This window comes from Vibrio sp. YQ_11 (genome assembly GCF_043103065.1).
GTDB classification, from domain to species: domain Bacteria; phylum Pseudomonadota; class Gammaproteobacteria; order Enterobacterales; family Vibrionaceae; genus Vibrio; species Vibrio parahaemolyticus.
The window spans coordinates 1-52,398 of the sequence record NZ_JBICJM010000043.1 but is presented as its reverse complement, the minus strand read 5'-3'; the positions used below and the strand labels follow the sequence as shown (position 1 = coordinate 52,398).

Below are 52,398 nucleotides of genomic sequence, written 5' to 3'. Positions count from 1 at the left end.
ATCTATACCAAATAGAATAATCCAAACCTCCGGAGCACACTCTCTTATCCAAAGTGCTAGAAATCGATTCAAATCCGCGCCTAACGACAAAGCTAGTTTGTGTAGATGTGTTGATGGGAAGTATAGGGGTTCCGGGCAATGCTTTACCCTACCTAGCTTTGTAGAATCACCTAATAAATCATATGAGATATTCTCAAGCTCAACGTCGCTCAGGTTTGACTGGACGACTAGCTGTTGAAGGTATTGTTTGAATGGGCATTTACTTCGCATATCAGATAGTGATAGCCCCTCTTTGCATTCATTAGATAGTAAATGCTTAGCCAGGTGTGGAAAGAAGCATTCTACGTACAGTTTTACGAGGTGAAGTTGTAGATATGGTGATTCCAATTTAAAGGCTACACATATTCGCTTGAGATTAAATGAATGACCATGAAGTACTGTAGGAGTGTGTTCATTAGTGCTTAGCTTCAACATACTCTGCAACATAGGAAGTATGGCATTTATCGGGCTTAAGAAATGCGTCCCCTTCATACCATCGGAAATCAACGCTGAACAAGCTTCTGAAAGAGTTTGAGCCTGAATAAATCGAGTTAAATTAGGCTGGTGGTCATTCTTATCACTACCTAAGTTTGTATTCGTAGATTTTTTTACACACATCGCATCACCATATCGCTTTCAAATATCTCACTATATTTAACTCAATTATCATCCATAAATTACAATACATATAGAGTACACTTGGTAATCATTCAGCAAAATGAGATAGTATTCACTTTATTAAAAAATTTACGGGGCAAACACTTTTAAAAGTGCATATTTATTGCTCAATATGCAAATACAATCACCAGTTAGTGTGTATAAAATGCCTAATTTTGTCTTAGCTCCTGTTTTATACCCAATTGAAATACCGGTATCCCAGATACTTGAACTCAGTTAGCTCATTGTTATTAAGGAGAGAGAAATGAACGTCCAGTTAGTTAGTCGCGCTGATTCAAATCATGTATTTGAGATTGAGGGTATGGGGTCAATTTCAATCGCTACCATCCCTTCATCCATACAAAAGGGGGAAAGGTTTACCTTCATCACTAGTGATGGTGAGAAGCATCAGGCGCTATGGCAAGGTAAGTCAGGAATTTCAGGTTATCTTATTGGAGATGTTGAACGCTCATTGGTCAACACTCAACTGTATATGGAAGAGAACAAACCCAATCCGCATCTTATTAACTCAGAGCACCCCCCTATCCTTACTTTGATATTGGGTAAAAACAAAAACGTGCACCAAATAACCAAGAAAGACCGTTTTTTAGTCAACGGCGTGGGTATTCAGTTGATCAAAGAGCATCCCATGAAAGTACGATACCAGGGAGACTCATTGTTTTTAGAAGAAAATGACATCCGGGCGTTGCAACAGTTCCAAAGAATCGTACATCGTGACAATGAATACATCCGAAACCATCCCGAAAGCTCTTGTGAGGTGTTTAGCATTGTTGATGACACCGAACGCTTTTTAGTAATGGGCTATGAAACCCATGAAGACGTGGCGAGTAAAAAAGGTTTATTTATCGGCGGTGAAAGTCGATTTCTAACTGCAGTGTCAATCAAAGATCAGCACCTTTCGCAATATTACGCGGTAAAAATCTTCGATTCCAATACCGATGAAGTCAGTTACTAACCATCGTCAAGTGTGGGAAGAGTTCTTCCCACAAATTTCTTATTGCCACATTCCAACAACCTTTCATGGACTTGATTGGGGAGAATCGTTTTGAGGTCACAAGATTTAGGACTAAGGATGAACTATTTAAAATTGCCAGATGTAACAGAATTCGTAGGTGTTTGGTACTCGGCTTTGGCACACATCATATCGCTAATGTTCTTCACTCATTTTGCGTTAATGGTATTTTTCAAGTTTGAGCCATTCCACCTAGCAACCTTTTCAATAAATTTCTTATATACATCTTTCGTGGTCTTTATTGGCTATAAGCAAAAGCGAATGAAACGGGTCATAGAACAAAAGCACGCAATTTCCAGACAAGGAGAACGGTAAATGGATACTAAACAAATTGCCCTTAAGATTTTCAAGCGAAATCGAGCTGGTACTGGCTTTATGTTTACCTCGGAACTTGAGCGTAAGTTGAAAGAAGAACTTCCTTTATACAACATCAACACTGACACTCTTGATTTAAAGGAGCTTGCTCGAACAACAATTGTAGCAGCCTCACTTGGTGCTTAATTAAACGTTAAGTAAGTGTTCGGGAGGTTGCGCCTCCCTTACTAAAACTAAATAGTCACCAGACTTACACCTTTTGTCTTATCGCTCGATTCACCCCCATTCATCTCCGATTTCACGCATATCATTAACTATGTCCACCAGCAATTACTCATAGGTGATGAAATGAAACGTTCAATTCAATTTGTTTACTTCAATGTTGAGTTACATAGCTTCGAAGAAGCACAAGCACAAGGTTGCTTGTATGTGCCATCAAACCGCACATCGGCATGGTTCATTCCATTTGATGAGGTGGTTGAGCTTGCGTCAATGTACCGTGATGTGGCAAGCGTTGGTAGAAGCTATGGGTTTGTTTTCAACGGACAGTTTTATCCTGTTGAGAATGTTCGCCAGTTGGAAAAAGACATTTTCACCAATGACTTAAAAATTGCTGCCTAACTATTTTTGATATGGAGATAATCATGGGAAATCGAGCGATTCAAGCAATGATGAGAGAGCCTAAGAAGCTAATGCGCTATCAAACGACCGGACAGCTTCCATCAGTAAAGCCAAGCCCTGCAACTCCTTTACGAAGCCTGATCGAGCAAATCCCGCAAGGGCTAAGGCAACACTTCAAGGGAATAACACTACACCCATCACTCGGGTTCAACACGGCTATGCAGTTCCATACCTTGGAGCAACTACACAATTGGTTGGGGGTTAATCAGTGCATTGTTGATAACCGCTCTCTTCCGTATATGTCTTGGCAAATTAAATACTTTAGTAAAGAACTAACTGTTCATGACCTAATTAAGCATTGCAGTTCATACCCAACCACCTCAGAGCTAGAACGACTGCCACCCCGTATTCGATAACAATCTATCCTTACAGTTTTCTCTTAACGGCTGATGCTTTTAAGTGTCAGCCAATTTAATCACCTAACATTGCCTCATGATGTTTTTATCGAGGAAAGTAGTATGACATCCATTCATTTAACACCTTACAAAACTTGGGAAGCTCAGCAAGGGTTTGAACCATTCAGCTCTGAGTCAAAGCTCGCGGCATCAGCCTTTAATGATTCTGTAGTCACGGTTAAGGCTATTTTTACTTGTGCTTATACTGGTGGCGCTAAGGAAGACATTGCCGTCATTCTAAACGAGAAAACCTTTGATAACTGGCTAATAGAAACTGGTGTCATTGAAGACAGTCCTGAAGGTATTGCAGCAAATAGCGCATGGTTATACGTAATTGACGAAAGTCGTATTTTGTCAGATATGTTTCCGGAACTTGAAGGGTCCACTACCCAAGATAAGCTAAGTTCGGCTCTAAAAATACTTGATGACATGATGGCTATCTAATTCATCACTTACCTAAACGAAGAGAGAGAACAAAGTTCTTATCACCTCTTAATCTGCTGTTTTCATTTGGTTTCATGGCTAACATTTAGCTATAAACTAGACGCTTAAAGGAAAAGGCAATGCCACAGAAAATCAACGGTTTTGAGTTTAGCATCATTGGCGAATTGGTAAACGAGCCTGAACAGCCAACAATGGAACTACTCGAAGATACGTTAAACCAGCTCCTAGCTAAACGACAGTTCATCTCGGCTTCGCGTATTCAGCATAGAATCAACACTATCTTATTTGAACAGGGGGTTATCAATGGCTAATCAAGTCGCAGCGAAAGGTTACTACAAAGCATCGCTATTGGGAGCCTCTGGCTCCCCTGAAATCATAGTGTACTCTGATGGCGAGAGCTATTTTTCGTTTGAATCCTCTACGCCAGCAAAACCTTTGGACCCAAGTGATTTCATCCTTGATGCGGTCCCGTTATACCCAACTAGCAGTGAAGAACAACTCAAGACCGCCCTCTGGCAAGCAAGAGAGTTTATTATCAAAACAGCGAATGAGTACAAGCGCGAAAAGGTGCTAACTATCAATAATTCATTAGAAGGCGGTAAGTTAATAAGTGTGATAGATGAAGTTCTAGGAATAGACTAGTTCTACTTGGTTGTATATCACATCGCGCCACCAGCATCTGACGCAGCTAGTGGTGCGAAGTCAATTAGAAACCAATGCCGGAATGTGGCGTTAAGAAATTGGAGGCTAGTATGATTACCCGTCGATACTACCACGGCACATCGCTTACCAACTTAAAATCCATAATTAGATCGGGTTTGATCAATCCTCACAGCTATGACCCAAACTGGTATTTGTTAGCTACAGATTTTGAAACAGCAAGCGACCACAAGCAACGCTGCGTGCTAGATACTCATCATCACTATGTCATTGAGTTCGAATTGCTTCTTGAAGAAGAGGATTGGGATAATGATGTGTTCTGGACTGGATACCCGATGCTTAATCCAGAATATGCTTTCAGCGAACGCAAGATTTGGGCGTCACCGCGTGAGATAATCCCGACATCATGTATCAAAGCGATACATCGAGTGAATTTGAAAAGTTTGGAAATGTCGCTGCTCGATCTAAACCAAGTGTTCTTGGAATTGATGTGAGCAACGAGATTTACTTATCTGCGCTAGAGGGCAAAATTAAACTGCTGAGCAACAAGGTAGAAGCCTATAGCGAAAAGAACTCCTTTACCCAGCCAATCTCCCACATGAATGAAAGCTATCGCGGTACTCTTAGCATTCTCTTTCAAGTTATCTTGCATTGCATGAGGCAGCATTCTAAACAAGTAGAGGTAAAGTGGTGGCATAATCAAAATTAAATAGAACGTTCTGATTAAGGACCAGAATTCACTACTGTTTTCCACGGCACCTTTTTGTATTAGATAGTCCAGAAATAGCAAGTTTAATATCCACCCAAAGCCTAAACACAGAGTAACTGCCCCTAAGAGAGCAAGAAGTCCTACGCCCAGGGTAGCGCCAAAGTTTAATAGCATCGCTGTGTGAGTAGAATAAAGTTCATACTAAGTAATAAAGATTCATACTGAGCAACAAAACATCATACTAAAATGGCAGTGGTACATTCACTGCCAACTTCCCCGTTAGATTTGTTTAACAGTTGTATTTAGAGCTTCTGCCAGTAAATCGGCTTCTGCTTCCGTGAGCCTAACTGTTACACCGTTGGACGAAGTACCAGTTTGCGCAATCCAGTGAGAAACTAGTGGTTCTTGAATGTCTACAAAAGTAATAATTTTTACTTCACTAGGTTTGTGCATTGTGTTTATTCCTACCGAAGAAAAAAGACACTAAATCATTGCTAATACTGTAATCGACACCGCTTTTTGTGCGACCCAATAACTTTCCGTCACGCTCAACGCCCAATCCCCAAATTGTCCATGAATCACCATCTTGGCGAACTGTCATATCGTAGTTTTCCCTCCGGTTGACGTTTAAGCAGCTTACGGCTGCAAATCGGATTTCTGCGAAGGATGTTTAAAAACCTGCTGAACGACTTCCACCTTTATCAAGCGCATTCTGTAACGCGAATACGCTTTGCAAAAGCGGCTGAAAGTTATTAGTTGGGTGTCATTTCGGCTACAGCATCTTTTACGCTGCATCCATCAGCAAATAAATCGAATGCCCAATCGCTGTCAACGCTTGAACCAATACGTTGCGTTACCTGTTTGTACCACATCTGAAAATCACGCTCAGCCTCAGAAACTGCTGATTCACTTTTTACAAAATCTACCATTGCCGACTTCATTGTAAAATTCCCCTTGTTATCTAATTTGGTCTAAATAACTTTCCAAGCGATCACGCCGACAAACCCAAGCATTGAAAACAGAATCAAAGTAATTATGTTTATTCGTGATGTTTGCTCTTTAGCCTGTTTGAGCATTTTTTCTTCAAATTCAGTCATACCTTTCCCCTGTTAAATGGTTGCGTCTGGATGACGCTGTTTATCTAGTTCTGTTAGTTGAGCATCAATCAACTGAGTAGCAACCGTCATATCACCGATTTGCTCTTTCATTTCTTTGATTGTCGATTCAAAACCATCACAATCTTGAAGTGCTACAACCGCAGAGGTCATTTCAGAAGTAGCTCTTTTCATACGTTGGCTTGCTTCCTTTAAGCTGAAATAACTCATGAACGATATTCCCCTATGAATCACTTAGTATCTGTTCAACACGATTCCCACCATCTTGAGCATCTAGCTTGGATAACTTTTCAAGAATTGATTCACCTGAACCAGATTTAGACGAAACCCCGATCACTTCGGTATTCATACGATTTTTTCCCGAATCTAAATGTTTCTTAAAAATTGATTCACCTGTTACAGCAATGACTTTGCGATTAAAGACTCGACCAAGTTTTTTTGCCTGAACTTTGTTTTTATGTGCGATTTTAAATGCCATACTTTCCCCTTAATTCTGTTTGGTGCCTTTTACCCAATCCTGTCGCTGTATTGGGTTATTCCCATTTTTCTGTTTTCTAAAACGAGTTTGAGAAGCAAGGTGACACAATACCTTTCCGTCACGCTCAACGCCCAATCCCCAAATTGTCCATGAATCACCACCTTGGCGAACTGTCGTATCGTAGCGTAACGTTCTAGGCATGAGTTTCCCTCGCTTACTCTTCAAATAGAGACTCTGCCCCAATCAACGGGATAAGTCTCAGCAAAACATCTTCCATCACACCGTTTTCTGCGGTGGTTATCTTCTTCGCGTTACGGTCTTTCCAAGAAAGTGTTTGAATCAAACTTGATGCCACGACACTTGGTTTATCTAGATTCTTTACTGAAACCTCGGTAGCTTGACCTCGAATACTGGTACTAATCGGGCAGCAGATAAGTAGCCCCGTTTGCTGATTGTATTCTTTACTTGAAAGGACAATAGCTGGACGGTACTTGCCGATCTCTTTGCCTTTCACGGGTTCAAAATCTAACCAGATAATGTCATTACGTTTAGGGATATACTGAGCCATTACTCGCCTAGCTCCTTACCAGAAACAACCGCTAATTCGTCAGCATGTGCCGTATGAGCATCTAAACCGTTCAGAAGCTCTTTTTCGCTGAACGGAAAGCGTTTCTTAGGGCGCTTGATTGGTTCAATAGTGATCTTTTTGCCATCAGCTTTAACTTCGATATCTGCACCCTCGACAAGCCCTAACTGCTTAATGAAAGCGGCAGGAATTATATTGCCAAGACTGTTACCAATTTTTCGTACTTGAGTGCGCATACCTCAACCTCACTGTGAATACATTGTTATAACATTAGTAATTGTATACCTTTTAATCTTGGTGTCAACATTGTTATAACTACAATGCCAATTCAGCCGCTTTAGATAACTGGTTAGCTGAAATGTCGATGTATTCCAAGCTCATAGATGGTTCTGAATGCCCTAAAGTCCTTTGTATTGCGGTCAGTTCGATGCCTAAAGCGTTCATATTACTTGCATAACTGCGCCTACCAGTATGAGATGAACATCCTTTCATACCACAACGTTTGTAAATATTTCGAATCATCAACTCAAGCACGTCACAAGCTTGATAGTCTACCCGTTCACCCGCTTGGTTTACTCTGGTGTTACGCTTCATCGAATAACAACGCCCTCGGTTATTCAGCACTAGCTTGCTAAGGGGATTAAGCTGTTGATAGGAGTCGTCAAACGTTGTTGCCCACTGGCGAGACTTTCGATAGTCAATCCACTCTTGGATAATTTGTTTAGCTAGTTTGCTTAACCAGATAGAACGGGGCTTTCGTCGCTTGCACAACGATGCTCTTAGATAAATCTCATCTTTGATTTTACCTGTAGGCATGATCACATGATCAACAGTGATTTGGGCTAGTTCGCTAACTCTCAGAGTAGAAAATGACAACGCCAAAACTAATCGCTTTAGTTCGGCGTTCTGCATGAGCTGGCATCGAGACAGGAGCTTTTTTACTTGAGAATTGGTAAGGCTTTTCGCCTTGGCTTTGGCTTTTGGCATATGTGTATTCTCCGACTATTGGCAAATATACACACACAAGCAATTTGATCGTGTTGGTTAGCTTATAACATGCAAACACGGGGCTTTGGGGGAAAACGGCTTTGCTATACTGGCTTAGAGTCATGGAATGGAAAGATGGATAAGTGAATAGATACAAGTACGCAACGGTTTGGACTGAGCACGAAGGCTATTTGGAAGTGTCTACCTATCGAGCTTTTTGCGCTTGCAAGTTGCTCGATTTCAATAAAAACGTCAGTCACTTTTCACGCAATCACAAGACACTGACCTATCTGATGAACGGCAAGAAGCGGCAATTAACTCCCGACTTCAATGTGCATTACAAGCAAGAAGATTTCTACCTGCTTTGCTATAAAGATTCGACACTTACTAAAGAACAAATCGAGTGCTTACACCAACAGTATCCTATCCACTTTTGGTCTGACAGTTTTCTACTTGAAAACCCGATGGTTAAAAATATTGATTTGATGCAGCGATATCATAAAGGATCGTTTTTTCCTAATGATGGACAATCCTTGGTAGTACCGACCTTATTAGATAGACCACTAACAGCCAAAGGTCTGTGCGAACAACTTAATTACTCCATCGGTGAGGCTAATGTGCAATTAATGAAATTAGCAGCCTATGGCAAGTTAACTTTTGATATTCGTCAACCGTATACTGAAAACACAGTATTTCATATAGTCGAAAATTAGAGGGAAAACGGGTATGACACTTTAATACTCATCATTAGCATGGATTCATGCTCGGTAATAGCAACTAGTATGGATCTTTATTTCTCTCCTACAATCGCTTTCACAATTGTCTTACTTTTCTCTTGTCGAGACATTTTAGCCTGATGCTCCATTCTGAAATCGTCACAATGAATTTATAGCTAGTCACTTAGTACACAAAACAATGATTTAGAAGGAATATTCAGATGACCAATCAAACAAATAATTACGATATGCTTACCAGTTGCGAAGGTATGGATCTGCTTCCAGGGGAGAAAGACGCTTTTCAATTTGTAGTGTCGATTGGGTTATCCAGAGCCTACAGACTTATAGATAAAATCGCTGCACGTTTTGAACGACGTTACAAGCGTGCATGTGAAGAAGCAAGCGTACCGATTAACCGTGAATGGGTTTATAGCACTGAGCTAGAAAAAGACCTCATGCATAAGTTAAAGATGGGAGTAACCCTTGTCGATATTTCTTCGTCCCCTTACGCAGCTCGTCGTCGAATTGAACTTAGAATTGAAGCTCGCAACGCGGCACGCAAATTGCGATTAAGCCGTCAACAGGCTGGTGTTACAGCTTAGTCTCATCAATTGGGTCTTAATGGGAGATATCTTCTGATTGAATCTCCCTTAAATTAGGCATACTTCAACTATCCGCAATAGGCTGCTTGCCAGCTCCATTTAACGTAGAAGGCAGTTCAACATGAAACAACTACCCGTAGAAGCTAAGCTCATAGAGTCGCTTGTCCAAAAGAGAACTCAATTCATTGATGTGTATGCCACTTCTCTCATATTGCACAAAAAAGCAATCCAGTTGAGTCATAACATTGACTGTCTAATCCCTGATTACAATCAAAGCTATCCGATGAGTTTTGATTTTTCGTTTTCGAAGATTGCCCAAGAATGTGGTGAAACGTCCAGCAATCGTATTCGTTTCATTAGAGAGGTGACACTGCACTCAATGTGCGATGAAGATGTCATACCGAAAGTAACAAAGGTTGTTGATGGTCTTTTATGGGAGATGCTGTTTAACCGATTAGGCTTGCTAAAGCTAATGTCTAAAAAACAATCTGACAAATTCAATAATGATTGCAATGAGAACCCACAGCCATTCGTGTTAGACATCGTAGAATCCACGCTAGCAAGTTTTTATGAAACACACGGTGAGACAATGCTAGAAGCATTAATGGACTCGTTTGCAGCTCTCTCAGGCACATATACATCAAACGACGGGGTGAAGTTCGGTAAGCGTGTCATCGTGGATGATGCATTTATCGAATACGGGGGGCACTTCAAAGTCAACAGCTTCAGTCCCTTAGAAACGTTACTAGGTATTGTTTGGCGATGGATTTTAGCAAACCGTTTAGCTATCAATGAAAACGGTCTAGCACGAAATGGCATACTCGATGAGTTGGAAGTGGCATTAAAGGGCGCGGGACTAGATTACTCAGAGATCGACAATGTTGAGTCTCACGGTATCACGTTTCGATTTTTCAAGAAAAAGACGGTACATATTCTCTTTCCTGATTCAATGATCGAGTTGATGAACGATCAGCTAGCCAAATCAAATGCACTACCTGGCTCGGTACGTTAACTGCTTTAATTCACATTTATTTAAAGGGGCGCGATGAGTGTCCCTTTTGTGTTTGACTGAACAATGCTTACGTGAAGCCATGAGCGATTGCACTTCCATTTCACATTGCTTACTTAATCTTCACGCCATGCCGCGTTATCGTGACCACCAATTGAATTAGGTAAATGAAAACTAAAATATCTCAATGAAAGGGGCATCAGAAAAGCTAGTTCTTACATAATCATAACATCGAGTTTCATCTTGCAGCCTTTCATCCGTTTCATCGAACTCCTTTTTCAGCGTTTCTAACAACCACTGCTTCGTTTGTTGCCACGATTTCAGTTCTTTTCGTGGCGATCTAAGTGTATTGAAGCTCCACTCATCATCAAGTTTGGTCGAAAAAAGTTCTTGCCAATCATTGCTCTGACGTAAGTATTCCCCTTGGAGAGCGTACTGCGGGATTCCAATAATGCGTCCATCTTCATACCATTCCTGTGACTCAGATTCGGTTAGTTGAGGACGCCGTCTTCGAAGTGGATGATCAAACGGAGCATCTAATCCTGAATGTTTCGCTAGTTCAATGTAGTGTATCAAGTCAAAATCATTTATGTGTTTAAGCAATGGGATTAAACACCTGACAAGCTCAGCAACTCCTTCATCACTCAGTTCATTCAAACTACTGATTGTATTAATGGCACAATTGAATGAATCAAACTCATTCTGAAGGTTGGTTAGTGAGTTTGTTACATATTCAGTTTCTGAGAACCATGTATTTAAGAGGCGAGCATTTGGCTCATCGTACAGAATTACTCCATTGAGACATTGAGACTTCGCGTGATGAGATAGTTCTTCTTTTGGTGGGCATTCTAATTTCATCCCTGTGGCGTTTCTTACCACCTCAATTGCTTTGTAATAGGTTTGAATAGGGTATTTTGCCAAAACAACAAGACCACCATGCATTAGTCCTTCTAAAGCACTAGTATGGTTAATTACTTCAATGCTGGGTAATTTTGTTTTTGTTAATTTTGACCCATCAAAATTTAGTTCTTTGATGGTCACTGACTTTGTGGTTACTTCCATTATACTCATCAACCTTTCTTCCAAACGTGGCTAGCCACCAGCGATAATCCACACTAGTAGTAATTAATGCTCAGGCTCGTTTATCAACGACAAGTCGTCAACACCGACCTCTATCATCGCGTGATCCTGTTTGCGGAATCGATGAGCCGCTAACGCTGCATCAAATAGTTCTGAAGCTGTGTTTTCTGGGACATCAATACCTTTCTCTCGTAAGAGTTCTTGCATGGCTCCGAAAAGAGCATCTTCGTGTAGCCGATCAGCGCGTTGATAATCGTCATACGTCAGAACCACTTCACCTGTAATTCGGCTATAAGTTTCTTCTGTTACGCCAATTGTTTCCTTGATAATGCTTTCATCTTCATCGAATAGATCAATAAAGAACGGCGCGTTATTTGTCGAAATGCTTTCTTTCTTAAATGAAGCAAATACGGTGTTAACGTCGCATGTTTCTAAAAATCGACTATGAACCTTGACACCATTATCGGTGGAGCCTAGATACAGGGCACGTAGGCTAAGGTTGATTGAGACAGTCATGTAAATCTCCATTATTGGATGCGGCTGGTGGGCATACGATACCATGCCCAACCAACTCAACTTAAAGTTACAGCAGTGTAATTAGAAATTTTAAAAGTCAGTTGATTTTCTGGGTCACTACTAAGGAGAAAGCCTTTGATTGCTTGGACAGCAACCAAAGACTGAATCTTGCTTCCTGCCATGTATCCGCTTTAATTTAACATTTGATCATTCAACGTGGAATGCAAACGCTGCTTAAGCGCAATACGCTTTTCCTTAAGCTCAAACTCCAACTGTAGTTTCTCATTAGCAGCTTGTACGGGGCAATTGAGATTACTATGCTCACCGACATCAAAATCAAATAGCTTACCAACATTAGTTGCCAACGACGTAGCCTTCCCTTCCCAGTCATCACGATTTGAGATTACTTCTTCAAGCTCGGAATTTGAGATTAGAGTGAATGATTCTGCGTTATCGCGTACCCAAGAAGCAATATCTGCTTCGCTCATTTTTGCTAGTTTCTGTAAATCCATGTTTGAAATCCTTATTTACTATTAGTGATTTTGTCTACCGCACGTAAGCAGCGCCGTTTGATGTAATAACTATGCCAAAGTAAGAATGACTTATTCGAAAGAAAACTCTCTACAAGCCCAAAATGACTGTTGTATTTCTACCTTGCCCCTTTTGATGAGAAAAACGAATCGCCATAGGTGCAATTCGCTCATTTTCCGTGAGGCGTGACAATTCAGATAGGAACCGAACTTAATAGGTTTGCGGTCTTATCGGATACCCCTAGACAGGAGTATCAAATAAGACTGATTCGCAAATAACTAAGAGGCTTTGTGGTGATCGATAAATTGCTCAACCAGTTTCTGAAACTTCTCATCGTCACTAAGTTTCTTTAACTCTTCGATGCTACTAACCAGATGGATCTCATCATGCCAAGATAAGCTCTTATAAATATCAAGCAACTCTTGCTCCGAAAAGCTTTCAGATGAGCGAGGATTACCTTGCTCATCCTCAAGTAAGTTAAGTAGCCCTACTCGATTTTTTACTTGTTTAAAAAGGTCTTCGACTGAGTGGATTGGCGATAGCTCTCCAAAAAAAGGCTGTGTGCTAAATCTTGCAAAAACTCGCATAATTTCTACCTGTTATCAGTTAGTTAGTTGAATGAATCATTTTTGATTTACGTAACTATAAATCCGATTTGATTAATGCGTACCACTGAAAAGTGCCTATTGGACAAAAGAGCCAAACCTTAATGAATTGGGCAAATGCGGAAGATTCAAACCTGAGAATATCGCTATATGAGTTGATAGGCTTGATGTCACATTTACGTCTCGCAGCCTTGGCTTGTTTAAAATGCCACCCACACACCAGGTAAATGCAATTGAAGAAAATGGTTATCTCTGAAACAAAATCGTGAATTGACAGCTATTCTGAAATAATAGATAGTTGTGCTTGGCTACTAGGGGCGAATACTCACCCCTAGACCGGTCGGTTAACGTAGTAGTGTCTCAAGAAAGACAACTAACAGGTTGATGATTGCGATCGCCAAATCGATTAGTTTTGCCATAGCATTCTCCTATGGGTTTATGGTTTAGCCAAGGTAAGTCGTATTAAGTGAGGTCCAGTCACCTAATGCGCACAAACTCGGAGTGAAGCTTGTCTAGTTAGCTCCAAACTGGGTCAATTACATATTGCCTCCTAGTTAATTAAAGGCTGAGTTCTAAGGACTCAGCCTTTTTTTATTCCATTTCAAGACGTCAACAAGGTTCACATGAACGATTTGGGTTGTAAATAGATTCTGCACTTTTGCCTTAAAATCGGTTAGATACATTAACCTGTCAATAACTTTAAGAAAATTAATTTACCTTAATCAATGCCTTACAGATTAATATGTTCTGTATCTATTTTCGAGATTAATCCACTGATCTACGTTTGACAATACAAGTTATAAAAACCTTGTAAAAATGACATTTGAATCACTCTTTCACCGAGAACCAAAGAGATACTAAATTTTAATAACTTCCGCTTAACTACTTTAGTCAGCGCACACTCTTAATTATGCACAAAACTAGAATACATCAAGAGTATTATAAATTTGAGTAAAAAAACTGAATAGATTTCATTTTGTAGCCAAGTAACAAAATTACTCCAAATTTCAAATAAAGTGAGATTTATATCTAGAACAGCGTGTGATTGGGAGATTTGTGAGGTTATGCTAAAGGGGAAAGTATGGAGCTATAGAAGGTAGAGAGGGTGCTAGTCGCGTCCGGTTATTCGATTGCCACAGGGCTATCAGAAGACCACCAGCTCTAAGTTGCATATATTGCTACTCAGCAAATTGATTATAACAGAGCTATATACAATTAGTCAGAAAAATTATCTTTTAGAGAAACTAGCTCTCGTTTTAAGAGCCATTGACCAATACAATCTGCACTTTCTGCGTAAAAGTGACGGCTTTCAGGAATACCTGCAATCTCAAACGATTTTTTGGCGTCAGAAGTTAGAGCGTCATGGGCTTGTTTATCACCGACCAAGGCAATATTTCTGAAGTCATATGGACCAGACCAAGCATCTTCTGTCACTTCTAGTACCTTTTTGTTATCGTGGTATAGAATCCACATTTGACAAGCACCACCATCATGATACTCAATGTTTGAGCGACCTTTTTTTGCTGTCCAGCTATCTAGAGGCATTGGTTTCTCTTCAACTAATGAGTCCGTTTTTTCAATCATATAGCTGAAAGGAAAGATATAAGTACGGTTCGCATTGCTAATCGTGTAGCCTTTAGTTGTTATCGAATCAAGTTTACCGACGAAGTCACCCAATTCCTTATCCCAAACCTTTACAAGATCACCTTTCTGAATCGAAGTAATCTTTTTGACGATATCACGATGTTTCGGATTAATCGCTGATTCGGTAACTTCTTCAACCGTCAGTAGCGGCGTTTTACTTATCAGTGTTGCTACATAGCCCTTACTTGCCGTTCCTTCATGATGATAAATTGTTGTTTTTGATTTTGTAGAGTGCAATACAGTACCAAAACATGGCTTACCTTTAAGTACAAATTTGATGTTTTGATTTCTTTTTAAATTAACAGGTTTAATTTTCATCCTATTACCTTACATGTTTAAGTGATTAAATAAATCTCGCTAGTTACTCATAATTAAATGGCTAACTTCCGAATGAGTTACATGTTTATATTTATTAAAATGAATCACAATTACTTCTGTCTTAAATACAGATTTACCACATAATCACAACATATAAAGAATGAGTCATTAAGACCTAAAAAATAGTAATACCATCACCACGCAAATATAATTAAAGCATGAATTAAGACATTATTTAAAGGGGTGAGTCATGTACGACATTATTGAATTTGCAATCAAAACCATTGAACTTTTGTTAAAGAATCCAGTGGAGTTTTCAAGCATGATTGTTATTTCTGTTTCATGCTTTGCACTTGCGTACTGGCGCTTACATCGTCGCTACAAGAAACGTATCGCCAATCTTTCAGAAACCGTTGTTGCATTGTATGACTCGGAAGCCGTAGCTCTAGAGTTACTAAAAGAATCTGATACAGGTGTAAGTAAACAGTTATTGCGTAAACTGGCTTTCAACAAGTCTCAAATGACAACAAAAGTCTACCGTTATAAAGCTCTTAATTATCTAAAGAAATAACATAACTAGCCCCTTACCGACGTAGGGGGCTAAATTCCGCTACCATTAGCTTCTAAGGTTTTGAACGATGTTCAATTGATTTTGATATTCAGCTAGTGCGTACTGCTCTGCTTCTCTAAGTTGCCTTTGATGTTCTTCTCTTCGTTGCTCCTGAGCGAAACTTCCTTCCCCTCTCTCAGCATCTCGTTCTAGCTCACATAGATAGCTACTTCTGGCGTCTTCATAATTGCTTTTTAGTTGCTCCAACTTCTGTAAGGCATCTTTTAGTGTTAGATCTTGTTGCATGTTCTAAGTCCTATATGGTGTGTACCGACATCTGACGCACGATACTAGATATGACGTTTGGTGAGAGGGTTAATTTCCCTCGTTTAACTAGCTGAGTTAATGTGACGGTGATATGCATCGGTAACAGCGACTAGTATGGATCTTTTTTTCTGTCCACATTTATTCTAATAACTGTACGAACAGGTTTACCAGTCTTTTTAGTAACTTATTTCTCTCATACCACTATGCACAGACTAATCAGCAAGTAACTAACATGCCCACAACTTAAGTGTACAAGGGCTTGGCAAGCTCCCAATAATCGACTGTCCCCCCCCACATAACACACTACAATCTGATTTTTGTGGATTGCTTTAAGTGAAATCAAAACGCCATTGTCTTATCGCTTCATTTCATCGCCTAAATGAATGGATGTCTGTAGATAATTACCTTGTCCACCAGCCAAGGAGCAAAAACATGAATATTACAGAAGTTTTGAGTTACTACACATGTGATGCAAGCAAGCTAGCAATTGATGCGTCATACCGAGAAGAGATTGAAGATGCTCTAAACGTCCCGACAAAGCCGAAAGTTACAACAGAAGATGAGTATGTCACCGCAATGGGTATTAAGCGTTTGCTGTGTCGTATTGAGGTTTATATGGGCAATATTTCTCACCCATTACATAGCATCTTTAGTGATCTAGAAAACACCTACTCAAAAGCACTATCACGCTATAACAACTCTCTTCTGGTTAAGAACAAAGATGACCGTCGATTAATCAAGTATCTAGCATGGACAAAATACTTTACCAGTAGCGTTGATCACGAACAGATGCTGATTGAAGCCGCTCAGAAGGGGTTACTTAAAAAGCGTCTAACGGTTAGTGATGACGGTAAAACCCATGTCAGCTTGTTCGTTTGGGGATTGAAATTCAAAGTGGGTAACAATGTATTTTCAGTTGACAGGTTGGGTCGAGAACATCGCACCTATTTAGAAACCATTGGTCGTCAGTGTATTCCAACCTGCGTCCCTAGTGAATGCTTCAATCGTTTTGTTCAAAATAACCCAAAACTCATCGAGCAGATTGCTGATGTCACCGAAAATGACTATGTGACCGATGTGGGAGATGGCAAATATAAGATTCGCTCAATTCCATTTTCAGTAGCGGATCAGAATGACATCTACTACGCGTACCAGTTAAAGAGAACAAGCAACCTAGCAGCTTAACGTATCTCCCTCCCAAACCGGACAGCCTAATCGTTGTCCGGTAACTTTATATAGAGGAAATTATCATGGCAAGTCCAGCACTCATTCGGCTACCCAATGCACAAAGTGTATTTGTGCAATACGATGGCTACCCCACTCAAATCTTTAAGGCTTTGTTAGAAACAGTCAAAAGCGGAGAGCTTAGTGAAGAAACGTTTACTAGGCACTACCTTGACTTATACGAAGGAGAAAGCCTCGATAAGACAAAATCAGTCATCAAACATGGGAACATGTGCTTTTTAAAAAATTACGACTATTGCTACACACTAGATGCCGGTGTACTTGAATTCGAGTTTGTCTCTTACAGAAGTATGATTCAAACCCGAGATCCATTTGTTCAGGTTATGACTTCAACTGACGGTAGTAAAGAGCGAGTAAGAAGGACACTTAACACGTTAGTTTCAGAATTGAGTGAGTATGGCATCCGCGTAGACACCCAAGCTGGGGTCACTAAGCACTAATTAAAACAGGTGGTAAATATGACTGACAAATTCCCTAAAGTCTTTGAAGTACAAGGGGACACTATAATCGTCGACGAATCGCTTCATGATTCCTTGAATGTACTAGCTGGTCGCTTTTACGCATTGCACAACTACATTGAACGTGATGGGTTTGATTATTCAAAGTCGAACCACCCACAAGAGCAATTAATGTACAGAATGGCGTTAGAGGCAGCATACATGCAGCAGCAGTCAGGTGAACTAGACGGTTGATTTACTTTTGTTGTGAAGGGGGGACGTTTTAATGCCCCCTTCCTATTAATACTTGCCGTTTTCTTCCAGTTGCCTTAATGCCGCACCAAACAAACTTTCAGGAGATTGGTTTTTGTTATCCTTAATGGATTGACGAACAATCCTGTCTGCAGTAACTGTTGGAGACTTTGAGTGACCATCAAAATTTTCTTGCCGCCGCCCGTAAGCGATGTAGCAATCGATTGATAGGATATTTCGCTCGTGTTCTTCACAATCAAGTGATGCTATTTGCTTACAAACTCCCTCATACATTCTGTCCAAGCTTTCGTCGTTATTCGATTTACAAAAATGCTTGTAGATGTCATCAATCGAAGTATCGATCGTTACTTTGAACTTTTCGCGCTTCATTAACCCCTCACCAATAACGTTATTTATTACCAAGACTTATTGCCCTACAAAAAAGCCCGATACTAAGCAAAATAGCTTTGAGTGATTATATCACCAATCACTACTGGAAGAACTCTGAAACATCTCGCGGTCTTATTGCCAGATGTCTTTGCGATAGGCTAGCTAACATTACGTAACATTAACCGTGTCCACCAAGAACGGAGATCAGTTATGGATTGTTTATTACAACAAATCACTCGATTTGAAACGACGGCTTTGAATGCTCAACGCTTTTTAGACGCTTACCCAACTAACAAGGCTTCACTGAACATTGAAGATTTACTGCATAGCGTTTCTAACGAGTCTAAGCGCGGATTAGATAGTTTTACTATGTTTTACGCCCACGGAGAATGTGCGGTATACGCAGAAGGATTAATCGACTCAATTCCTAGTGTGTATTCACCTAAGCTCGTTGTCTTCTTTGAAGAAGACTGCCCTATCCATTACGCAGTACAAGCGCAATTTGATGGCGGTTTATATTATTTTGATGCCTATGGTGTTTTTAGCAATATCGAAGCAATCAAAGCACGATACACAAACAACACTGTGACTAGCACTTCTTTCATCTCACTAGACAGTGAAGATCCAAAAGATGAATCGATTATCGAGAATTGGCGTAATCAAACCGTGTCCTTTCTTGACTGTTTTGATGATGACCATTCAGCAGAGTTACATGATATGCATTATACGGAAATGTATGAGGAATATTTGGCGACCGTAGTTGCTAATAACTTCAAGTATCTCGCCCAAATTAACATCAACTAAGGATTGAGCAATGGAGTATGAAAGTTTATCGAAGGAAGCAAAGGAAACATTGATCGCAATGGTTGAGCATTGCCTAAACTCAGGGCTAAAAATGGGGATGGATGAAGGAATTCAGTGTTTCGAAACTGGTAAGAAGCATAACTTCCGCACAGAGCTAGAGAAGTTTGTAAAATCAAATCAGGCTTAATGGTTCAAACTAAGTGGCGTTCGTCGCCACTTTTGAGTTTTATAGTTTATGGCAAATTGAGAGAATCTACTACTTAGGCGCTAAGTATATGGATTGTCGAAAAGCAAAATTACCTCACATAAACCGTAACAAAATATAAGAGCAGTATGGAATATAAACTCACAAACAATAGCACGGCGAAAATTTCAGACCTGCTAAAACGACACATGTCAGGACTCCCTACCCTTGGTATGTATGTTAATCGAGAGATCGAGGTAGGTAAGTACACCTTTAAGCGATATAAGACTGACTTTGAAGTCGGGTATTTCTCTACTTTGTCCAATTACTCGCGTGGCGTTGCTTTACTTGAAGCTGACAAGGTGTGGATGACCCTATCTGCATTAGAGGTTGAATCTCATTATGTGCCTCAACATTCAGCAAAGGGAAAAGTAGTAATTGCTGGGCTTGGGTTAGGTCTTATCACGCTTAGTTTATTGGAAAAGAAGGCAGTTAAGGAAATCGTAGTTCTCGAGCATGACGCAGACTTAATTGAACAATTTGATAAGTTACTTGATGGTAAAACGCTAAAGTTGTGGCAGAAGAATCTCACTACGGGGCGCGTAAAGATTTTCAAATGCGACTGCTTAGCACCACTCTCAAACGAGATACTGCGTGCGACTCGTAAAGCAAATTACTTATGGGTTGATATTTGGGCGACGTTGTTCACTGAACAAGCATCAAAGGACACAAAGCGCCTATACGACCAAATAAAACCGGATGTTTGTGATTACTGGGGGCATTGCTTTGATTTGATAATCGAGTCTGGGGAAAAACAATCAACTCTTTCTCCATCGACTCTGAAATCAACGGCTAAGAATATACTTGGCATGAACATGACAGTTAATACTTTGAGTGGTCACGCGTTGCAACTCTATACGGAACTCGCTATGAGAGTATTACATAATGCCCATAAAAAGATGTCCGGCAACCAAAGTTAAGTCGATTGTTCAAAAGCGAACTGCTTCACTTTTTATGTGGTCGATTATCTTTAAGCGCGATTGAGCTGGTGGTTGAGTTTTTATGAGGTGAAATTGCCTTTTGTCTTAATCGCTGTTGTCTTCCCATATGAATTCTACGTGGTGGGTACTCTATGTCTAAATCAGACACGGAGTCCACCAATGCTTACCACAACTCATGAACCTAATGCCATGTCAAAGGCTACGCGTTTAATGTCACCTACTAAATCTATCCCAGGATTCGATAATACCTTTGAGTTTTGCCGAAATGATGCGCAAGTGATGTATGCCATGCTTAAAACCTTCAAAATGTATGGCTACCCTGTATTAGTGTCATTCGTCGATCCCGAGCATCAAATTGTATCTTTTCAAAACCTATCAGACAGCTTCCCTACCTGTAACCCTCTCATCAAGCTAGAGGATAAATCAAAGGAAATGCTAATGGATTTGTTTACCAGTCCAATTAACGCAGACGATGCGTTCTACAAAGGGATGCTATCAGAGTATTCTGGCGTAGATATGGCAAGCTTCTTCTAGCCATAAAGCAAATTAACCACACAAAAAAGGCTTCCGAAGTGGTTCGGAAGCCTTTTGTATTTTTTAGCAATTGCCTTTTAGTGGCGAGAACTGTAAATCAATAACAGCCAGTGGTGTCCCACTTAACGCATTCATCCACCACAACATGCGCTCCATTGTATGACTCACTAGTTACTTTGAATGTCACGAATCTCAAAGCAACTAATACTGCGAGGGTGGGCGAGATTTTAAGGCAGGATAACCAACCACGGAACAGAGGCTTTCGCATGAAGTGGACTCGCTACTTTCTCACGATAAAACGATAGATACGAGAGAGTATCAACCATTCAGCTTTTATAATGTACTACATATGATGGTTTAATCAAGAGTGTTGTGTTAAATAAAATATATTTTATGACTGACAAGAAGAAAAAAGCGCTTGCCCATAAAAGTAAGAGGCAAACGCTAATTTGGGTTTTACTGGAAGTGTGAGTTAAACATGCAATAATAAATCTTGAACAGAAAATCAACATTTAAGACATGTAAATCAGAAACTTACAAGAAAAACAAGCCACAGCTTTAAACTACTTCTTAATAAATTTCTGATGCCTGAGACAAGCTACTGGCTAGGTAAATGCCTCAAACGCATTCGATTATTCAACATTAATTTCTATTATTCCACTATTATTTTTAGTTTTTATAAAATAACTCATAATTCGTCACACTTTATTTTGAAAATATCTTAGATATGACACAAAATAATAAAACTATTATTATTATACAATGTAAAGTAAGTTAGACTTTCGATTAAATTCGAATAAATGCCTATAAATCAGCAGTTATTGAACGTAAAAAGTTATCAACGTACCTCTCGCCATTCTCAATGAGAATGGCGAATTTTTGGCTTATAGGCTGTTGTTTTAACCTCACATAGATTTCGAATTAGCAATAATTAGTTTGTTATCACTGAATAGAGGTTACAGTCATGCAACAAACTAAACAGCGCGAACAAGTTATAGAGGATGCACACTTACGAATCGGGAATTTTCATACAAAAGAATGGCTTACAAATAGCAGCCTAGATGCTTCTTCCATTCAAATCATGTTAGAAAAATTCTCTGATGAGATGCATATCTTCCGCGCTATTAGAGACTTTACGCCAGAAGAAGTATTTGAGCTGAATCCGAAAATTATCAGTACTTATTCAATGATCATTTCCGAGATTAGACATCCAATGCACTCACTGAAACTTAATGATTACGAGTTAAATCTGGCATTTGAAAAGTTGTGTAACATGACTAGAAAGTTTTCAAGTGGCACCAAACTAGCGAATAGTCTGCTAGTTGCTCTAAAGGGGACAGAAGAGGAAAAGGAGTTTGTGAGGGAAGTGACTTACGAGAGAGAGAGCGCGCCTCACTATAAAGAATCTGTTTTAAAAATCTCACAAATTGCTAATTATTATCGACAAAAGGAAATAGGCAATGCTTTGTAAAGGATGTCACCAAGCATTACACCCAAGAGACGTTGTATTTAATATTGAGAGACACGCCAATTGTCACTCTACAACCAGCAAAAAGTTGCCAAGCTTAGCTATTGCTCGTAAAGCCCTGCTCGTGAAACTTGAAGAAATTGGCGAAAAGCAGTTGGCGACATCTCTTTTTCTAGAGATCCCCGACGACCCATTCCACTATCGATGTATTGAAGATACTAATGGCGCTCTAGCAGTTCAATTAGGATCTGGTGCGAGGGAATTCTGTCTGTTAATTACGCCAAAAAGTGAACAGATGATTGATTTCGAGGTTAACCTCGTTCATCTAAAATCACTAAATTGCTTAGCTTCAGTTAACATCAGCTCATAGGTGTCGTCTAATGCCAAGTAGTGAAATTTATGGAACAACTCACGAGTCAATCCCGTTAACCGTTACCACTAACAAGCGATGGTGGCAGTTCTGGAAGCCCAAACAGTTTACTGTATACGTTAATGCGACTGTAAATCGAGATCTCGGAGTTGCCTTATATGCAACTCATTCAAACTTTTAGGTTGAATCAAATGAATAAATTTGAAAAGGACATATTGTCACGTCTGCATAATGCTAGCACGGATATTCCTTCACCAAGGGATGGTGGATCAATACAGGGGACAATTAGTGGGTTTGCTGGCTACTCTAGAGATATGGTTACATTCCAAAATCTACAAAACAGCTTATTTTTTGAGTTACTTTGCCCTGACCCCCATCTATCAGCAACGGAACAGAAGCAAGCCTTAGAAGAACGAATAGTAGAGATTGAACAATACATATCAAAGCGTAAGCTCGAAAACTGGTCAATAGAAGGGGCAGGAAAAATAACCTAGCTAAAGGGTTATTTTAGTTGTTTGAGACTGGTGTTTTCACTTAATTGATAGTGAAAATGACCTATTTCCAAATGAATATTCATATCCCATTTTTTAGCAGTTAAGATTTAGTTTTTGACTCTAGAAAACGAATATGGGACACAAACCAATTAAAGGGAGATCCTATCCCTTCCCACCGAGAAATTCAGCTATGTGGAAGGGATTCCATGTTTCATACGACCAAGCGGTCGAGATGTTCTATGATCAAACAGCACTACAGCAGTATCTTGGCAATGACCCCCTGATTTATACGAATAAATACAAGCGTGTTACCTATCCCACGATACAGGACGCTCAAGAGTTCTACACTCGTGACCAACTTGATTTTTATATCAAGAAAGAACAAGAGTATTTAAAGCAAGAAGCCCTTGGCATACCTTCATTTAAAAAGATTAATACCGCAATAAGAAGCCGAATTAACCCCACTGAAGATGGCATTCAAAACGTTGGGGAAAGACCTTTATCAGAAATGGGGAGGCTAACGGCTAGAAGCGCATTACAATCCCCTATCACGGACCTGAACGTGAAGAACCGTGATGAATTACTGAGTAACAATTCAAATCGAAACAACGAACAAGTGCTTAGAACCAACTCTACGATTCCACAGGAAAGTTGTGACAACCATTTCAGCCTGGGCTGGATGCAATCGCCAATCTATCAAACTCAATCCGATCTTTGGGCTTCAATCTTTACTACAGAGACTACCGAAGAACAGCGGAATTTAATCAGGAAGTACAACTCTCACTTGAATGAACCTGTTGTACAAGGCGAAATTGTTGTTCTCCTAACGTCACAACCTGCAACGACAGAAGAACAAAGCCAGCTAGATGAATTATTAGAAAATGCTCAAATTGCTAGTAGAGAGCTAGGGAAACTCTTAAGGGACGAGGTATCAACATTACATCGTCATTTTGACTTGCTCTCTCATCAAATCGAGCAACGAATACTTTCGGACGGTCTACCTTCTGACTATTATGCGCAAGTGGCGACCGGGACCGGGGCAACCGCGACAGTTGTTGAGCAAAACCTAAAGAATATCCAGACCGTTCTTGAAGAGATCAATCACTTATATGTATCACAGGTGGCAATGGCAAGTCGTACTGGTGGCATGAACTATGGGGCATTTGTCTCTGAGCGAGCGGAACTATTCAAAAAGCTTGACGGTTCTTTTGCAATGTTATCAAAACGTAGTGTTCAACTTCCGATTTATACACAAATAAAACGAAACTTAAACCTCTCAACCAAGTCGGTCATCCACCATGCAGATGACATATTGAAGTCGGGGTACGTGAAAGATCTAGGTAAAAGGATTGGGAATATCTCTATTGGTATATCATCAGCTCGTGGTTTAGGCTATGTGGGCTTAATTGTTGGGGCAGCAAGTGGAGTCAACAATATTTATGAAGCTTGTCGAGTTGACAGTACAGGTAACTGTGAACGCACTACAGCTCGCGAAGTAGTCGGCTTTTTTGGTGGTTGGCATGGAGGTGCCTTGGGAGGCTCGTTAGGTGTGGCTGCGGCTACCGGAGCATTGGCATTAGTTATTGGCGTCAGTGCATCAGCGCCACTCTTTGCAGTCGCAGCGATTGCTGGTGCTTTGGGCGGTAGTTTTATTGGTGGCGTTATAGGATCTACGGTCGGCAAAGCCTTCGGTGACGGTCTGTACTATCTATATGAAGCTGGTGGCGAATTAATTGAATATGCAGAGGAAGTCTTTTGATGGTTTGGTATGAAGCCTTAATCATAGGTTTGGGGTTATTATTTGGAGCCTATTTTTTTATATGGGCAATCCCCGGAGTTTTGTTATCAGCCATAGTTTCATTGGGAGATTATAAGTACATAGTGCTCATTGATCGGGAATTGGCGAAAGACTTAGGTACGCTCTATGACGACAAAGGTTATATGCTCCCCAAGTATCAATTATCATGGAAGATCGCGAACAGGCTGGCTATCTACTCCATCCTATATCCATTAATTCGTAAACGTGCTTCAACTGATTCTGTTAAGTTCAAGCTGTTTATGTGGACCAATGCAATAGGTTGGTGGAGTTTGATTGGTTCTGTCATCTGCGTGGGGCTGGCGAAGGTGCTTGGCATTATTCCTTAATCTTACGAGATTGGCGTAATGCCCACATGCAATTATTACTTTCTGGATGAACCTAAAAACCTTGCGATGGCTTGTTTGAGATCTAAAGTAAGACTAAACAGAAGTGAACCAATAACACATCCAAGAAGGATTTGATTTGTGAATGTTGGTTGCAGGATTGTCAAATAAAACCAGATCGCGACAATGATTAATGCTATTTTTACAGTAACTTTAACAGTTTGGCTTCTAAATAATTTTAACATTTAAATACTCCATGAATTTGATAACTTGCTTAAGATAACAATAAAAGTATACCTTATAAGTCTATGAAAAAGTGCTATACATCATGATTGATTAGTTACAAAACGAAAATTGAACATCAGGGAATAGATCATGCTATTAACAGCCGTAAGCAATCAAGAAGAACACTCCGCAGCCTTAGACAGAATTACTCACTTGTGGGGTTTACCTCAAATAACCCCTAAGCAAAGCAACGAGTTAGAGATGCTAGTTTCTTTGGTTCAAGAGTATGAAGCCGAACACACCCCTATTCCATTGCCCGACCCAGTTGCTGCAATCATCTTCCGAATGGAAGAACAAGGTTTAACCTCTAAAGATTTAGCGCCAATTATCGGAAGTCAAAGTCTCGTAGAAAGCATACTGAATAAAACAAAATCGTTAACTCCTACCATAATTCAACGTCTTCATAAATCGTTGAACATCCCTCTTGATTGTTTATCTCAGCAATATGATTTAAGTAATTAAACTCTTTGGGAGTTTAGTCTAAAGCCATTGCTTAGTTATTAGTCTTTTTTCTTATCGGTTGATTCTTAGTCACAACTGATATCGAAACCGATTAATCTTTCATGGTGTTTAACTAAGAGAGATGTTTAATGAAAATAGGTGATATAAGCTCGGTAGTAGGCTTAGCTGCGCACGATGGCAGTATAAATCTAAGTGGTTGTTTTCATAATAGAACTGGTCATGCGACCTTCGTTAATGTGAGCAAGGATGATTACAACAAGTGCAAGAATGATAGCGAGCAACTTAAGGCACTGTTTCTAGCTACTTATGAAAAATCAGGGTCAGTGAAACTATACTAACCAAATATGGCGGCATAGAGTCGCCACAACGCCCACTTGCTACTGTCAACTCCTAACTTTCCTTTCCGGCTCCCCAGTCATGAATGTATGCAGATTAACCATAGCACTTCGTTTTAGCGACATAATCAGAGTGCAGTTCTTTATGAAGACGCTGACCACTGATTAACTTATCAGCCAATTCAGAGTTTCCGCGAACTACGAGATCAAGATAGGCAAGTGTTAGCTCAGCTACAAAGTCGCAGTTTATGCTACTTAGTGATCCAATATTGGAGCCTCCCTTTGTATTGAGCATTGCTGAAAGATACCGTCCCTTACCACAATGGTCAGCCGCAAAATTGTTGCCATTTGACCGCTCGGCTTGAAGCCATGAATTGAAATCAACGAGTTCGTGATTTCCTTTAAAATAAATATGCCAGGTGTTTACAAAATTGGGTAATTCCATAGACCTACTTCATCCTCTAGATATGATTTGATTAACAGCTCGGGGTAGCTTTGTTGAGCCACGTAGTGAAAGTAGTCAGTGGTGTTGGCTTAATTCGCTCCTTTCCACCCGGCTTGCGCCAATATACGTCAGCCATAACAGTACGGCGGTCATACTGACTAACTTGTGCATTCTCGATGCGCGTTATCTCTCGCACATCTTCACCGATTGACCAAGTTTTGCCAGCAAGGGAAAGTGCTTCGTTAACAGTTTTAGGTGTATTTGACATAACCACATTTCCTTTAATGATACTTATCCAAACAAATGACTTACTGCCTTGTCTATGCCACCAGCTCACAGCATCGCAAAATAATCATGATTCTTCAGAATCAAAACCCGTAAGCCCACACTCTGGTTCTTGCTCATTGAGCTTCTTTAAAGCTTGCTTTTCGTAGTCATCTAAACTCGAAACGTCAGAATTAAATAGACCAGCCTCTCTTAATAAGTCACAAGCAATTACCATACTGTCATGTGTATTAACAATAATCGCTGCAGCATAGAAAACGCCTTCTTCAAATTCTGTAAATTTGGTCATGATTTTCCTCTATAAAAGTTTCGTCTCAGCTCACTGTTAGCTCATTGAGCCATGTCATGGGGATGATATGCTATATTATTGGAACCAATATTCCTTGTAGCTCGTAACCGACTTTACCAAAAGGACTATCATTACAATAGCTGCCACAGCACTGCTAAAGACTAATTTCGATTCTTCAGCACTGATTGTGAAAACTAAAACCCAAGCGAGAAATGCATACGAGACAATCCCACTAATTCTACTTTTAAAAGGAACGGTTGAGCGGCGGTTGCTTTCTCTAAGTCCCTTTCTCATAGCCTTTTGAATATCTGAAATTTCCTTGTTTCTGTTCATGAAGCACCCTTAATTTCTTCAATCACTTCCGTCGTGTTCTGCAAAACTTAAGAAAAATAAACACTGAAGAAAAGCTCAATGCAAACTTTAGAACATAAGTAATATAATCGTTTATTGGCACCCAAATGCTTAATAAATCAACCAATCTATGACTTTCAAACGCAATTGAGATTGATACAATAAACACGACACTCAATCTTAAGCTAAACGAACTATCACCTGTGTTTTGAGGCTTCCAATTGTAACTGCTCATGCCCCTATTCCTGCTAATTCTAATGTGATGATAAATTTGGCTTTACCGCAAACCACATCGATTCTAAATGGTTGCATCCAGCATTAAAAGCACCAGCGTATCGTGCAGCTCTGAATGAGTCGCAGAGGACCACTTTACGATAATCATCTTCCATCAACTCATTGAATCCTGAAAGATCTACCGCATGATACTCAACATTGCCCATTAGAGTACACATACCTCCTTTGACTGTGCCACCAACGCGCTTACCTTGCCCTTTTGAAAGCCCCCAATCCAAAGTTTTTTTCTGATAAGGTACTTCGCCTAAATTCGAAAGAATGACGTTGGAATGATGTAAAACGAACAGTCTCGCTTCTTCTTTAGTCTTTGATAATCCAAATTTGATCACAATTCACACTCATTTGCTTCTACATGGATGAAAGAAATAGCCTGACATGAGGTCAGGCTATTCAATTAGCTAGATTGGCATACTTGCTTTCAATACACAGATATACTCCTTCGCATAAACCTTACGAGCTAATTTCTCACTTTCGGCTACCACTTCTAGCTCTACCATTCCTTTAGCTTCAGACAGTACCCGCTTCACTACAGAGCGCGGAAACGCAACAAATTTATAACGCATAGTAATTACCTCACGTTGCTTGATGGACGTAATTACTTTAACGATTGGGGATTTGATTTTTTCCGGGAAATGAGTCGACAAGACAAAAATTCCTCAAGCGATCGTTATCGACTTAAACAACAGACACGCCATCATTGAGGCTTACATCCGACCCCAAAAGTATAGATGCAGTTGAAGATTGAGTAGCTAAAAAGTCAGCCAATGAGCATGACTCAACCATCACTACTGCGACCGCTTCAGCAGCAGATTTGTGGTAATTCTCATAAACCCCTGGCTCGCTACGACTTACAGTATATGCGCCATAAGAGTCACATTCCCCAATATCCACTGAACCAAAACTCAAACGACCATCCAAGCTTTGTAGTTCAAGAAAGCGCTTTAGATCGGGAAGGTTTTTCTCACAAAGTTGTACCGCTCGACGAACAGCGTCGATATCAGACATTAGCCCTGTTAAAATTAATGGCTCACCGTCAAGTAGTATAGCTGCGTGTTCTCCATTCTTTCTCAAGCTTGTATTGGTTAGAATATTGAACGTAAAGCAAGGTCTAAACGGCGACTTACGTATTAAATCAATCCGCTCAGAGCCAAACTCAACTCGATTTTGCACGTTTAACGTATAGGTAGTGCCGTTAGATAGAGTAATGGTGTGGGACCCAATTAGCCGCTCACTTTTATTTGAACCTAATTCGTTCCCATGACGGTCAAATGCAGTTACCTGAATAACCGTTGGCTTAGTACTGCTTCCCGAGATAACTTGAAGTGCGACTTCTGTAGAGTCATTAAACATGACGAGTGTTTCGAATAATACCTCTCCGAAAGCACCAAGCTTCTGACCTTGAATGTATGAATTGAGTTGAACTGTACGTTCATCCGAAACGTAGACTAAAGATTTAAGATTTTTCATTCGTCCCCTACCTGATTTAAATGACAGCCTGGTATACCAAAGCTAATAAATCTATCGTAAGAGATGGAGCGCTCTCACTCCGCGATATATCGAGCTATAAGACAAAATCAAACGTAGTGGAAATAAAAAAAGAGCTTACAAAGTTGCAAGCTCTTACATCGAAAGGGTTTATACACTCATAGTGTTGCCAGCTAGTTTGAATTTGAACGCCTTTGTGACCTAACTAGCAACTATCATCAGGGCAGTTTGGAGCGTTGGTGTGCACCCCTGTTCTCCACTGTCGGGATTTAAAGTCCCGCCAATCCAAATTCACGGAGAAGACCGATGGCAACACTATGAGCGCAAGCGTAGGTTACTGTTATCATTGTAACTTTTCAAGGAAAAACCACCTACATAAATACGTGGGTAGAAACACCAACTACCCACCAGCAAATTCGCTTACTAACTTCAGCGTTTGCTTTGTAAGTAATAGCCAAGACCGAAAATTGCAACACCGATTGCTATTTGGACCTTAGTTTGTGCATACCAAGCCAGATCACCCCCCATTTCATCATAAAAGCTTGATGGCATTGATTGGGTGCTCTGTCCGAGATAATCCAGCACCGGAGTAAAACTGATAAATACCAATATCGCAATTAAAGTAACTAAAGGTATACCTGGGATATCCATTGTAAACTTCAAGAAGATGGCGAAGGCAAGCACTACAACAACTTTTATCACCGTATCTAAAGCCAATGAAAATGGCACGCCAATTTGGTTTGCTAACCAAAGACCAGCAACACACAGCAATGCAACAACCATAATAGTAAGCCAAACAACAGAATTCATAATGCTGTTTCCGTTCATTCCTATATCCTTAATTCAATTTTATTAATGAAAAAGTTAAACTAACACGCTTTCTAGTATTCGATCTTTTTCTTATCCAAGGTTTAAGGCAATGATTTCATTGCCTGTAAGCTTCCGAATTTTATATATTTTTGTCGAACCAGTTAACAAGTCTTTGCAGAGACGCTTAGCATGGATTATGTTCATCTCCGCACAATCGGGATAGTAGCAGTTTGCCAAGGATAGCACAGCATCATCGCGCTTAGTGTAAGTCTCGAAATCTATTAAGTTGGGGACATCAACTACAGGATACGATTCTAAACGATTCTTTTTCGAAACAGTTCTATCTACCTTTAAGTCGCAAACTACCCACATGCTCCCTCCTACTCCCGATTGTCTAGTGACGGCTTAGGCTTACGTTAAGCCAATCTGCGAATTGAGTGATACTCCGCGATTGCACGGTTAGAGATATCTCTACATTGCGATAGAGACTTACCTTCAATCTGCAAAAAGTTTTCAGTCAGTGTAGTGGTAGCGAACAAATAACGAGTTCCATTGTTATGCTTACACGCTGTCACCGTGAAAGCATCAAACTCATTAGTACACACCAGTGCACGCGGCTCACTTTCCAATGTCAACAACTTGATGCCACCACTTACCTCCTGAAAAAGACCATGAGTTGATGATGTTTGGTACTCTTTTGCGCGAACAAACTCTAAGCCGTTATAAACGAAAGTATTTTTCATGAATTCAAACCCTTGCTATTAAATGAACAAATCCAGAATAAGGCTTATTGACTCTCAATTGTTCGAGAAATGACTTGTTAAGACATTCATCCCAGAGTTTAACTCTTGGTTTCGAATAAATGTTTATACCGGCGATTAACGTGCTCTCTTGATATACCAATGCGGCGAGCAACAGCAGAGATGCTTATCCTTTCGCCCTGTTTGCCGAGGGTATGGATGGCATCAAGGATTTTAGCCGCAGTTTTGTCGGTACGAATTGAATGTGTGACGTATGCTCCATTAGCTCTACTTGGCACCTTGGTTTTTGATGGTTGCCAGCGCGTTAAACCACTGCATTTTACAACACAGCTAGTGCCGCCCCCTCTCGTATGAAATAGCATATTGCCACTAAACACCAGGTATGCCATGTAGTAACCATCGGATGAATCTTTACTTGACTGATCAGCGTTACGCCTTCCCGGAGCCACATATTTATTTTCAGGTTCATGCTCATGAAAAGCATCAAACAAAATGACATCTTTTCCAACCCAATTTGATGTACGTAAGTTGGTAAAACTGTCATTTGTGAGCTTAAGTCTTCCAATATATCGCATCACCCACCCTTCACTCGTCGTAATGGGGAGATTCCCTGCGCTACCACTAGAATGAATTTCTTTAATGCAGTCATTTGGCTCCAAAACCTCTCCGCACGCCAACTCGAAGCTTTCGTATCGAATGGCATCAAGGTTTTTGGTCCCCATATTAAACAAAAAGCAAGATTCCATTTCATACATCTTTGTCAGTTCTTCAGCAACAGCAACGTCTTTAACTTGATGTTTAGTTTCCATCGCCAAACCCTGCCTTAATTGCTTGCTGAAGCTTTTCATTTATATCCGGAAAAATTGTTTTTGTGTCGATATCATCAAATGGCAAAAGGACTTCGACAGGAGTCGCCTCAAGTTCTCTCATTTTCTGAAATAACTGCTCTTTGGTTTGAAAACCGTCTGCGTCGAAATACTCATCCCTTACTGGAAAGTACACAATAGCATGGTCACGGTTACGTTCCGTGCGACTGATGTGCATCACTTTGCTCGTTGTCGGGAAGACTGCATTTACTGCATAAGCAAGCGTGTAACACCCGCCATCAAAGAAGCCACAGTCATGTGACTCTACTAGAGTTTCGTAAGTCGCTTCTACAGCCCCATTTAATACAACATTTAATAAATCCATACCGCCCCCTTTCAAGTCGATATAGATAGTTTGCCGCTTCTCGTGTCTTGGTTGGCAAATAAAAGCAATGATAAGACCTAAGTGTCCTGAAACATCCCGGACGTACAAGCTCATTGTCTTAATCGGTCGTTTCCTACAGACGTCGTTACCTGTTCACCCTCCTAATTATCGACCGCTATATTTGTCTTCTAACGCTTCTTTGGCGTCGATTTTTAGTTCTTTTAGATCGCCTTGAATTTTCAGTAAACGGTCTTTCATTTTATTACTTGGCATTTGGCAATTATTTAAAGCATGTATAGCAGCGTCGAGATAGCCAATTGCAGCGATTCTATGTAAATCTCGTTCGCTTATCCCTTCGTTGGTTGAGCGAGATTCATTAGGCGATTCATAAGCCACTTCACCATCTTGAAGGTACTTATACTGTGAGTATTTAAGATCATCTTTATCTAATGGATTACAGCCGTACTTATTCAACTGCCCAATCGTTGTATTAAGGAGTTCGGCAACTCTGACTTTGGATGAGGCGCACACGTAGGCATAACGTGTATTTCGTCTTCCGTGATCTATGGTTTTATAAACTTTTAACGCCATGTGTCAATTTCCCCCATTTGCGCTGATCTGCGCAATTTTTGGATATGGTTTTTAGGTTCCTGACCAATCTCAAGAATCAGCCCTTCAAGTAACTAGCGAATGATTATATGAATCTCCGAAACACGGTTAAGTAAACAAAGGAACGGCAAAGGTCATTTCTATGCCTTGCCGCTCCCATACCACACTTAATTCTGTTATCGAGCTGGTGGCTTTAGTCTATCGTTTTATGGAATGCCGTAGTATCAATGTCCCCAAAGACTTCTCTTAGTAATTGAACCGAAGCCCATCGTTCTTCTTGGATTTCGCCATCCCTAGCTGACATAAGAACAACGTCTTTAGAAAAGTCACAAAGTGCCGTAAATTGATGGTTTGGCTCAACCATGCCCTGATCGTAAAAGTAATTACTCAGCCATGTGTAAAGCATCGTCGTAGCGATTAAACCAAGCATTTTATCATTCACTTTAAATGTCGAGTAATCAGCAGAAATAGTATGTTCTTCGCTAGTTTGAAGACTAATAACACCATATCCCTGACCATCACAAATGACCTCGTATTGTGAGCCGTTATACTCTGGTGATAGGGCATTCAGAAAACTTAGAAACTGAGTTTCTATGTAAATCAGAGATTGTGGTGCAATTCCTAAGTTGGCAAAGTACTGCCCGAATGGGATGACCTGTAAGCCTTCAGGAATCGAGTTATGTTGTAGTGAAGAAGTAGCATGAGATTGCATTGGTAGATTCATAAGTCACTCCGAACTTGTTGCGTTAATGTATGGTCATTATGTCAATTCGTTCAGAGAGCATTGGGGATAAATCAGGGATTTAGACCTTAATGGTTCGTTGGGTAGATGTGGATGGACTGATAGATTAATGGTTATATGCCGGAGTTTCCCCCGGCGTTCGATATTTATGGTTATTATTGTATTTTGAAAGACATCTGCACTATAAATCCTGTCTGAGATTCGAATGTATTCTTGGCAATCTCAAATGATTCGCCCAAGATTACTTGAGTAGTGTTGTGGAAGCCATCAAAGAAAGTTACGCGCCACGCCGAACCGTTGTACGTATCGCTTTTATGCATTGGAAACTCCTTTTATTAATGTTGTGATGCCTTTGTCTACTCCATGAATATCATATTGAGTAAACCCGAGTGTGATATGTAAATCCTTAACCGGTAATCCTAATGACTCTCTAAGATGAGCAATGGTTGCGCTACTAGCTACTGCATAGTAACAACGTTGCTCATCCTTAATAACGCGACCAAGACCCAATATCTGCAAATCTACAGCTTGATTAACCAGTGATGATTGTTGTTCCTCTTTCAATAAGTGGAACTCAGGCGAAATAAGGGCGGTGAGATGATAATGACCCCCGTCTCGAATCTGCTGTCTTTGGGTCATTTGGCTGAACTCTGATTCGCCCACATGGGCGTAGAATGAGTTTAGTGTCTCACGAATCAAGCACTCAGGAACGATCACTGCTAAGTATTCGTTACCGAGTTTATCCTTGAGCAATTCAGTTTGCATGAATCTTCAGCCTCTCTAGCTCTAGTGAAGCTGAACGGACGATAGCTCTTACAGATTCGACCATGCGATAGGACTTTAAATTTTGAGGTATTACGTTTGATAGCTGCATAGTTCATTCTTTTGGTTTGTTGTTTGACGATAATATTCTCAAAACGAATCATGCAATCCGTGAAGAAATCACTAAATAAGACTGTTTGAAGATGGGATGGTTTGAATGAACGTGAGCCAGAACAGCTCGAATGATTTTTGCAAATTAACTCAGTTCAGACATCATAGAATTCTGGGGGTTGAGAAAGCTTTTCTTAAGTGTTTTCTTCCTTGCACTTATCGCATTTGCACATTTCCATGTGAAATGGAAAACTTGAATCTAACTCATTGATCCAATCACCGTGCGTTTCACACTTAAATACCTGCCACGGCAAGCCAAATTCAAGCATCCATTCCGCTATTTGCTTTGGGACTTCAAGCATAAAGTCGCCGTCGGGAACAATAACATTTCCGACCTTGCCAGATAAAACCATATCACTTAAACGAAAAACCTTATCTCGAAGTAAGTCACACTCAACCTTTAGCGCTTCGTGCTCTTTTCGAAGTTCAGAATATAAGGTTTTATACTTAGGCTCAGGTGCAATTTTCATGGCAAGCATTCCCCTTAAAGTCTACAACTAGTGTGTAAATTTATGTCTGTTTAGTTGTGTCACTATGTGACTAAATTAAGTTTACGCAGTACACATACAGTGAAGATCCATAAGTAAGTTAGCAAGACCGCATAAGAGAGCCAGGAGAAGCCCAAAATTAGAAAATGAGGCTGGTCCAATAATCCAGTTGAGTGCATTGATATCAAAAGCACCAAGAGCAGTGGCACCGCGAACAAAGCTTTAAACTGCTCATATCGAATCATTTTTCTGACATGATTACTTAAATGACGCTGGTTCTCTAGATTGGAGAGGTTTGGATCACGCTTGTAGCCACTCGCTAAAATCGCGACACATAGGTTACGCATAGGGGAGTACAATCTTGGTTTCATGGTTTCTCCATATGTGAATTCAAAACTAATTTTAACTGTTCATTATAAAATTACAGATTAAATTGTATATTGTAAGTACAGAGTAAAGAAAGCCCAAATCAAAAAAGTGCTGCAAATATCGAGCAGCACTTTATCTGAGGCTAAATTGCTTTTGAAATGGCGAATGCGTCTTGCCAACTTGGGATGTAGTACTGTTCTTGAAGTTCATTAACGAGTTGATCTAGCCGCCCTTCACTTTTGGCATTTATAAGCATCTTAAGTGATACTTTTTCATCTGAAGAAAATGTATATTCCTGGTGATTACCATCCGAATCAAAACGGACGTGCAGCTCTCCACCAACAAATGAGTATTGGACACCATCCCAACGCTTTGAGAAGGCAACTCTGTGTTTAATTAGCTGAGCTTCGAACCCCAAGATTGCTTCGTCTACATCATAAAACTGAAGAACTAAGAGGTGTATGTTGTCTCCATTGCTATTGAGCAATTGTTCTTCTTGGGTTTCGAACTCAAACAATTCTTCAAGTTCTTCGATATTCCTAACTCTCTCTAAGTCAACCTTCAACAAAGTTAAATATACTGAACAACTATCCATATTTATGTACCTCTCTAATGTGCCTATTAGTATGATGGCTTGTTTCAGTATCGATACATCACATAAAACACTAGATAAGAAAAAAGGGCATTGAAGCCCTTCTAAGTACAACCACAAAATCACAATGTGATTATGATGGCTTAAAGTAAACCTTCAAACGTCTTAGTTGTGGGTATGAATCAGCATTTTGAGTTTTCTGATAATTGCCTATAAATCGAGATAAAAACCAGAGCGCAAGCAGTTGCAGTTTTGATTCAGGAGTAAACACAACCCCATCAGAAAGTACCATCATTTTCATGTTTAAGTGCTCCTAGCCTTTTACCAAATTTAAGTGTTTCAGCTTTCTATCACTATTCGTATGAGTCTTAGACTCAGATTCAGCAAGTAAGCGTTCTCTGTACCTTAAGTTGTGGTAATCAATCAAAAGCAAGTCATCTTTAGGGTTGTTATCCACCATTGTTGTTAACTGCTCGGTATAGCGAGAGTTCGAAACAAACATGATCAAGGAAAGGTATTCATCATGATCAAGTGGCTGAAATAGCTCTAAACGTGAACGCGCCTTTCCAAGCTTGCTAAACCAAAAACAGTTAAATAAGACCAAGGTTACATACACAACACTGTAAAAGCTGATCGAGTAATAATTTCCTTGAATCCCGTATTCATGCCAAATGTAAATAGATAAAGCACCAACAATAAGACTTAGACTAAAGAATAGCCACGCGAGCACTAATCGACTTTTAACCAGTTCCGAGTTGGTCACTTTCATCGTTTGTGTAAAAGAATGAGTGAAGTTTAGTTCAGAGCTAGGAGCACTAAACATGTCTATATATTCATACCCATCTTTATTACAAAGTGAAGACGTATAAACTACCCAAGGTAAAAATACGAATCCAAATGTAAGTGATGCTAAAAGCACCATTAACTGTTCATTCAATATCGCTTCCATGTTTCACTCCTAACCTTGATATCAGCAAACTTCATACAATTCATCCTTAGTTTCATAATCAAACAATCAAAGCTCATACGATACGGATTTTTTATTGTTTTAAAGGATAAAATCAGCCAATAAGAAGATTATTACTTATTTCCTATTCGGAAAATTATTAACATCTATCTATATCCGTGAATGTACTAAGCACATTTAAAGAATACTTTCTGTAGTAGGTTTGGAGCTATCTTGAACGCCAGCATGTCGAAGTAATATCATGCCTGTATAAATTATTAAACTGAGATAATTGTTCTTTGAGTGCGCCTTATCTTTCAATTCCATCAATCGGGTAAGTGAGCATAGATCGTTATCCCACCAGCCGTGCTTGCCTAACAATCGACTATATGTAAGCTTTCTTGCTATAGAAACCTCAACCCATTTTCTTAGTTGGTCATCAGCAAACTGCTCTCCACAGCGCGGAACGATAGTCAACCAATCAACACTACTATCTTGCCTTTCATAAGCTTCTCTTACCGCGACCATGCTAGAGAAGTTGATAGTACTGACATAGTCATTTTCTATCAGAGAGCGGTTCAACATCTGGACAAGATCGTAGTGTGAACACACATCCTGGTTCCACCAGCCATGTCGTCCTTTACTTCGCGCATCTGTTAGCCTTAATTCCATCAGCTTTGAAATAGTCAGCGCTAGCTGGTTATCTGCAAACTCATTCCCGAACGACGGGTTACGTTCGTTAACGAAAAGGATTAGCCTCATTTCTGTATCTAACATTGGATTCATATCAAACAACTCCCAATAGGTTATCAGTTGCATTTAATTATATGCACTATACATCCTATAGGTGATTAGTAAAATGAATTAGAAGGTATATATATTTATAAAATATTTCTAACTCTGCTTACTTGAAGCAACAATGCAGGGGGTAACTTATAGAAATGCCAGTAGTCGATACTGGATGGAAGTGGATTCTGGTGAAATAGAATGGCTCCTTAAAGGAGCCATTCATTTATGTTAGATCTCAAGTAAATAATCTTTAAAGTCCAAGTTTTCAAATGCTAGTTTTCCACGAGCCGGACTATAAATAATCTCCAATTGCTTTAGCAACTTAACAGAATATTGGACTGCACTTTTAGTAATGTCTGAGGGTTCGACTTCCATAATTGCAGCTACTTTATTCAGCCCTGTTGGGGTGTACAATCCACTACTTTCATTTGTGGCTACTAGTTTTAAAATTGCAATGTCAATGGGTCTAAGTTGATCATACATCGCTTTGAATGGTGTTTGAGATTCTTGGATCTCATTGTCGAATTCCTTAAACCCAACCTCCAAGTCATACACCTTATTCAATGCCATTCCTCGTAGCATTTCTACGAATCGTGCAGGGGCACGGTTTTGTTTAATAAGGATTTCTAAAGCCTTGTCAGCGTCAAGAACTTTACCTCCGGTTACTTCCGCAAAGGTATTTAGTTCAAACTGTACGAAGTCCATATCCAATTCAGCGAACTTCTGTGTCTGAGCAGAATTGTAAAACGGTGCTTTGGAATCTTTAAAGAGCTGATTCAATCCCTCTTGTGAAGACCCGGTGAAGATGCACTTCACTAGAGAATCTTCTCGGTTTACGACAAAGCTGCGTAAAGCTGCGGTAAAGACATCAAATTCAGGACGACTAGCTAGATGCTGTACTTCGTCAAGCAGCAATAAAACCGGTGTCTTCAAGCTGTTTAGTTCGTGGAAAACCGTTATTAAGCCTGAGTGAAGCTTATTTTGTTCATCAGTCTTATTAATATCAACTTCCAATTTTTGACCTAGAGCGTCGAATGTCATCTTGCCAATTTTTGCTTGGAGTTTTTTAAGGAAAGACTGGTTGTCGGAAAGAGCTAATCGAACAGACTCAATAAAACACAATTCAGGGTTGCGTTTATCCATCCAAAAATCGATGTAGATTGGCAGAATCCCATGCTCACGACACAACGGGATAATGTCACGTTTAATGAACTGAGTTTTTCCACGCTTCCGGTGCGCGAAGATTGACACTCGATCAAGCAGGTTACGATACATGCCACCGACAATATGTGTGGCTAACTCAGTTCGTGGATAATGCCAAGGATCATTTCTCATCATTTCACCAATTATTCAAAATTACTGTTGATTGCACTACTTTTATATCAATTATTGTAAATTACAGTAATTGAATATACTAGAAAATTTGAAGAAAATGTTCTTAATCGGCTATTTGCGTTAAGGACGGTAAATCAGTTAGTTAACATAGTTCGAAAACCCTGACTTTAGTAGCCCCCTTAACTGTCTGAAACGGTTTTGTTTAACTGAAAGTGGTGCTTCATCTCTTCAGAACGCAAGCAATAAAAGCAATCTACACTATCTTTATTTGTTGTGACTTGCTCCCTTACAAACCCACATGCTGTTTGGTGTGTAAATTCGAATTGAGTTTGACCACTATCACGAGCATCAACGCCAGGAACCTTCAAGTGTGTTTTTGCCATTTGAAAACTCTCCCATAAGGATTTGAATTAATCAGCGGTACTACTTTCCCAGGCTTCCCAGGTGACTATAAATTTGCGCAAAGGGACGTAACACTTGCTGGGTTCCTTTTTTCCGACTTTCAGCATCAACGGACACTTCCGTTCTGACGATTTCTTGTTGATGGTCTAATGCTGCCTCAACAAACTCTGGATTATTCAGTGCCGCTTTACGTAGCAGGTTGATTTGCTCAAGTCTTGCTTCGAGATTCATTCTATCTACCTCGCAATGAACTATGTATTCAAAGTCATTTTATCTGTGCTGAAATTGCTTTTGCGTAGTAAATGTGCCGATAAGGGAAAAGGTTTGTAGTATTGTGAAAAGTTGAAATTATCACTTAATGTGATGTGATTTTGCTTTTCATTTGCTGCTGAACCAAATCAAGATGACGAGAAAGCAAAAGGGACACATAAAAGGGGGCAGTTAAATAGTGGTAGTAAGATTAGGTGTGAAAAAGCAAATTAATCACAGATAAAGTGGAGAGAGATTGTTACTGCGCGTGAAAAAGCAAAATTATCACACAAAAACTCACCTGCCAGTGATGAATGATGTTAGTTCTTTAGCCTGTCAATGTGTGAAAAAGCAAAATTACAACATAAAAAGTTTAAAATACTGCCTCTTTAACTATATCCCCTCACCCACAAAAGCAAATTGAACACATAAAAAGTCCTAGCTAGCTGTCGTTAGCTGGTGGAAAAGCAAAATTATCACACATAAAGTAGGGCAAGCTGTGAGGTTCAAGGAACCAAAAGCAAAATCCAACCACATAAAGTAGGATTTGAAGTTGCTAAAAGAGTTATTCTGATAAAAAGCGATTTAATCTCACAAAAACTGTAAAGTGTTCCGCCGAGTTCATGATAGGCAAAGTCATGACAGCCCCTCTTTTCAGATCTACCTCATACGATAAAAAGCAAAATTATCTCATTAAAAGGCTGACACCCCATCTGTTCGATATCTCGTCATGATCTCACAGTCAGAGATTGACTAAACAATCAACACCTATCAGCTTAGAGCCGTGGAAAAGCAAAATTATCACAGATAAAGTGCGATACGTTTATCGAAACCGAGCCTGAAAAGCGAAACAACCTCATAAATATTTAATTCAGTAGGTGACTCTAGATTACTTTTATTGAGGGCAATTTGCTTTTCAGCCCCCACCCCTATTGATTCTTTGTGGTGTAGATTCGCTTTTTGCCTGATGGCTATAGCTGCATAACTATCAGATTCTATTCATTACGGAATATTGGTGAATTTGATATCAACTCATAATGTGTATAAAACACAAAACCAACATTTTATTTTTAGTCGATATGGTTTATATGGCATTCCATTAATTGACTATGTTTTATACTATGTACATCAAATGGGTAGGGTTCAAATGCCACTGCTTGGCTTCAATGAAATGCATTCGAAGGATAAATCATGGGAAAACCAGTATTAATACGGGATTACGGACTTGCATCTAACCCTCAGAATCAAATAACAATTCTACTCGGTGATGCTCCAAATGAAATTGAAAAAGTTAACTTTCTTGTAAAAGAAAAAAGAGGCTCAAAACTTGGACTATTCATTAAATCGAAACTGAAGAACCAATTAATTGCAGTTCTACAGTTATCAAATGAGCATTCTCTATTACTCGAACTAAATGAGTTACAAATTGATGACATTTGCTTTTGCTGGATGAATCCCAATACAGAAGAATCTGATGGCATCATTGTTTCTGAAATCGAGCTTGGCATGACTGCAGGTCAAAAGGTGTTCTAACTATGGCGAAGATAACAGGAAAGGATCTAGCGTATCGATTAAACAACTCTGTTGTTGATATCCCAAAAGGAAATGCAAAATCAGAGAAGTTACGCAAATATTTGACTACCGGACTCAGCATCGCAGGTTTGGTTGCTGGTTCAATCGGTTATATGAATACTCATGATACCAAAGAAGTAGAAAGTGCAATTCCGAGTTCAAAAGTAAGTCGTGTTCAACACAAAGAAGATTTCGTTAATGCCATGCTCATTATGCAGGACGAAACTAAACAGCTCAAAGGTAATAACTTTAGAAAGATAACAGATTGGGACTCTGCAAAAATGGCATATAGAGATTCTAGGGTTAAACCAGTTCTAATAAATGGTTTGATGCCAGGTGTTGAAGCAGTGTACATAACCAACCCTGATGAAATGACTATGAATTTTGACACTGCATTTGATAACTTCGAAAAGCAGATTGAACATGAATTCTCACAAGACCCTGAAGTTGTTGCAAAAGTACAAGAGCATCATCTAGAGAAATTCCCAAGCCAAATTGCCCAATATGTCGAACATACTATCAAGGCAAACCAAACACGTTCTGTAGCCGAGTTACCGCTCAAAACACAAGATAAGCCTATTTATATCGGTGTTAGTCACTTAGCAAATATGAAAGTACCTTTAGCCGATCAAGATGGCTTAGGCTACGAACAGTACAGTGGAGACTTAGTGGACCAAGGTCTTGTTAGTGAAGTTAACCTACAAGAGAGATTAGAAATTTCTGCTACATATTCCCTATTACAAGAAATCGGGTACAACTTTGCATTGAACTCACCAGGGGCATTTAACAATGCAAACTTCTCACACCTGTTTACTTCAGACCACATCGACTACCAACAAGCGCGAGAGATGCACTATGACCTATATTCCGGCTTCTCACAGCGTCTAACAATCGCCAGCATCATCGATGCAGTAGCACTTACCACAGCAGCAAAGCAACTCAATGATAGTGCTTGGGAGTCACTTAAGCTTGACGCACTATCGATTCGAAATACAGGTTTACCAAATACTAAACATACATCAATTCATGACCTTGCTGAGTCAACGTCATTCCTGATAAAGCCTGTTATAAGCTTTTTAGATGAGTATAGAAACAACCCTCAAGCCTACCCAGCATTTGAACAGGCGACAGATGATTTATTCTCGTCAACAATCTTCTATACAAATGTACTCTCTGAAACAATGCAGCATGGGGACAGTATCCATTCAAAATTGATGATTGGGTTAAACCCCAAAAAAGTTATTGCAGAACTGGAAGGGAGTTTAAGCTCAAACATAAAGCATAGTTTAACTAACGATGCGACAAGGAGAGCAATTGCAGACTCAGCTTTAGAAATAGAGTCTCGGTACAAAACAGGACTTGAGATGTAAAGGAAGTAGACCGCATTGCGGTCTACTTTTTTTTATGAGGTAATTTTGCTTTTGTATAGCCACGCTTAGGACAATTTAACTTTGAGTGAAGCCCTTCCGCATATTGCCTACCGGCAGAAGTGAGCCGCCATGCAATAACTTGTGAACTCAAATTTTGATAAAGACACCGGTTTTTATTTGTTAACTTTTCTACAAGACCATGTTTTATCAAGGTGTTAAGACCGACAAAGAAGTTATTGTACTCAATCTTAGAAGGAAGTTTCGAGATAGAACGTCCATAGAGGGTTTGACTCAAAATATGACTTCCAATCCCCGAATGCAGCTCATTTAAATGAAGCTCAAGCAATGCACTCTTTTGTGGTTGACTAACTCTCATTGGGGGCAGACGGTTTATGCGGATGATTAAAAAAGGATAACAAATCCAAGCTGCGACTTTCAACAAACAGAGCACGGAAGATACTAACAAGTCTAGATTTAAAACATACGGCAACATAGACATGCCTCAAATTGAAAGCCATAGCCTCATGGCTGGGTATAATCAGCTCAAGCCTCATCTTACCCTTCAAAATATAATAGAGCAGTCTCAGTGGACACATGGAGCGATATAGTAATTTAGGTGACTTCAACAATGATCAAGTTGAGTGTTCCAACTCAATACCCTCCCCTTTCAGAAACGATGTACTGCTTCGAACTTAGTTACTGACGTTGTTGTAGCAAAAGCAAAATGAAGACAGAAAAAGTAAGGGGAAGTTCGCATGGTAAAGGCACGGACGTTGAATTTATGAAAGACAATTTCGCTTTTGGTTATGATTAAAGCAACATTCGTTCAACAGACAACAATATGACACACGACATCAGACTTGCCGATTATGAATAAGATAACTTTTGTGAGGTGATTTTGCTTTTTTGGCGCGGGTTGAAAGGATCAAAAAAGCCAGTTAAAAACTGGCTTAAAGTAATTAAAGATCAATAAGAATGTCATCTCGTTCATAGTCTTCCAATTTTTCACCAACTATTTCAAGGCATTCCATCAAACGATTGAGGTCAGCTTTAGGAAACTTGTATTGTTTACGAGAGTTGTTGGCAAAAATCTCACATTCGAGTTTATATTTAATCAGCATATCAACTGTTGCACGCGCCCACGCTAACTGCTCAGGACTACCATCTACCTTTTGTTTAGCACCTTTAAATGGGAGCTTGCCGCGTGAAGGTTTGTCCTTAACATGTGAAATATTACGTTCAGCATTAAGTAAATGAAACTTAACGGAGAAGCGCTCATAGGTTTTCCCGGAACGAGACGTAGGGTCAGGAAATGCAAGAGCATAAATCTCGGTAGAGCTAGAGATCTCTTCATGGTATTTGAAAGATTTAATCAGCAAGCTCATACGATTATGACTCGTATCAAGGATGTGATTCCACTCTTGCAAAGTATGTGTGAATTCCCATTCCTGCTTAGAGTACTGACCTGTACGGAGCTTGGAACTATCCATAATGATGCGCATCATCGTATATAGCTTGTGGGATTTGGGGCTAAGATACCTAGTTACCTTAGAATCGATACGAGTATAGCGCTCAGCTAATAAAAACATCGTATTAGCGAGACTTTCAGAGATAGTGAACTTGATATAATTACATGAACGGACAGTAGGTTTCTTCTTGTTGTTCTTGTAAACAATCAATTCATCTACTTCAGTGAACTGGTTAACAACAGTACTACGACCCACTCCTTTGACATTGAACTCAGTAGTATCAATTACACGAACACGTTTGGGTGGCGCATTGGGATCAAGCGCAGGTATCTTGATTTTAGCATCTTCTAATTCGACAGCATCGACGGTGAACTGCTTACCGGCATGATTTCGGTTCAAACCAAAATGCTCTGCAAACTCTTGAGCTGAGATCTTTACAGTCCTTAGTTCAGGTTCAATGTACTTCTGATTGCGTAACAGAGCCTCCTGCATTTTAAGGCTTGCAAAGATTTCCTTGGAATAGAGTTTATCCAATCGCATGAAGATCATTTCTAACAAACGCCAGGAGTTTGGCTTTAGCTGGATAATAAAGAGTTCTAATAACTCGTTAGATACTCGATAGATATCATCAGAAAGATCTTTTCTAAAGTTATGATCGTATTGTCTTAGTTTATTTTGATCGACGATATCAATGGGGTTGTCGCCAGGTGACAACGAAACTCTTGGATTGAGAAACTTTGCCGGAAACTGGTTACTGTTGTAATGCGTTTGGATCTGAGGGTGATTAACATCACGTAAAACCACATCATGATGATCGTTATCAACTAATTCAAAATAGTTGTTTTGAGAGTAATCTGATGAATCTTCCATGTGAAAACCTAAACCAAGTGAACTTCACTTTTTGTTGTGTGATTTCGCTTTTTAGTGAAAAAAAATTGAGCAACAAGGCACTTTTTGTAATGTCACTTCGCTAATCTGGTCTAAAAGCCCCAGAAACAGAGACAATTTAACTGATGCGATTTCGCTTTACAATGAAAAATCAACGATCAAAGACAATTTACAGATCTTGATCGTGATTCCTAAACAGACAAGCTGCAAGTTGGGTCACTTTACGAAGGCTTCATTTTATGTACTTTTTGTGTGGTAGTTGATCTTTACTGGGGTATTTTATCTGAGGCAAAAGATCTTTTTTCTGGGCTTTTTGTGAGTTTATTTTGCTTTTCTTTGAACTTTATATGTGCCCAAAGATCTTTAATGTGCAGTTTTTATGAGATTGTTGATCTTTTCCAGATGCTAAGTGGTTGATTTAAAACGTTTAGATTGTCCTTTAAGTAAAGTATTTATTTAAGATCTATATACTTAATTAGATCTAAAGATAAGTATTTAAGTAAGAGATTCAGATTTAGATCTTTTTAAGATGAAAAATCATCAAGTATCGCTTCGCGAGCGGGGAATACATCCCCGCCCCCCTGTGTGACCTGACATAATTTTCCACTTCGTGAAAAATTATGCCAAGTCATTAACAAACCAGATCTAACATTTTACAACGGTTTAATGTATTCATTTCCAAGCAACTACTGATTGGATAACCAGTTTAACTAGTTACCCAATAAAATTATTTATTCATGAACGCATGGTGTGATATCGATGATGGATAACTTGGTCTTGTGAACATGCAATCAGGCAATGCTTTGGGGAAGTATGGGGGTAGATTATGATTGTCTGAGGCATATTCTAGGGCTTCTTCAACGGTAAATTCTTTCAAAACACCATAGTAAGTATTTTCTGAATACGTAGTTCCATTTAATTCTAATGTTGGATCAAAATGCTCATTATTTAATTTAATCCATCCATGCCCTTCTACAAAGCCCGGAATAATTTCAGCCACCCCGACGACTACCTTAATGTCACAATTTTCACTATCATCTAAAAGGACTGCTAAAGATAATGCATTCTTATAACACTCACCTATTGGAGTTTTTATTAATTTGGCTGCATTTTTTACTTTACTATTCAGTGGCTTACATTCAACTTGTTTGATTAGTTCTAGCTTTAAAGAATACGAATCGTTAATTAAGTTAAGAGATTTTTCTAAGTTCATTTTTATTACCTTGCTTGTTTAATTAACTATATTTTAACAAAGACTAATGCATCAATACTTAATAAATCACTATATTAGACATTTGATTTAATCTTGTATTAATTTGGAATATACAATCTTTCGTTTGTCAAAATAATTAATTGACTCTATTGCCCGGTAATTAATTAAATTAAAATCATGCAGTTTATGAATTATATTATGCGATATTTTTGACCAGTGATACGAGTTCAATGAACTTAACTTAGCTCGCACACTGCACTGCACTATTTCATCTGATAAAACTTGGTTATGATAGATATCTATTTTCAATATTTTGGGTAACACATCATTTATGAGAGAAGTTGCTATGAGGTAGTTATCAAGGTCAATCTTGTTAAGATAGAAGTCCTTCACTATTTCAATATCATAGTCTATTGAAACTGAAACAAATGAACTTCTTGCTGCTGGTGGAAGGGCTAATTGTTCTTCTAGCAGAGTCTCGATCTTTGTACCAGGTCTATTGTTTTTTGCTTTGTTACCCCATAACGCGTTAGCACGGTTGGCATCATATGATATAGTTTTCATATCGTAAAGTTGTGCAATTGTTAAACGTGAATTGAATGCTTTGATCCGTTTCTCTGTTTTACTTAAGCCGAAGAAATGAACTCCTTCGAAGGCTTGTTTGCCATCAGGATTTTTTAAACTTAAAATCGCTTCAACTTTGCTTAAACTGTACTTACGGTCAGCCAAGCACGGTATACCTGCTGTAATATTTGGATGCCATCCTAAAACTTGTAACATCTTTGAAGCATGACTCTTAATCTCTTTGATTGTGACAACGTCATGTATTGGAAGCACTACCCTCACCCATTTATCTAACAGAGCAGTAATTTCATCTTTGTTCGACTCTAATATCTCTATTGCTCTCTCAGGGTTTAAATCATCTGGTAGCACAATTGTAAGCTTATGCCGTTCTGTTTTAATAGTATCTATGAAATCACTATACTCACGAAGAACCCACTTCAGGTCCAAATTTTGATTCGATACAAATCCGTTATCATAAAAAATATGACCTTTTATAGTTGAACCTGAATGTTTTTTAAGCACTTCTTTGATGAAAGCTGCGCCTTTTGAATTTTTATGGCTATTTACGTAATGCAAGGATGTCCCGATATTACTCAATGAGCCACTTGCTGTGTAAACTTCCATCTCTTGTGCACAACTTGCACCCGAAGTGAACACAATAGGATGATTTCTATAACATCTGTAGTAAGGAGAGGAATGAATAAAATCTTTTGCAATTTTTTTACAGACCTTGTTTAAGCGCCCTCTTAGTTCTCCTATTCCTCGATGGTCTTCACTAATGTACAGGTTGTTTACTTTACTTAGTTGAGTACCACACATTGCAAAAAATGCTTTTTTGTACCTATTAGTCAAGCAAACATAGACTGGTCGTTTATCGATGCTTAATGCGTTAATAGTAGCTCTAGCTTGCCTTTTATGTTTTTTAACATATTCATCCAAACCTTTCTCGGTACTGGGCATTTGAAGGTCATATGGCTCAATTTTGTCCCCACCCCCTAATAGAAGCCCATGTTTTGCACTAATAATGACAACTTCTATTACATCTTCGATTCGGGGAGGAATATAGCCCCGATAACCTGGGAATAGGTCTTTTGACCATTCGTCTAAACTGTCAGAAAACGACTTGATTATATTTGCAAGTGTGTTTTTGCAATTGTATAAATCAAGAGGTTTTAACGTGCCATTTTTCTTGCTGTCAGAGCAGTTGATTATTACTAAAGGTTTGTTCCAACTCATAATGGACCTTTTAATGACGAAAATGTGATTGATAATGTGAAAGAGAAATCATTACAACGGCTAGTTAAACACCGTATTGAAGACGCCGTTATATAAATCCGATCGTACAAATTCACGGACATCTTTAGACGCCTTTTCTAAACCAAATGTTTCTAATACTTTATTGAACGGCTTTTTCTGTACTAAGTAGAGCTGTACAGCTTGTTGTGTATCCCACTTTAGTTCTGCTATGGAATTTCGTTTAAAGCTGATTTTGTATATTTGGGCGAGTTTATAAACATGACTGGTAGATAGATTGACAATTGATGCCACTTCTTGTGCTGACTTATTCTCTGTTGCGAGTTTTTTAATCTCGGCAATCAGGTTATTAAAGGTCAGCTCTATCTTATTGCGTTCCGCGAGGCTCAAAACGTAACCTTTGCTGATGTCTAAGTCTTCAGCTATTTCTGTTGCAGTACGTTTTACAGACATAGAGTGAATTTTTCGAACGAATAAATCTATTTCTTCTTGAGATCGTTTACTAACATTTTGTTTAAGTGAGTTTTCCTTGACTAGTTCAATTCCTTTTTTGCGAGCATGTGCGATAAGTGAAGCTTTCTGTATTCCAAGCTTCGTAGCCATTTCTTGAGCTGACATTTTGTCTGCATTATTTTGAATGAATTGATCGCGGTTTGTTTGCGTAGTCATAATCGGAATCTCCAAAGTTACTAAGTGGACTATCCAATTATGTTTGTTTTGTTGTTTACTACGTGGAGCAAAACTGCCGATAAGAAAAAAATTCGAATTTAGCTATACAGCACTTCCAAAAAAAATTTTAACCTGCATTATTCTATACATGTTATTGCTGCTAATGGTTTTAAGTATGAAAGGGTTTCTAGTTCGTCCGATGAATTTTGTAAACGATGTAGAGGCAGACCTTACTAACGCTGCCCTGAAAATTATGCTTAATAGTGATTTGATATTTATAGAACCAACTGAGTCGACCATTGATGATAAATTGCAATCGAATACCGACTATCGTAACGCGGTGTTTTCTAAGTGTTTTGAACCAGGTACCCTATTAGTCATTCAAGAGCTTGAGGCAAAAGGAATCAGTCAAAATTCTGATGACTTTGATGAATGTGCCGCGATTTCGATCTATGAGCAAGGGGCTAAGCTATACAATCTATTTTTTGAAGATGAATTGATTTCAAAAGCGAAAAGTGTTCTGAAGGATTTGATTGATGAGAGTGAGTCTCGAGTTATTTCAAAGCCTTATTTCGCAAATTCAAGTTTCGAACAAGATGCGGTACTAGAACACCTTTTCGATAATGGATTGATTGTGACTATCAATCAACCTCTATGAAAAAAACCTCCCACAGTCAAAGGGGAGGTTACTAACGAAATTTAACGATGCATCTAAGATACTCGTTCTAGCTTACTGCGCAATTCACGTAAGTATCTTGGGTCAAAGTTATACGCGGCTGACTTGTCTAGTAACTTTGAAAGATGATTCTTAGAATCGAAATCTATGTTTAGCTTATATTTTTCTCCCCTACCCTTTTCTACCGCCACCTTTATATCGTCAAAAAGTTCTAAAATGCATTGTTCACTCTTAATAAAGGGTTTTGGGTGCACATAACCCAAAATGTCCCATAAATGACCTTGAGGGTGCTTCGATAGCAATTGCTTGTCGGTAAGAACTCCAATCTCTTCAAAAAGCTTTCGCGTTGTATGGGAACAGCCAAAGATGAGCGGCGATGATGCTTTAATCATTTCTTTGATAGGTTTGTAACCTCTAAGATTACCATTCAGTCTTTTGTAAATATGACGATATGTTTCTTCATCCATGTTTACATAGCCACCAGCAACAATAATCCGTTCTAGTACTTCGTTTGAATTGAAATCGGTATTAGTTCTTGCAAATTGTTTAATTCCATCGAGCTGTGCCGCCCTAACCTCTTTACATAGAATCGGTAGGCTATTGGGAGTTGTTATAAATGCTTTAGCCTGTGGTGTTGTAGCAATTCTCTCTGTTATTGTTTCTGCATGATGACTCATCAATTCTGTATCTGTTGATATGCCAACAGACTTTAACAATGTACGACGCGATTTTTTCAACTTAGCTAATTTTGGAGAATGAGAATTTATGTTGTTCCCTAATTGCTCATTGTGTTTTTGAATTGCTACCTTTGTAATTACATGAGCAAACTTATGTGCTTCCTCAAGATCGCACAGATGATGAAGTATCAGCTTATCAGTCTTCCTTCCCTGGACTAATGAGTCTTCCTTTACGAAAAGCGCATTCAACTCTTCAGATTCAGTTTCAGCCAGTTGAACGGCTCCTTTCTTTACATATCCAAAGTTTGATTGACCAAACTTGAGTATGAAATTATAAGCTTGAAAGCAACGACGAATTGTTAGTTTTGCAGTGTCAATTTGAGCTAAACATGATGTTTTAAACAAGCTACCAATTATGGATTGTACTTTTTCCAGCTTAATAGTTTCAGTAGTCATTTTAGAACCTGTTTTATTTAGATTGTGATAATACGTCAGTGTAGGACTAGGCAATTAGAGGTTTGATTGCCGACGTCCTCTTTCATGTTTTTTAATCAACGCGATATACCCTTCATCGATGTTATAGATGGCTTCCTCTTCCCATTCGTAACTTTCGCTTTCCCACATAGCTAGAAGTTTATTGATTTCAACTTTCTGAAATTCCGCAATTTCTAACATGTCTTCTCTTGCTATGTACGCACGCAAATTACTCAGAAACATTGGGTCAATGGAAATTATCAACAACTCTGTGGCATCTGACTGCTCTAAGAAAATACGCAGTCCGGACCTTAATTTGATTTGCATTGAAGGACATCTGGTGTCATTCAGTGGTAGTTTTTCCATATAATTGCCTTAAAGCGTTAAAGTAAGTGATGGCTTAATATCTAATGCGTTACAAATGATAAGTGCTATCTTCCGTGAACCACCGTTCTTATTGATAGTTACATTCGTCTTTCCATCAGACTGTTTGTGGATTGTTACTCCCGTTTCTTTCCACAATGGGTCAGCTTTGTCACATATAGGTAGTACATCTTCGATACCTGCAAAAATATCCCAATTGATTGGTGTATTTTGAGTTGCACATTGCGTCGAATAACAATTTGCTGCCATCGCAAGCCCTTCACAGAAGATTGCTTTAGTGAAAAGCATTTCATCTTTCTTCTTTTTCCAATTAGGCTCGTGCATTAGTCGAAATGGCAAATGTTTGAATGTTCCATTTATTACTTTTCGAACTCCATCTGTAAAAATTGATCGGCTCTCTGGGTCATCCTGAAGAAGCTTTTCAATTTCTGTCTCCGTCTTCCCAATAGCCTTAAAGACGAAGTTTCTTAACTGATCAAATGTATACACTTTCCCAGACTTTAGATTTCCCTGTACAGCTACTACATCTTTAATTTGTCCGACGCCCTCTATTTCAGAAGTAACAATATCTTTCATTAAACGACCAAGGTTTGATGATGTGTCATAGAATTTGTTTACACTAGAATTCGGTTTTTGACTTCTACCATTAAAGTCACTGAATTGCTGTTCTATGATTTCTCTAGCATCATAAATGGACTCTGTGTTGGTTACGCAAAGTTTCATTCCAATAGTATGATTACTGAGGTCAGTGCGGTTAAGCTCAAACAATTGAATCTTTGTGTTGACCGTTCGATGTTGACCATCAGTTATGAAGCGCCCTGTATCTGCTCTGATCAATACACGCACTACAGTCTTATTTCCAATGGCTATGGTTTCTATTACCTCGACCTTTGTTACAAAAATACTGATTGAAGGAAAGCTCGTGTTTGTTCTTTCACTGAATGTCTTTTTTAATTTGGATATCCTGGACGGGATTATATCCCTTTGCATTTTAAGGCTCTCATCAAGTTCTTTACTGTCTTTTTCAACTGAGAAATGCTCTGCCCACTCTTGGTAAAACATCGCTCCTTCGTAAACATCTACTGAATCAGAAATGCCTTCTTTTCCAACAATCAGAGTTAACTCTAAGTCTTCTCCACATGGTGATTTTTGCTCGGTGATAATTAAGGGTTCACTATTCATGATTTACTCCTGACTGATTGAGCATTAAATCTATACGTTATGGTTCTAGAAGTGCTGGTAAAAACAGCCGATAAGAAAAAACTAAGCTTCTATTCAAGTTTCTTTCCATCTCTTATTTCTAAATTTTGTGGTTTTCACAGCTACTAATTCTTAACGTGTTCATCGCGAAGGTGTCAGGACGTAGGTCGCTATTCTCAATGAGAACATCGCGATGGTGTCATGACGTAGGTCGCCATTCTCA

Annotated in this window: 77 protein-coding genes; 28 read left to right on the top strand and 49 right to left on the bottom strand. The window is 39.3% G+C overall.

All coding sequences use genetic code 11. The features are described 5' to 3' along the window. The first annotated feature begins 961 nt into the window (after positions 1-961). From ACF8EG_RS16250 to ACF8EG_RS16215, 8 genes are all read left to right on the top strand, one after another. The gene (locus ACF8EG_RS16250) at positions 962-1,672 is read left to right on the top strand and encodes a hypothetical protein (RefSeq protein WP_025767392.1); all 711 of its coding nucleotides are present in this window, start codon (positions 962-964) and stop codon (positions 1,670-1,672) included. Positions 1,673-2,044: 372 nt separating this feature from the next. Further along, positions 2,045-2,230: a hypothetical protein gene (locus tag ACF8EG_RS16245; protein ID WP_258486658.1), complete on the top strand. Its 186-nt coding sequence runs from the start codon at positions 2,045-2,047 to the stop codon at positions 2,228-2,230. 162 nt (positions 2,231-2,392) lie between these two features. After that, positions 2,393-2,665, top strand: coding sequence for a hypothetical protein (locus ACF8EG_RS16240; protein ID WP_025767389.1), 273 nt, complete (start codon positions 2,393-2,395; stop codon positions 2,663-2,665). Between the two features lie 23 nt (positions 2,666-2,688). After that, on the top strand, positions 2,689-3,081 hold the full coding sequence (locus tag ACF8EG_RS16235) for a hypothetical protein (RefSeq protein ID WP_392419564.1): 393 nt from the start codon (positions 2,689-2,691) through the stop codon (positions 3,079-3,081). A 102-nt stretch (positions 3,082-3,183) separates the two neighbouring features. Further along, entirely contained in the window at positions 3,184-3,564 is a 381-nt protein-coding gene (locus ACF8EG_RS16230; RefSeq protein WP_025767387.1) for a hypothetical protein, read from the top strand. A gap of 119 nt (positions 3,565-3,683) precedes the next feature. Beyond that, positions 3,684-3,875 carry a hypothetical protein gene (locus ACF8EG_RS16225; RefSeq protein WP_025767386.1) on the top strand — a complete coding sequence of 64 codons (192 nt, stop codon included), beginning with the start codon at positions 3,684-3,686 and terminating at the stop codon, positions 3,873-3,875. Next, entirely contained in the window at positions 3,868-4,206 is a 339-nt protein-coding gene (locus ACF8EG_RS16220; RefSeq protein WP_193286246.1) for a hypothetical protein, read from the top strand. Before ACF8EG_RS16225 ends, ACF8EG_RS16220 begins: the two co-directional genes overlap by 8 nt. 110 nt (positions 4,207-4,316) lie before the next feature. After that, positions 4,317-4,718 (top strand): hypothetical protein, encoded by a 402-nt coding sequence (locus ACF8EG_RS16215; protein WP_258486660.1) that lies wholly within the window; start codon positions 4,317-4,319, stop codon positions 4,716-4,718. A 494-nt stretch (positions 4,719-5,212) separates the two neighbouring features. Here the strand turns inward: ACF8EG_RS16215 and ACF8EG_RS16210 are convergent, their stop codons facing one another. The 10 genes from ACF8EG_RS16210 to ACF8EG_RS16165 form a co-directional block, all read right to left on the bottom strand. Continuing rightward, positions 5,213-5,386, bottom strand: coding sequence for a hypothetical protein (locus ACF8EG_RS16210; protein WP_392419561.1), 174 nt, complete (start codon positions 5,384-5,386; stop codon positions 5,213-5,215). Further along, positions 5,373-5,534 carry a hypothetical protein gene (locus ACF8EG_RS16205; protein ID WP_392419559.1) on the bottom strand — a complete coding sequence of 54 codons (162 nt, stop codon included), beginning with the start codon at positions 5,532-5,534 and terminating at the stop codon, positions 5,373-5,375. The genes ACF8EG_RS16210 and ACF8EG_RS16205 overlap by 14 nt, the downstream gene beginning before the upstream one ends. A 151-nt stretch (positions 5,535-5,685) precedes the next feature. Continuing rightward, a complete protein-coding gene (locus tag ACF8EG_RS16200) occupies positions 5,686-5,874 on the bottom strand; it encodes a hypothetical protein (protein ID WP_025767382.1) in 189 nt (62 codons plus the stop codon). 30 nt (positions 5,875-5,904) lie between these two features. Continuing rightward, positions 5,905-6,030, bottom strand: a complete 126-nt coding sequence (locus tag ACF8EG_RS16195; protein WP_255201272.1) for a hypothetical protein — start codon at positions 6,028-6,030, stop codon at positions 5,905-5,907. Positions 6,031-6,042: 12 nt separating this feature from the next. After that, positions 6,043-6,222 (bottom strand): hypothetical protein, encoded by a 180-nt coding sequence (locus ACF8EG_RS16190; RefSeq protein WP_148299834.1) that lies wholly within the window; start codon positions 6,220-6,222, stop codon positions 6,043-6,045. A gap of 49 nt (positions 6,223-6,271) precedes the next feature. Continuing rightward, entirely contained in the window at positions 6,272-6,526 is a 255-nt protein-coding gene (locus ACF8EG_RS16185; protein ID WP_176311709.1) for a hypothetical protein, read from the bottom strand. A gap of 9 nt (positions 6,527-6,535) precedes the next feature. Next, on the bottom strand, positions 6,536-6,727 hold the full coding sequence (locus ACF8EG_RS16180; protein ID WP_392419557.1) for a hypothetical protein: 192 nt from the start codon (positions 6,725-6,727) through the stop codon (positions 6,536-6,538). A gap of 13 nt (positions 6,728-6,740) precedes the next feature. Continuing rightward, on the bottom strand, positions 6,741-7,094 hold the full coding sequence (locus ACF8EG_RS16175) for a type II toxin-antitoxin system PemK/MazF family toxin (RefSeq protein ID WP_025767378.1): 354 nt from the start codon (positions 7,092-7,094) through the stop codon (positions 6,741-6,743). Continuing rightward, positions 7,094-7,348, bottom strand: a complete 255-nt coding sequence (locus ACF8EG_RS16170) for an AbrB/MazE/SpoVT family DNA-binding domain-containing protein (protein ID WP_025767377.1) — start codon at positions 7,346-7,348, stop codon at positions 7,094-7,096. Before ACF8EG_RS16170 ends, ACF8EG_RS16175 begins: the two co-directional genes overlap by 1 nt. Positions 7,349-7,427: 79 nt before the next feature. Continuing rightward, on the bottom strand, positions 7,428-8,099 hold the full coding sequence (locus ACF8EG_RS16165; protein WP_283658472.1) for a site-specific integrase: 672 nt from the start codon (positions 8,097-8,099) through the stop codon (positions 7,428-7,430). 143 nt (positions 8,100-8,242) lie between these two features. On the opposite strand from ACF8EG_RS16165, the gene ACF8EG_RS16160 reads away from it, so the two are divergent. From ACF8EG_RS16160 to ACF8EG_RS16150, 3 genes are all read left to right on the top strand, one after another. Next, a complete protein-coding gene (locus ACF8EG_RS16160) occupies positions 8,243-8,812 on the top strand; it encodes a hypothetical protein (RefSeq protein ID WP_025767375.1) in 570 nt (189 codons plus the stop codon). 224 nt (positions 8,813-9,036) lie between these two features. Then, complete coding sequence (locus ACF8EG_RS16155) at positions 9,037-9,417, top strand: hypothetical protein (protein WP_025767374.1); 381 nt, start codon at positions 9,037-9,039, stop codon at positions 9,415-9,417. Positions 9,418-9,538: 121 nt separating this feature from the next. After that, complete coding sequence (locus ACF8EG_RS16150; RefSeq protein WP_283658471.1) at positions 9,539-10,429, top strand: DUF4942 domain-containing protein; 891 nt, start codon at positions 9,539-9,541, stop codon at positions 10,427-10,429. A 171-nt stretch (positions 10,430-10,600) separates the two neighbouring features. Here the strand turns inward: ACF8EG_RS16150 and ACF8EG_RS16145 are convergent, their stop codons facing one another. The 5 genes from ACF8EG_RS16145 to ACF8EG_RS16125 all read right to left on the bottom strand — a co-directional run bounded on the left by ACF8EG_RS16145 (position 10,601) and on the right by ACF8EG_RS16125 (position 15,120). After that, a complete protein-coding gene (locus tag ACF8EG_RS16145; protein WP_258486673.1) occupies positions 10,601-11,488 on the bottom strand; it encodes a hypothetical protein in 888 nt (295 codons plus the stop codon). A 63-nt stretch (positions 11,489-11,551) separates the two neighbouring features. Then, a complete protein-coding gene (locus ACF8EG_RS16140; RefSeq protein ID WP_258486676.1) occupies positions 11,552-12,022 on the bottom strand; it encodes a hypothetical protein in 471 nt (156 codons plus the stop codon). A 191-nt stretch (positions 12,023-12,213) separates the two neighbouring features. Then, positions 12,214-12,534 (bottom strand): hypothetical protein, encoded by a 321-nt coding sequence (locus ACF8EG_RS16135; protein ID WP_138937682.1) that lies wholly within the window; start codon positions 12,532-12,534, stop codon positions 12,214-12,216. A 297-nt stretch (positions 12,535-12,831) separates the two neighbouring features. Next, on the bottom strand, positions 12,832-13,140 hold the full coding sequence (locus ACF8EG_RS16130) for a hypothetical protein (protein ID WP_258486679.1): 309 nt from the start codon (positions 13,138-13,140) through the stop codon (positions 12,832-12,834). Between the two features lie 1,233 nt (positions 13,141-14,373). After that, on the bottom strand, positions 14,374-15,120 hold the full coding sequence (locus ACF8EG_RS16125; protein ID WP_138937684.1) for a hypothetical protein: 747 nt from the start codon (positions 15,118-15,120) through the stop codon (positions 14,374-14,376). A gap of 250 nt (positions 15,121-15,370) precedes the next feature. On the opposite strand from ACF8EG_RS16125, the gene ACF8EG_RS16120 reads away from it, so the two are divergent. Further along, positions 15,371-15,691 carry a hypothetical protein gene (locus ACF8EG_RS16120; RefSeq protein WP_025767366.1) on the top strand — a complete coding sequence of 107 codons (321 nt, stop codon included), beginning with the start codon at positions 15,371-15,373 and terminating at the stop codon, positions 15,689-15,691. 45 nt (positions 15,692-15,736) lie between these two features. Here ACF8EG_RS16120 and ACF8EG_RS16115 read toward each other — a convergent pair whose 3' ends face one another. Beyond that, positions 15,737-15,976 (bottom strand): hypothetical protein, encoded by a 240-nt coding sequence (locus ACF8EG_RS16115; protein ID WP_138937685.1) that lies wholly within the window; start codon positions 15,974-15,976, stop codon positions 15,737-15,739. 453 nt (positions 15,977-16,429) lie between these two features. Between ACF8EG_RS16115 and ACF8EG_RS16110 the strand changes: the two genes are divergently transcribed. The 3 genes from ACF8EG_RS16110 to ACF8EG_RS16100 all read left to right on the top strand — a co-directional run bounded on the left by ACF8EG_RS16110 (position 16,430) and on the right by ACF8EG_RS16100 (position 17,934). Further along, entirely contained in the window at positions 16,430-17,182 is a 753-nt protein-coding gene (locus tag ACF8EG_RS16110; RefSeq protein ID WP_392419553.1) for a hypothetical protein, read from the top strand. A 65-nt stretch (positions 17,183-17,247) separates the two neighbouring features. Then, on the top strand, positions 17,248-17,682 hold the full coding sequence (locus ACF8EG_RS16105) for a hypothetical protein (RefSeq protein WP_138937687.1): 435 nt from the start codon (positions 17,248-17,250) through the stop codon (positions 17,680-17,682). Positions 17,683-17,700: 18 nt separating this feature from the next. Further along, positions 17,701-17,934 (top strand): hypothetical protein, encoded by a 234-nt coding sequence (locus ACF8EG_RS16100; RefSeq protein WP_025767358.1) that lies wholly within the window; start codon positions 17,701-17,703, stop codon positions 17,932-17,934. Between the two features lie 45 nt (positions 17,935-17,979). On the opposite strand, the gene ACF8EG_RS16095 is transcribed toward ACF8EG_RS16100, so the two are convergent. Next, complete coding sequence (locus ACF8EG_RS16095) at positions 17,980-18,321, bottom strand: hypothetical protein (protein WP_138937689.1); 342 nt, start codon at positions 18,319-18,321, stop codon at positions 17,980-17,982. Positions 18,322-18,531: 210 nt separating this feature from the next. On the opposite strand from ACF8EG_RS16095, the gene ACF8EG_RS16090 reads away from it, so the two are divergent. The 9 genes from ACF8EG_RS16090 (at position 18,532) to ACF8EG_RS16050 (ending at position 25,321) form a co-directional block, all read left to right on the top strand. After that, complete coding sequence (locus tag ACF8EG_RS16090; RefSeq protein WP_193286254.1) at positions 18,532-19,125, top strand: hypothetical protein; 594 nt, start codon at positions 18,532-18,534, stop codon at positions 19,123-19,125. A gap of 10 nt (positions 19,126-19,135) precedes the next feature. Next, entirely contained in the window at positions 19,136-19,312 is a 177-nt protein-coding gene (locus tag ACF8EG_RS16085) for a hypothetical protein (protein ID WP_323212781.1), read from the top strand. Positions 19,313-19,458: 146 nt separating this feature from the next. Further along, positions 19,459-20,289, top strand: coding sequence for a hypothetical protein (locus ACF8EG_RS16080; RefSeq protein ID WP_193286256.1), 831 nt, complete (start codon positions 19,459-19,461; stop codon positions 20,287-20,289). A gap of 180 nt (positions 20,290-20,469) precedes the next feature. Further along, positions 20,470-20,844, top strand: a complete 375-nt coding sequence (locus ACF8EG_RS16075; protein ID WP_025767354.1) for a hypothetical protein — start codon at positions 20,470-20,472, stop codon at positions 20,842-20,844. 964 nt (positions 20,845-21,808) lie between these two features. After that, positions 21,809-22,315: a hypothetical protein gene (locus tag ACF8EG_RS16070; RefSeq protein ID WP_323212778.1), complete on the top strand. Its 507-nt coding sequence runs from the start codon at positions 21,809-21,811 to the stop codon at positions 22,313-22,315. Beyond that, positions 22,305-22,682, top strand: a complete 378-nt coding sequence (locus ACF8EG_RS16065; RefSeq protein WP_138937693.1) for a hypothetical protein — start codon at positions 22,305-22,307, stop codon at positions 22,680-22,682. Before ACF8EG_RS16070 ends, ACF8EG_RS16065 begins: the two co-directional genes overlap by 11 nt. A 191-nt stretch (positions 22,683-22,873) precedes the next feature. Beyond that, complete coding sequence (locus tag ACF8EG_RS16060; protein ID WP_138937694.1) at positions 22,874-23,176, top strand: hypothetical protein; 303 nt, start codon at positions 22,874-22,876, stop codon at positions 23,174-23,176. A 190-nt stretch (positions 23,177-23,366) separates the two neighbouring features. Next, complete coding sequence (locus ACF8EG_RS16055) at positions 23,367-24,935, top strand: hypothetical protein (RefSeq protein WP_323212774.1); 1,569 nt, start codon at positions 23,367-23,369, stop codon at positions 24,933-24,935. Next, positions 24,935-25,321: a hypothetical protein gene (locus tag ACF8EG_RS16050; RefSeq protein WP_025767349.1), complete on the top strand. Its 387-nt coding sequence runs from the start codon at positions 24,935-24,937 to the stop codon at positions 25,319-25,321. Before ACF8EG_RS16055 ends, ACF8EG_RS16050 begins: the two co-directional genes overlap by 1 nt. A gap of 35 nt (positions 25,322-25,356) precedes the next feature. Here ACF8EG_RS16050 and ACF8EG_RS16045 read toward each other — a convergent pair whose 3' ends face one another. Continuing rightward, on the bottom strand, positions 25,357-25,563 hold the full coding sequence (locus ACF8EG_RS16045) for a hypothetical protein (RefSeq protein ID WP_086048363.1): 207 nt from the start codon (positions 25,561-25,563) through the stop codon (positions 25,357-25,359). A 130-nt stretch (positions 25,564-25,693) separates the two neighbouring features. Between ACF8EG_RS16045 and ACF8EG_RS16040 the strand changes: the two genes are divergently transcribed. Beyond that, on the top strand, positions 25,694-26,065 hold the full coding sequence (locus ACF8EG_RS16040) for a type II toxin-antitoxin system HigA family antitoxin (RefSeq protein WP_025767347.1): 372 nt from the start codon (positions 25,694-25,696) through the stop codon (positions 26,063-26,065). 432 nt (positions 26,066-26,497) lie between these two features. On the opposite strand, the gene ACF8EG_RS16035 is transcribed toward ACF8EG_RS16040, so the two are convergent. From ACF8EG_RS16035 to ACF8EG_RS15925, 23 genes are all read right to left on the bottom strand, one after another. Next, on the bottom strand, positions 26,498-26,845 hold the full coding sequence (locus ACF8EG_RS16035) for a hypothetical protein (protein WP_323212772.1): 348 nt from the start codon (positions 26,843-26,845) through the stop codon (positions 26,498-26,500). A 31-nt stretch (positions 26,846-26,876) separates the two neighbouring features. After that, a complete protein-coding gene (locus ACF8EG_RS16030; RefSeq protein WP_086048361.1) occupies positions 26,877-27,113 on the bottom strand; it encodes a hypothetical protein in 237 nt (78 codons plus the stop codon). A gap of 84 nt (positions 27,114-27,197) precedes the next feature. Then, complete coding sequence (locus ACF8EG_RS16025; RefSeq protein WP_025767343.1) at positions 27,198-27,419, bottom strand: hypothetical protein; 222 nt, start codon at positions 27,417-27,419, stop codon at positions 27,198-27,200. Between the two features lie 75 nt (positions 27,420-27,494). Next, a complete protein-coding gene (locus ACF8EG_RS16020; protein WP_323212769.1) occupies positions 27,495-27,752 on the bottom strand; it encodes a hypothetical protein in 258 nt (85 codons plus the stop codon). 272 nt (positions 27,753-28,024) lie between these two features. Continuing rightward, on the bottom strand, positions 28,025-28,393 hold the full coding sequence (locus tag ACF8EG_RS16015; RefSeq protein WP_193286258.1) for a hypothetical protein: 369 nt from the start codon (positions 28,391-28,393) through the stop codon (positions 28,025-28,027). A gap of 69 nt (positions 28,394-28,462) precedes the next feature. Further along, positions 28,463-28,627 (bottom strand): hypothetical protein, encoded by a 165-nt coding sequence (locus tag ACF8EG_RS16010; RefSeq protein WP_157664646.1) that lies wholly within the window; start codon positions 28,625-28,627, stop codon positions 28,463-28,465. A 112-nt stretch (positions 28,628-28,739) separates the two neighbouring features. Beyond that, positions 28,740-29,531: a hypothetical protein gene (locus ACF8EG_RS16005; RefSeq protein WP_258486173.1), complete on the bottom strand. Its 792-nt coding sequence runs from the start codon at positions 29,529-29,531 to the stop codon at positions 28,740-28,742. 447 nt (positions 29,532-29,978) lie between these two features. Continuing rightward, positions 29,979-30,377, bottom strand: coding sequence for a hypothetical protein (locus ACF8EG_RS16000; protein ID WP_180208794.1), 399 nt, complete (start codon positions 30,375-30,377; stop codon positions 29,979-29,981). Between the two features lie 398 nt (positions 30,378-30,775). After that, positions 30,776-31,102: a hypothetical protein gene (locus ACF8EG_RS15995; RefSeq protein ID WP_180208793.1), complete on the bottom strand. Its 327-nt coding sequence runs from the start codon at positions 31,100-31,102 to the stop codon at positions 30,776-30,778. Positions 31,103-31,200: 98 nt separating this feature from the next. Next, on the bottom strand, positions 31,201-31,929 hold the full coding sequence (locus tag ACF8EG_RS15990; protein ID WP_138937698.1) for an AsnC family protein: 729 nt from the start codon (positions 31,927-31,929) through the stop codon (positions 31,201-31,203). After that, positions 31,919-32,311: a hypothetical protein gene (locus tag ACF8EG_RS15985; RefSeq protein WP_025767334.1), complete on the bottom strand. Its 393-nt coding sequence runs from the start codon at positions 32,309-32,311 to the stop codon at positions 31,919-31,921. Before ACF8EG_RS15985 ends, ACF8EG_RS15990 begins: the two co-directional genes overlap by 11 nt. A gap of 165 nt (positions 32,312-32,476) precedes the next feature. Next, positions 32,477-32,902, bottom strand: a complete 426-nt coding sequence (locus ACF8EG_RS15980) for a hypothetical protein (RefSeq protein ID WP_025767333.1) — start codon at positions 32,900-32,902, stop codon at positions 32,477-32,479. Positions 32,903-33,113: 211 nt separating this feature from the next. After that, positions 33,114-33,644 carry a hypothetical protein gene (locus tag ACF8EG_RS15975; protein WP_180208792.1) on the bottom strand — a complete coding sequence of 177 codons (531 nt, stop codon included), beginning with the start codon at positions 33,642-33,644 and terminating at the stop codon, positions 33,114-33,116. Between the two features lie 330 nt (positions 33,645-33,974). Then, positions 33,975-34,427, bottom strand: a complete 453-nt coding sequence (locus ACF8EG_RS15970) for a hypothetical protein (protein ID WP_392419545.1) — start codon at positions 34,425-34,427, stop codon at positions 33,975-33,977. Between the two features lie 302 nt (positions 34,428-34,729). Further along, positions 34,730-35,065, bottom strand: a complete 336-nt coding sequence (locus ACF8EG_RS15965; protein WP_392419544.1) for a hypothetical protein — start codon at positions 35,063-35,065, stop codon at positions 34,730-34,732. 62 nt (positions 35,066-35,127) lie between these two features. Next, positions 35,128-35,454: a hypothetical protein gene (locus tag ACF8EG_RS15960; protein ID WP_193286260.1), complete on the bottom strand. Its 327-nt coding sequence runs from the start codon at positions 35,452-35,454 to the stop codon at positions 35,128-35,130. 140 nt (positions 35,455-35,594) lie between these two features. After that, positions 35,595-36,047 (bottom strand): hypothetical protein, encoded by a 453-nt coding sequence (locus ACF8EG_RS15955; protein ID WP_180208790.1) that lies wholly within the window; start codon positions 36,045-36,047, stop codon positions 35,595-35,597. Between the two features lie 130 nt (positions 36,048-36,177). Continuing rightward, on the bottom strand, positions 36,178-36,345 hold the full coding sequence (locus ACF8EG_RS15950; RefSeq protein WP_155006940.1) for a hypothetical protein: 168 nt from the start codon (positions 36,343-36,345) through the stop codon (positions 36,178-36,180). 12 nt (positions 36,346-36,357) lie between these two features. Next, positions 36,358-36,993, bottom strand: coding sequence for a hypothetical protein (locus ACF8EG_RS15945; protein ID WP_392419542.1), 636 nt, complete (start codon positions 36,991-36,993; stop codon positions 36,358-36,360). Positions 36,994-37,188: 195 nt separating this feature from the next. Further along, on the bottom strand, positions 37,189-37,776 hold the full coding sequence (locus ACF8EG_RS15940; RefSeq protein WP_180208788.1) for a hypothetical protein: 588 nt from the start codon (positions 37,774-37,776) through the stop codon (positions 37,189-37,191). A 231-nt stretch (positions 37,777-38,007) separates the two neighbouring features. After that, a complete protein-coding gene (locus tag ACF8EG_RS15935) occupies positions 38,008-39,114 on the bottom strand; it encodes a hypothetical protein (RefSeq protein WP_025767325.1) in 1,107 nt (368 codons plus the stop codon). Positions 39,115-39,293: 179 nt separating this feature from the next. Beyond that, positions 39,294-39,497: a hypothetical protein gene (locus ACF8EG_RS15930; RefSeq protein ID WP_025767324.1), complete on the bottom strand. Its 204-nt coding sequence runs from the start codon at positions 39,495-39,497 to the stop codon at positions 39,294-39,296. Positions 39,498-39,537: 40 nt separating this feature from the next. Beyond that, a complete protein-coding gene (locus ACF8EG_RS15925; protein WP_180208786.1) occupies positions 39,538-39,747 on the bottom strand; it encodes a hypothetical protein in 210 nt (69 codons plus the stop codon). 1,209 nt (positions 39,748-40,956) lie between these two features. On the opposite strand from ACF8EG_RS15925, the gene ACF8EG_RS15920 reads away from it, so the two are divergent. Both ACF8EG_RS15920 and ACF8EG_RS15915 read left to right on the top strand, forming a co-directional pair. Further along, positions 40,957-41,298: a hypothetical protein gene (locus tag ACF8EG_RS15920; protein WP_025767322.1), complete on the top strand. Its 342-nt coding sequence runs from the start codon at positions 40,957-40,959 to the stop codon at positions 41,296-41,298. Positions 41,299-41,300: 2 nt separating this feature from the next. Next, positions 41,301-42,707, top strand: a complete 1,407-nt coding sequence (locus ACF8EG_RS15915) for a hypothetical protein (RefSeq protein WP_392419540.1) — start codon at positions 41,301-41,303, stop codon at positions 42,705-42,707. 22 nt (positions 42,708-42,729) lie between these two features. Here the strand turns inward: ACF8EG_RS15915 and ACF8EG_RS15910 are convergent, their stop codons facing one another. The 5 genes from ACF8EG_RS15910 to ACF8EG_RS15890 all read right to left on the bottom strand — a co-directional run bounded on the left by ACF8EG_RS15910 (position 42,730) and on the right by ACF8EG_RS15890 (position 48,764). Further along, entirely contained in the window at positions 42,730-43,200 is a 471-nt protein-coding gene (locus tag ACF8EG_RS15910; protein WP_392419538.1) for a hypothetical protein, read from the bottom strand. 466 nt (positions 43,201-43,666) lie between these two features. Next, a complete protein-coding gene (locus ACF8EG_RS15905; RefSeq protein WP_138937711.1) occupies positions 43,667-45,046 on the bottom strand; it encodes a RepB family plasmid replication initiator protein in 1,380 nt (459 codons plus the stop codon). A 745-nt stretch (positions 45,047-45,791) separates the two neighbouring features. Then, entirely contained in the window at positions 45,792-46,277 is a 486-nt protein-coding gene (locus tag ACF8EG_RS15900) for a hypothetical protein (protein ID WP_258486211.1), read from the bottom strand. An 87-nt stretch (positions 46,278-46,364) separates the two neighbouring features. Further along, positions 46,365-48,077 carry a hypothetical protein gene (locus ACF8EG_RS15895; protein WP_392419535.1) on the bottom strand — a complete coding sequence of 571 codons (1,713 nt, stop codon included), beginning with the start codon at positions 48,075-48,077 and terminating at the stop codon, positions 46,365-46,367. A gap of 60 nt (positions 48,078-48,137) precedes the next feature. Further along, entirely contained in the window at positions 48,138-48,764 is a 627-nt protein-coding gene (locus tag ACF8EG_RS15890; protein WP_025767316.1) for a hypothetical protein, read from the bottom strand. A 175-nt stretch (positions 48,765-48,939) separates the two neighbouring features. Here ACF8EG_RS15890 and ACF8EG_RS15885 point away from each other — a divergent pair, with 175 nt between their 5' ends. Continuing rightward, positions 48,940-49,422, top strand: a complete 483-nt coding sequence (locus ACF8EG_RS15885) for a hypothetical protein (protein ID WP_392419533.1) — start codon at positions 48,940-48,942, stop codon at positions 49,420-49,422. A 53-nt stretch (positions 49,423-49,475) separates the two neighbouring features. Here ACF8EG_RS15885 and ACF8EG_RS15880 read toward each other — a convergent pair whose 3' ends face one another. From ACF8EG_RS15880 to ACF8EG_RS15870, 3 genes are read right to left on the bottom strand one after another with little or no spacing between them, the layout of a single operon-like run. Beyond that, positions 49,476-50,573 carry a hypothetical protein gene (locus ACF8EG_RS15880; protein WP_138937716.1) on the bottom strand — a complete coding sequence of 366 codons (1,098 nt, stop codon included), beginning with the start codon at positions 50,571-50,573 and terminating at the stop codon, positions 49,476-49,478. A 54-nt stretch (positions 50,574-50,627) separates the two neighbouring features. Further along, the gene (locus tag ACF8EG_RS15875) at positions 50,628-50,957 is read right to left on the bottom strand and encodes a hypothetical protein (protein ID WP_025767313.1); all 330 of its coding nucleotides are present in this window, start codon (positions 50,955-50,957) and stop codon (positions 50,628-50,630) included. Between the two features lie 9 nt (positions 50,958-50,966). Continuing rightward, on the bottom strand, positions 50,967-52,157 hold the full coding sequence (locus tag ACF8EG_RS15870; protein WP_258486217.1) for a DGQHR domain-containing protein: 1,191 nt from the start codon (positions 52,155-52,157) through the stop codon (positions 50,967-50,969). Positions 52,158-52,398 lie beyond the last annotated feature (241 nt).

Coding starts and splice junctions, on each gene's coding strand:
- ACF8EG_RS16175 (WP_025767378.1), bottom strand. CDS start 7,094: ATGGCTCAGTATATCCCTAAACGTAATGACATTATCTGGTTAGATTTT.
- ACF8EG_RS16065 (WP_138937693.1), top strand. CDS start 22,305: ATGCTTTGTAAAGGATGTCACCAAGCATTACACCCAAGAGACGTTGTA.
- ACF8EG_RS16070 (WP_323212778.1), top strand. CDS start 21,809: ATGCAACAAACTAAACAGCGCGAACAAGTTATAGAGGATGCACACTTA.
- ACF8EG_RS16040 (WP_025767347.1), top strand. CDS start 25,694: ATGCTATTAACAGCCGTAAGCAATCAAGAAGAACACTCCGCAGCCTTA.
- ACF8EG_RS15965 (WP_392419544.1), bottom strand. CDS start 35,065: ATGAAAATTGCACCTGAGCCTAAGTATAAAACCTTATATTCTGAACTT.
- ACF8EG_RS16210 (WP_392419561.1), bottom strand. CDS start 5,386: ATGCACAAACCTAGTGAAGTAAAAATTATTACTTTTGTAGACATTCAA.
- ACF8EG_RS15925 (WP_180208786.1), bottom strand. CDS start 39,747: ATGAATCTCGAAGCAAGACTTGAGCAAATCAACCTGCTACGTAAAGCG.
- ACF8EG_RS15905 (WP_138937711.1), bottom strand. CDS start 45,046: ATGGAAGATTCATCAGATTACTCTCAAAACAACTATTTTGAATTAGTT.
- ACF8EG_RS15900 (WP_258486211.1), bottom strand. CDS start 46,277: ATGAACTTAGAAAAATCTCTTAACTTAATTAACGATTCGTATTCTTTA.
- ACF8EG_RS15880 (WP_138937716.1), bottom strand. CDS start 50,573: ATGACTACTGAAACTATTAAGCTGGAAAAAGTACAATCCATAATTGGT.
- ACF8EG_RS16220 (WP_193286246.1), top strand. CDS start 3,868: ATGGCTAATCAAGTCGCAGCGAAAGGTTACTACAAAGCATCGCTATTG.
- ACF8EG_RS16120 (WP_025767366.1), top strand. CDS start 15,371: ATGTACGACATTATTGAATTTGCAATCAAAACCATTGAACTTTTGTTA.
- ACF8EG_RS15980 (WP_025767333.1), bottom strand. CDS start 32,902: ATGGCGTTAAAAGTTTATAAAACCATAGATCACGGAAGACGAAATACA.
- ACF8EG_RS16155 (WP_025767374.1), top strand. CDS start 9,037: ATGACCAATCAAACAAATAATTACGATATGCTTACCAGTTGCGAAGGT.
- ACF8EG_RS15975 (WP_180208792.1), bottom strand. CDS start 33,644: ATGAATCTACCAATGCAATCTCATGCTACTTCTTCACTACAACATAAC.
- ACF8EG_RS16105 (WP_138937687.1), top strand. CDS start 17,248: ATGGCAAGTCCAGCACTCATTCGGCTACCCAATGCACAAAGTGTATTT.
- ACF8EG_RS16215 (WP_258486660.1), top strand. CDS start 4,317: ATGATTACCCGTCGATACTACCACGGCACATCGCTTACCAACTTAAAA.
- ACF8EG_RS16010 (WP_157664646.1), bottom strand. CDS start 28,627: ATGCGTTATAAATTTGTTGCGTTTCCGCGCTCTGTAGTGAAGCGGGTA.
- ACF8EG_RS16000 (WP_180208794.1), bottom strand. CDS start 30,377: ATGAACGGAAACAGCATTATGAATTCTGTTGTTTGGCTTACTATTATG.
- ACF8EG_RS16005 (WP_258486173.1), bottom strand. CDS start 29,531: ATGAAAAATCTTAAATCTTTAGTCTACGTTTCGGATGAACGTACAGTT.
- ACF8EG_RS15870 (WP_258486217.1), bottom strand. CDS start 52,157: ATGAATAGTGAACCCTTAATTATCACCGAGCAAAAATCACCATGTGGA.
- ACF8EG_RS16060 (WP_138937694.1), top strand. CDS start 22,874: ATGAATAAATTTGAAAAGGACATATTGTCACGTCTGCATAATGCTAGC.
- ACF8EG_RS15935 (WP_025767325.1), bottom strand. CDS start 39,114: ATGAGAAATGATCCTTGGCATTATCCACGAACTGAGTTAGCCACACAT.
- ACF8EG_RS15895 (WP_392419535.1), bottom strand. CDS start 48,077: ATGAGTTGGAACAAACCTTTAGTAATAATCAACTGCTCTGACAGCAAG.
- ACF8EG_RS16235 (WP_392419564.1), top strand. CDS start 2,689: ATGGGAAATCGAGCGATTCAAGCAATGATGAGAGAGCCTAAGAAGCTA.
- ACF8EG_RS15995 (WP_180208793.1), bottom strand. CDS start 31,102: ATGAAAAATACTTTCGTTTATAACGGCTTAGAGTTTGTTCGCGCAAAA.
- ACF8EG_RS16075 (WP_025767354.1), top strand. CDS start 20,470: ATGCTTACCACAACTCATGAACCTAATGCCATGTCAAAGGCTACGCGT.
- ACF8EG_RS16110 (WP_392419553.1), top strand. CDS start 16,430: ATGAATATTACAGAAGTTTTGAGTTACTACACATGTGATGCAAGCAAG.
- ACF8EG_RS16030 (WP_086048361.1), bottom strand. CDS start 27,113: ATGTCAAATACACCTAAAACTGTTAACGAAGCACTTTCCCTTGCTGGC.
- ACF8EG_RS15945 (WP_392419542.1), bottom strand. CDS start 36,993: ATGGAAGCGATATTGAATGAACAGTTAATGGTGCTTTTAGCATCACTT.
- ACF8EG_RS15910 (WP_392419538.1), bottom strand. CDS start 43,200: ATGTTGCCGTATGTTTTAAATCTAGACTTGTTAGTATCTTCCGTGCTC.
- ACF8EG_RS15885 (WP_392419533.1), top strand. CDS start 48,940: ATGAAAGGGTTTCTAGTTCGTCCGATGAATTTTGTAAACGATGTAGAG.
- ACF8EG_RS16100 (WP_025767358.1), top strand. CDS start 17,701: ATGACTGACAAATTCCCTAAAGTCTTTGAAGTACAAGGGGACACTATA.
- ACF8EG_RS16090 (WP_193286254.1), top strand. CDS start 18,532: ATGGATTGTTTATTACAACAAATCACTCGATTTGAAACGACGGCTTTG.
- ACF8EG_RS16240 (WP_025767389.1), top strand. CDS start 2,393: ATGAAACGTTCAATTCAATTTGTTTACTTCAATGTTGAGTTACATAGC.
- ACF8EG_RS16055 (WP_323212774.1), top strand. CDS start 23,367: ATGTGGAAGGGATTCCATGTTTCATACGACCAAGCGGTCGAGATGTTC.
- ACF8EG_RS15920 (WP_025767322.1), top strand. CDS start 40,957: ATGGGAAAACCAGTATTAATACGGGATTACGGACTTGCATCTAACCCT.
- ACF8EG_RS15930 (WP_025767324.1), bottom strand. CDS start 39,497: ATGGCAAAAACACACTTGAAGGTTCCTGGCGTTGATGCTCGTGATAGT.
- ACF8EG_RS16205 (WP_392419559.1), bottom strand. CDS start 5,534: ATGACAGTTCGCCAAGATGGTGATTCATGGACAATTTGGGGATTGGGC.
- ACF8EG_RS15875 (WP_025767313.1), bottom strand. CDS start 50,957: ATGGAAAAACTACCACTGAATGACACCAGATGTCCTTCAATGCAAATC.
- ACF8EG_RS16180 (WP_392419557.1), bottom strand. CDS start 6,727: ATGCCTAGAACGTTACGCTACGATACGACAGTTCGCCAAGGTGGTGAT.
- ACF8EG_RS15940 (WP_180208788.1), bottom strand. CDS start 37,776: ATGAATCCAATGTTAGATACAGAAATGAGGCTAATCCTTTTCGTTAAC.
- ACF8EG_RS15950 (WP_155006940.1), bottom strand. CDS start 36,345: ATGAAAATGATGGTACTTTCTGATGGGGTTGTGTTTACTCCTGAATCA.
- ACF8EG_RS16185 (WP_176311709.1), bottom strand. CDS start 6,526: ATGGCATTTAAAATCGCACATAAAAACAAAGTTCAGGCAAAAAAACTT.
- ACF8EG_RS16020 (WP_323212769.1), bottom strand. CDS start 27,752: ATGAACAGAAACAAGGAAATTTCAGATATTCAAAAGGCTATGAGAAAG.
- ACF8EG_RS15955 (WP_180208790.1), bottom strand. CDS start 36,047: ATGGATAGTTGTTCAGTATATTTAACTTTGTTGAAGGTTGACTTAGAG.
- ACF8EG_RS15915 (WP_392419540.1), top strand. CDS start 41,301: ATGGCGAAGATAACAGGAAAGGATCTAGCGTATCGATTAAACAACTCT.
- ACF8EG_RS16135 (WP_138937682.1), bottom strand. CDS start 12,534: ATGGATTTACAGAAACTAGCAAAAATGAGCGAAGCAGATATTGCTTCT.
- ACF8EG_RS16025 (WP_025767343.1), bottom strand. CDS start 27,419: ATGACCAAATTTACAGAATTTGAAGAAGGCGTTTTCTATGCTGCAGCG.
- ACF8EG_RS15890 (WP_025767316.1), bottom strand. CDS start 48,764: ATGACTACGCAAACAAACCGCGATCAATTCATTCAAAATAATGCAGAC.
- ACF8EG_RS16130 (WP_258486679.1), bottom strand. CDS start 13,140: ATGCGAGTTTTTGCAAGATTTAGCACACAGCCTTTTTTTGGAGAGCTA.
- ACF8EG_RS15960 (WP_193286260.1), bottom strand. CDS start 35,454: ATGAAACCAAGATTGTACTCCCCTATGCGTAACCTATGTGTCGCGATT.
- ACF8EG_RS16145 (WP_258486673.1), bottom strand. CDS start 11,488: ATGGAAGTAACCACAAAGTCAGTGACCATCAAAGAACTAAATTTTGAT.
- ACF8EG_RS16170 (WP_025767377.1), bottom strand. CDS start 7,348: ATGCGCACTCAAGTACGAAAAATTGGTAACAGTCTTGGCAATATAATT.
- ACF8EG_RS16125 (WP_138937684.1), bottom strand. CDS start 15,120: ATGAAAATTAAACCTGTTAATTTAAAAAGAAATCAAAACATCAAATTT.
- ACF8EG_RS16115 (WP_138937685.1), bottom strand. CDS start 15,976: ATGCAACAAGATCTAACACTAAAAGATGCCTTACAGAAGTTGGAGCAA.
- ACF8EG_RS15985 (WP_025767334.1), bottom strand. CDS start 32,311: ATGGATTTATTAAATGTTGTATTAAATGGGGCTGTAGAAGCGACTTAC.
- ACF8EG_RS16045 (WP_086048363.1), bottom strand. CDS start 25,563: ATGTTAAAATTATTTAGAAGCCAAACTGTTAAAGTTACTGTAAAAATA.
- ACF8EG_RS15990 (WP_138937698.1), bottom strand. CDS start 31,929: ATGGAAACTAAACATCAAGTTAAAGACGTTGCTGTTGCTGAAGAACTG.
- ACF8EG_RS16080 (WP_193286256.1), top strand. CDS start 19,459: ATGGAATATAAACTCACAAACAATAGCACGGCGAAAATTTCAGACCTG.
- ACF8EG_RS16245 (WP_258486658.1), top strand. CDS start 2,045: ATGGATACTAAACAAATTGCCCTTAAGATTTTCAAGCGAAATCGAGCT.
- ACF8EG_RS16140 (WP_258486676.1), bottom strand. CDS start 12,022: ATGACTGTCTCAATCAACCTTAGCCTACGTGCCCTGTATCTAGGCTCC.
- ACF8EG_RS16250 (WP_025767392.1), top strand. CDS start 962: ATGAACGTCCAGTTAGTTAGTCGCGCTGATTCAAATCATGTATTTGAG.
- ACF8EG_RS15970 (WP_392419545.1), bottom strand. CDS start 34,427: ATGCAAACTGAATTGCTCAAGGATAAACTCGGTAACGAATACTTAGCA.
- ACF8EG_RS16190 (WP_148299834.1), bottom strand. CDS start 6,222: ATGAAAAGAGCTACTTCTGAAATGACCTCTGCGGTTGTAGCACTTCAA.
- ACF8EG_RS16035 (WP_323212772.1), bottom strand. CDS start 26,845: ATGGAATTACCCAATTTTGTAAACACCTGGCATATTTATTTTAAAGGA.
- ACF8EG_RS16195 (WP_255201272.1), bottom strand. CDS start 6,030: ATGACTGAATTTGAAGAAAAAATGCTCAAACAGGCTAAAGAGCAAACA.
- ACF8EG_RS16200 (WP_025767382.1), bottom strand. CDS start 5,874: ATGAAGTCGGCAATGGTAGATTTTGTAAAAAGTGAATCAGCAGTTTCT.
- ACF8EG_RS16050 (WP_025767349.1), top strand. CDS start 24,935: ATGGTTTGGTATGAAGCCTTAATCATAGGTTTGGGGTTATTATTTGGA.
- ACF8EG_RS16095 (WP_138937689.1), bottom strand. CDS start 18,321: ATGAAGCGCGAAAAGTTCAAAGTAACGATCGATACTTCGATTGATGAC.
- ACF8EG_RS16085 (WP_323212781.1), top strand. CDS start 19,136: ATGGAGTATGAAAGTTTATCGAAGGAAGCAAAGGAAACATTGATCGCA.
- ACF8EG_RS16230 (WP_025767387.1), top strand. CDS start 3,184: ATGACATCCATTCATTTAACACCTTACAAAACTTGGGAAGCTCAGCAA.
- ACF8EG_RS16165 (WP_283658472.1), bottom strand. CDS start 8,099: ATGCCAAAAGCCAAAGCCAAGGCGAAAAGCCTTACCAATTCTCAAGTA.
- ACF8EG_RS16225 (WP_025767386.1), top strand. CDS start 3,684: ATGCCACAGAAAATCAACGGTTTTGAGTTTAGCATCATTGGCGAATTG.
- ACF8EG_RS16150 (WP_283658471.1), top strand. CDS start 9,539: ATGAAACAACTACCCGTAGAAGCTAAGCTCATAGAGTCGCTTGTCCAA.